The sequence below is a fragment of the Pseudanabaena sp. UWO311 genome, assembly GCF_006937785.1.
Taxonomy (GTDB): domain Bacteria; phylum Cyanobacteriota; class Cyanobacteriia; order Pseudanabaenales; family Pseudanabaenaceae; genus Pseudanabaena.
On sequence record NZ_SJEE01000008.1, the window covers coordinates 115,344 to 158,699 of the forward strand.

Genomic DNA, 43,356 nt, shown 5'->3' on the forward strand with positions numbered 1-43,356 from the left:
TGCCAGTGAGCATAATAATTGGAACCTTCGCGAACGCACTAGACTTACGGAGCATTCCACATAATTCATATCCATCGATCTCTGGCATAGTGATATCACACAAAATTAGATCAGGATTATGTTGAAAGATCAAGCTTAAAGCTTTAATAGGGCTAGATACTGCCATCACTTGGAAGCCGTGATTATGCAGAATATATTCAACAGCTCGACAAATTGTTACACTGTCATCAATGCATAGAATTCGGGGCGATTTCACCTTTACTTGTTGCGGTGTACTCATTGCTAATGGAGTAATTGCAACTTGCCCAAAGCAGATTGCATCATAGATCATCTGACCGATATGACTAATATCTTGCCCTGCGTATCGTGATAGCTGACGGATTGTCGTTTTACCATCAATCCAAGTATTTAAGAGTGGTAGAGCCTCTTGAGTTAGCAATACTGGGCATTGATCGATTGACTGTAAAACTGGATAAAATCTCTTCCATGTCTGAAGCTGTTGTGAATGTTCAGAACTAATCTGTGAAAACTTGAATTGTGTAAGCTTTGGTGTAAGTGCAGCGCTAATTTCAAAAACAAAGGTTCCTTGATAGAGACCAATAATTTCAAAAAGTACCTCTCGGATTGTGCTTTCGAGAATAGACTTAGCCTGATCAGGTGTGAGAATTTTGGCTTCAAGGAGCGCCCAAATCTGACCATACTCTAAAACATTAATCCCCAGTTTCGAGCTTGATAGATGATCCAGCGCATGGTCTAAGCCTAATCCATGTAAATAATCACGTAGACGGGTCAAGTTACTATCAGTATCAGTTGCGTAGATCAATTCTCCGTTATCAAAGAATAAAAACCAGAATTTTCCTGTGCTCGATTCAATCAATAACTCTCCAGTTCGTTGACCAAACTCGATGAGGTGGATAATTGTATGTACGTCAATTTCTCTGAGCGTGCCTTGCATGAGGTGTTACAAATTTGGGTCTTGTCTTTAAATATGTAGAAAGATTTGTCTACATTACCAGAATTAGTTTCGCTACTTGATTTTAAGGCTTTTTCGCAGCAATGCTCACGATAAAAATCACAAAAAAGAGCGCTTAGCGCTCTTTTTTTCTATAGAGGTGGTATACGAGCAATTACGCCGCTTTTTAGTGGTTCGGGACGTTCTTTCCATGACAGCATTCCGTCAGCGCGATCGCAATATATTTCTGCGCAGGACAAAATTGCGGCTGCAGTCATTGGCATGTTTTCGGCATCACTGGGCAAGTCCCCAAACAAATAGGAATACTTACCTTCAGAAACAAAGGTAACAACGCAGGCATGACTGCAAGCACTCATACAGGAAACAGCGCGAATCTCAAAATGCGATCGCGATTTCCAGCTTTGTTGTAATTGAGAAAGCTCTTTTAGTAATATTTCGCCACCACTAATACCTACCTTTTTGCCATTTTGCCAAGTGCTGGCACAAGTAGTACAAACCAATAAACTATGGGTCATCCATACCTCAATAAAAAAGTTAAATAGTTAAGAACTATACTGCCCGCGCAGCGGGCAGTATAGTTCTTAACTAATCAATCAACGCAAAGCATTGATTAACAGAGACTGCTATTTTTCACTACTAGGTGACGAGTTGTATAAAGCATCAAGTCTTGAGCGAGCGTCATCAACGTTAATTGATTTAATTACCATTAATGGTTCATCGATATATTTACCATCTTTATCCCATAATTCAGGATGGGCATATTGAGGAGATACTCGGCGGCTACGATTATCTTGATAGCCTCGTGAATCATTTTGGGAAAGAGCAATCATGCTACGAATCAGGTTGCTGATTGCAAAGATGGAGAGAATCGTAAAAGCGAGTATATAAAGGATCTGTATCATGTCTACTTTCCTGAAAAAATATATAAATTAAGTGAACTAAGGCTTAAGTGGAAAAATCAGGGGCTAGAATTAAAATCAAAATTAAAGTTTTAAATTACTTGATTACGATAGTAGCGCATCCCTACGGCTTGGCATTCCATAAGTAGTGCATGCCAAGGTCTCATCGTCATCATGTCTACGCCAACTTGGTGTCCTGTAACTCGAAACAAAGCGCTCGCCGCTGCAACTTCTTTGAGAGCATTTTCAACTCGTTCAAGCAAATTTTGCTGATCTGATTCTTGCAAGAAATTTAGTCGTTCATTGGAGAGTAATTTCTGAGAGCGGTTAAACCAATAGGTGAAATCTTCTAGTAATGGCTCAAGAAGTTGTCTGAGCATTTCGGGATCAGGACTAGCGGTATTACTCATGAGGCGGATCTCCAACGATAAGCTTGTTGCTGTATATAGTGTGTTAAAAGCAATATTTTTTTATACAAATTATTATAGCATTTCGTTACTTTTCTTAACATTAAACAAATATTATGACTTTTGCTCCAACTGGTAATTTTTCGGCTAATTTGATCGCACTCCAGCATTTGATCGATGTGGTGGCGAAGTTACGATCGCCTGATGGTGGATGTCCTTGGGATTTAAAGCAAACACCCGAAAGTTTGATCCCCTATGTGATTGAGGAAGCTTATGAGGTAGTGGATGCAATCCAAAGTGGTGATAGTAAGGCTATCGCTGAAGAATTAGGAGATCTGCTAATGCAAGTGGTTTTGCAGTCACAAATAGCTAGTGAAACTAATCAATTTTCGATCGCGGAAGTTGCGGAAGGGATCGCTCAAAAGCTAATCCGCCGACATCCCCATGTATTTGGCGAGCTTAAGACTGAAAATATGGATGAAATCCATCAAAACTGGGAGAGGATTAAGGCTGAGGAAAAGGGTGAAGACTTAGCGACAACTCAAAGACTTAGTTACAAACTCAAGCGCTATGCGCGATCGCTGCCGCCCTTAACAGCTGGCATGAAAATATCTCAAAAAGCGGCAGCGAATGGTTTTGAGTGGGAAAATGCCGATGGTGTCTGGGCGAAATTTCATGAAGAGTTGGATGAATTGCGTCATGCTCTAGAGCATGAATCCAAAGAAAATCAACAGGCGGAACTGGGAGATTTGCTATTCACCCTCATTAATGTGGCGCGTTGGTACGATCTCGATCCATCGGTCGCTTTGCAATCAACCAACCAAAAATTTATTCAGCGCCTTGAGGTGATTGAGACATTGAGCGATCGCCCCATCGATAGCTTCACTGCTGAGGAGCTAGACAATCTCTGGAAACAAGCAAAAGAGCAACTTAAATAAAAAAAGCCTCGCTTAGCGAGGCTTTTTTTATTGATCGGCGGGTGCATCTGGAGGCAGAAAACGGGAATCAGAAATTTCGATCAGTTTATCGATTGATGTCTCGGCTAAAAGTTTGCGAGCTTTAGCGAGATATTCTAAGTTGGGACATTGATCACCGAGGATACAGCCATTGGTGCATTCTTCTTGACAATTGACTTGGCGAGACATGAGTTTTGGAGCAGATTGTGAACTAGAGTTCAAGCCTACTATAGCAGTACAAGAGATCGCTAGTCTCAAGCAAAACCCAAAAGATAAATGGCGGCATTTCGCCCCGCCACTTATCTTTTGGGTTTTATCTATAAATAAAAAAGCAGCGCGTAGCGCTGCTTTTTTATTTATATGCGGTCAGAGAGACTCGAACTCTCACAGCTTTCGCCACCACCACCTCAAGATGGCGTGTCTACCATTCCACCATGACCGCAATTGCCTTTTTAGTGCTTAACTATATTACAGCAATAGTGCAAACATGCAATAGCTTTTGAATATATAAAAGCTAAAAACCTGTACCGCCCGCTGCGCGGGCGGTACAGGTTTTTGGCTTTTATACTTGATTTTAAATAAATCCAATATGCTATTTTGATCGTAAATTGCTGTAAATCACAAAACACAAAGCCTCAAACTTTAATGTCTGAATCATCCCTAGAATCATTGCAAAATGAACATATCCAAAAGCGATCGCCTAAACCTTGGGTTCGCCCTGTCGCGATCGCTGGGATTGTAATTGCCAGTTTTTACAGTTCTGTTTGCGCTTTATTTTGGTTTGGACAAACTAAGTTAATCTTTTCACCAGTTAAAGAAATTACGACTACGCCTGCTGAGTTTAATGCCAAGTATGAAGATGTCTTAATTCCTGTCCAGAATACTGATGGAAAGACTGAAAATATTCATGGCTGGTGGTTACCCAATGCCAAGCAAGAAGCAAAAAGTAATTTAGGCGATCGCCAAGTGCTCTTGTATTTGCATGGCAAGGGCAATAATATTAGTGCTAATGCAAAACATGCTAATCGCTTAATGCGGATGGGGTTCTCTGTTTTAGTAATTGATTATCGCGGCTATGGTAGAAGTGATGGCGCATTTCCTACGGAATCATCAGTTTATACAGATGCACAAAGTGCTTGGGATTATTTAATCCAAAAAGGTTATAAGCCAAATCAGATAATGATTTATGGTCATTCGTTAGGTGGTGCGATCGCGATCGATCTTGCTGCGAAGCATCCCGATGCATTGGGAATGATTGTCGATGCTTCATTCACTACGATGAGTGACATGGCTCAACTCGATCCTAAATATCGCATTTTTCCGATTGATTTATTAATTCACCAACGTTTTGATTCGATCGCTAAAGTGCGATCGCTAGCGGTTCCTGTGCTTTACATTCATGGCACTGCGGATGATCTCATTCCTTCAGTGATGTCTCAGCGATTATATGAAGCGACATCATCAAAAAAACAAATTGTTTTTATTCCCAATGCTGGACATAACAATACGGCAGCTACCAATGAGCCACTATATTTAAATTCTATTCGCAGTTTTTTTAACTTATAGAATTAGCCTGATTGGCTAATTCTATAAGGCAAGCATCACAAGTTATAGGAATATCAACCTATGGAGCAAATCTTTCTTTTTGTTGATGTTGATGGAGTAATTAATACAAGCATTAATGTAGATTCCCTGTTTCTTGGTACATACCAAGGAATAGATCTATTTGGTGGCCCATCACCTCTTGCCAAAGCTTTTCTTCAAGCCGTAGATAAGGCTCAACATATTAAGCCCTTTTGGATGTCTTCAGGTTGGAGAGAACACTCTACTGTCTGGAATCGTTGGGCTGAGGTTACTCCTTGGATTGTTGGTTATCCTATCTCTTTCAATAAAGCTAAATATGTTATGGATAGATATGCCAGACAATTATCGCTTGATGAAATAGATGATGGCAAAACTATAGCGGTTTTATATCATTCTGGAAATATTCCTAGAATTGTATGGATTGAAGATGGTTTTCCTCAATCTGCGATTTTGTGGGCTGAACAGGATTCTAGAGTAACTCTAATCAATACCATTCACCCTTCTGATCCCTCACTTTTAGGGATTCAAGCTTGGAATATTGATTCGATATCGCAAGCATTAAATATAAAGCTAGATATCTAATACCAAAACACAAAATGGCGTAGCCATTTTGTGTTTTTAAAACCCTTACGGGATTTGGTTTTTTATTCATAAAAGTGTCGCCACATTTTTGTGAATTGGTATAAAAACTGATGTTACGTGGAACGCAGATGAAGAATTTCCTACTGCTTGCCCCCAACCTTGAGGATAGCTGGAATTCCTTCTACGTAACATCAGTAATACGTAAGTGGGTACGATTAAATAGAAGATAGTTTATCCGTAATCAACTTATTTGTTGATTGTGGTTCAGCGCGTCCTTGAGTCTTCTTCATGGTTTGACCGACAAAGAATCCTAGAAGCTTGGTTTTACCAGCCTTGTATTGGTCTACTTCCTTAGGATTAGCTGCAATGATCTCATCAATGATTTGCTCAAGTTCCGCACCTGCAAGAACAGTTAAGCCTTTAGATGCAACTAAATCCTTGACTGAGCCACCTTTGATGATGAGTTCAGGCAAGATATCTTTAGCGATTTTGCTGCTGATAGTGCCATCGGTGATTAGTCTGATCATCTCTCCTAGAACTGTAGGCGTAAGAGCAATATCGGCAATCTTGAGTTTGTTCTCATTGAGATAGGCTGTCACATCACCCATTACCCAGTTAAAGACTTGCTTTGGTTCCGCACCTGTGAGAATCGTTGCATCAAAGAATTCGGCAATACTGCGATCGTCGGCAATTAGAGCTGCATCGTAGGGAGTCAAGCCAAATTCGTCGCGATAACGCTTGCGATGAGCGGATGGGAGCGTGGGAAGTTCTGAACGATATTGCGCTAAAGTAATCAATGGAACTTCGAGCGCCATCAGGTCTGGCTCTGGGAAATAGCGATAATCACTTGCACCTTCTTTGGATCGCATACTGATTGTGCGTTGAGTATTTTCTTCCCAAAGACGGGTTTCTTGTTTGATGATCTCACTACCAGTCTCAAGAGCTTCTACTTGACGATTAATTTCAAAATCGATCGCTCTTTGGATCGCGTTGAAGGAGTTCATATTTTTGATTTCTACCTTCGTGCCAAATTTCTCACGCCCAACAGGACGGACAGAGATATTCACATCACAACGTAGTGATCCTTCTTGCATGTTGCCATCGCAAACGCCAAGATAGCGCATAATCCGCCTTAGTTCTTGCGCATAGGCAGCAGCTTCTGCACCCGATCTCATATCTGGCTCAGAGACAATTTCGCATAAAGCGACACCTGTGCGATTGAAATCCACTAATGAGTGACTAGACCCTGAAAGGCGATCGCTACCAGCATGTACTAGTTTTCCTGCATCTTCTTCCATATGCAATCTGGTAATACCAATCCTCTTGGTACTGCCATCTTCTAGTTGAATTTCTAGCCAACCATGCTCTGCGATCGGCAGATCATATTGTGAGACTTGATAATTTTTGGGAAGGTCAGGATAAAAATATTGTTTGCGATCGAATTTGCTGTGAGGAGCAATTTGGCAATTGAGGGCTAGTCCAGCTTTGACCGCATATTCCAATACTTTTTCGTTAAGAACTGGCAATACCCCAGGCATACCAAGACAAACAGGACAAACATTCGTATTGGGTGGTGCACCAAACTGGGTTGAACAGTTGCAAAAGATTTTTGAGTTTGTGGTCAACTGACAGTGAGTTTCTAAACCAATTACGGCTTCGTATTGTGTCTTGGTCTTAGTAGGGGCGGTTGCAGTCATAACGTATGCGTTTAGGCGAAGTATTTGTAGAGATAAATGACGACTTAGCTGGCTAAGTCACTATTTATAAAATCTATTATAAATCCTAGCGTTACGAGTTGGCATTTACAGCGCTTTGCGCTCAAACCCGAACCAATAATTTTTTAAAAGTGTTGCTTTGCAACACTTTTAAAAAATTATTGTGGTTCGTTTGAGCGCAAATTGTTTTACGCTTCCACCAACATCACAAAACTATCTTCCTAATGAAAACAGATAAAAAACAAGTGTAACCAAAGCAACAAAAAAGTAAACAAGTGTTAGTACTACAGCAATCGTTACAAACAGAAGAAAAATGGGATTCGTTAGAGCCATAGCTTGAAACGTCAGCACTAAAAGATCCTGAGAGTCGCTTATCAGAGACTTAACTTCTTTTAACTTCTTTGCTAAAAAATACCAATCTTTTAACCGCTGTCCGATCGCAAATATAAGTTGTCTCTTCTTACCAGACAAAAATTTGCTTGAATCTTTTTCCAAATTGTCTTTTGAGTGGGCTAAAACTTTCTCATGAGCTTCACCGAACTCTGCAAAAGTCTGTTGAACTGTTTGGAAATAAGTAGTAATTCTTTCAGGTAAGACGATGATTTCTTTTAGAGTTACATACAGATTTCCGAGGGAATAAGAAGGCAGACAGACAATTAATGTGACGATAAAAATCCATAGGATATTGACATTGAATCTTTGCCAAAGGAAAAAGGATAGCCAAGCAGCAGATCCAATATTAATTATCAATAATACAATAATACTATTGATGGATTGAGCGGCAATTTTTACAGGAAGATGAAGGGCTTTGAGCAATTTATCTTTATAGTTGTTTAGTTGTAATTGCTTGTCAGGTTGGTTCATTTTTTTACTTACTTATAGGCTTGACTAGACAGCATTTCAGCATAGGGCGTTTCATGTAAATGGGCTTTACCGATGGAGCCAAAAAGACTGAGCTTCTCGATAATCACTTCTTGCATAGCCGCGATCGCTTCACCAGCAATCTCCAGCAAATCCTTAGGACTATCACCACAGATTTCTAACTTGAGCGCTTGCATGTATGCTTGGCGCACCTCTGTATTCACATTAAACTTGCAGACTCCTAATTGAATCGATCGCTGGATCATTTCTGCTGGTAAACCTGACGCACCATGCAAAACCAAGGGAATATCAACAAGGCTACGGATCTTTTCGAGGCGGGCAAAATCTAGTTTGGGTGGGTTTTTATATTCTCCATGTACATTACCGATGGTCACAGCGATCGCATCAACTTTAGTTTGCTGCACAAACTCAAAGGCTTGAATTGGGTCGGTCATTTTCGCTTCTTTCTCGGCGATCGTTAGACCATCTTCTGTTCCACTAATTCTACCAATTTCTGCTTCTACAACTGCATGGAATTTATGGGAGAGGGTTGTCATATCTCTTGTAAATTCAAGATTCTTGTCGTAGGGCATGGGAGAGCCATCTGACATGATCGATCGCACTCCTGCATCTAGAGCCAAGCGAATATCACTTGCCGAAGTACTGTGATCGAGATGAATAGAAATCGGTACATTTGCTGATTTAGCAGCTTCGATGCACATTTTTACTAAAGGGAGTTTGCCATAGATGAGAGCACTAGGATGTAATTGCAGCATCGCAGGACTGCGACTGATTTCAGCAGCATTTACTACAGCTTTTACGCCTTCTAAGTTATAGATATTAAATGCGCCGATCGCATAGGCATTGCGTCTTGCTGTTTCTAGAAGTTCCTTTGTCGAACTCAACATAATATAATGGCTTTAAGTTAAAAAATAAATGCAAAATAATCATATAGCGTTTTAATATCTATAAACCCAAAAGGTAAGAGGCGGCACTTTATGCCGCCTCTTACCTTTTGGGTTTTATGAACTAAGCCATCAAAAAGCCGCGATATAGTAAGTCAAAAAATGCTCACTCTATCCCGATACATTCGCAGTTTAAATCCCAGCATAGTTAATTCCATGTTGATGGACTAGATGTAATACATGGTTGTCGCGATTTGACGTTGGCGTTGCCGATCGCATAAATCTTTTAGTGTGCAGCCATCCAACACATTAGACGCTGACTTTTGCGCTGCTTCCCATACTTCAAGAATTACTGAAAGAGAAGCACTGTCATTTCCAGATTTACTATTTTTTTCCGAAATTGGATCATAACCTTCAATTCCACGAATGATTTCTAATAGACTGATTTCCCAAGGAGCACGGGCAAGAATATATCCACCCTTTGCGCCACGTTGACTTTTGACCAAGCCCTGCCGTTTTAAAGTCGCTAACAATTGTTCTAAATAGCGATCGGGAATATTTTGTTGGGTTGCAATTTGACGAATCTGGAGAGGCTGATCGATCGCAAAATGATTAGCTAGCTCAAGCATAGCCAAGATTGCATATTCACTCTTTAAAGAAAGTTCCACAACAGACCGTAATTCTTGTTTAAAAAATTTTTCTTAACTGAGTCCTATGATACTACGGTATGGCACTGTAAATTTAGAGCAAATATGCTTTAAAACCCAAATATTTAAAGAGACTGCATATCAGGCGCTTTGACTTTTTGGGGTTTAAGCTTTCTTTTTCTGTGCTAATTAGCAATCTCCAATCATGATCAAAAAAAAGAGTTGCGCAAAGCGCAACTCTTTTTTTACTTAACTACTGGTCGAATAAATCGACTATTAGCCCTTACATAACATGCTCCTTCTGATGAAAATCCATCACGAACTGGCATCCAAGGTCTACCATTTTGATCGCGTGGATTTATTAAAACTTCATCAGATCCACCCCGATAGATTTGTACTTCTAAAATATCATTGGCTAAATAAGTACGTTTTACAGGACTGTCTATACTTGGCTCTTGACGACAATTGAGGCTATCAACAACTACTTGCCAGAGCGAACCAGTCCCATATCTAGATGCTCTTTGCGCTTGTACGTTAGTTTCATTTCTAGAGTAGTTGCCTTGTCTATCTGGGACGGCAACTTGAGCTTGGACTGCGGCGGCTGGTAATAATGTCGCTGGCAGGACAGCAAGTAGCAGCATAGAATGTTTCAGGGATATAGAAAAAGTATTTAAACAAGTATTTAAAAAGTTATTCATATTATGAGGAGATTGCGGCATGGGCAGTAGGTTGTATGAACGTTTCTAAGGATGCGATGACTGTAGCTAATTTGACGCAGGCGATTATGCTTTTGTTGCGGGACGAAATTGGCATTGTGCGAGTTACAGGGGAAATATCAGGCTTCACCACAGCTGCCTCTGGTCATCGCTATTTTACCCTTAAGGATGAGTCAGCTCAGATCGATTGTGTGATGTGGGCAAGCCGCACTTTATCATTTCGACCTAAAAGTGGAATGCAAGTTGTCATCCAAGGTCGTTTGACAGTTTATGCCCCCCGTGGCAAATATCAGATTGATTGCGATCGCATGACTGCCGCAGGGCAGGGCGATCTCTATCTTGCCTTTGCTGCACTCAAAGAAGCACTCGCAGAGAGGGGATATTTTGACCCAGACCGAAAACGGGGTATTCCAGCTTTTCCGCTCAAAATTGGGGTTGTCACTTCACCGACAGGAGCCGTGATTCAGGATATTCTCAGTACATTAAATAGGCGATCGCCCCATTGCGAGATTTATCTATGTCCCGCGACCGTTCAGGGAGAAAATGCCCCAGAAGAGATTGCGTCAGCCATTAAAGCTTTACAGAATACCGATGCCGATGTGCTAATCGTCGGTCGTGGTGGTGGCTCGATTGAGGATCTTTGGGCGTTTAATACCTTACCTGTTGCTGAAGCAATCTATAATTCGCAAATTCCGATTATTTCTGCTGTTGGACATGAAACCGACTTTACGATCGCGGATTTTGTCGCTGATTTACGCGCAGCCACACCAACGGCAGCAGCAGAACTAGTATCTCAATATGATCGCGATACCCTATGGCAACAGATTATTGCTTGGGAAAATCTACTAAATCGCTCTGCCCAACTAGCAATCCAGAATTACGATCAACGACTTAATAAAATTACCAATAGCTATGCTTTGCAGAATTTTAGCGATCGCCTACATGATCGCGCCCAACAGTTAGATGAAGCCGAACGTGAAATGAAAAAGTCTCTCGTTCGTCATTTGCATCAATCCAAAACTAAACTTGACGGTATAACTGCCCATCTGCGATCGCTACATCCACTATCACCATTACAACGAGGTTTTGCTTTGTTGCGTTCAGGCGATCGCTTACTTAGCAATGATGATTCGCTCACTGAATTTGATAAAGTGGAAATCGTGCGGCGCTCAGAAATAGCCCAAGCCAAGATTGAGAAAGTAATCGATAAAGTATATGACCGAACCGAATAAATCGCCAAAGAAACCAAAAGAACCTAAAGATCTCCCCTTTGAAGCCCAAATGCAGCGACTCGAAGAAATTGTGGGAATTCTTGACGATGGGGAAACTGCTCTAGATGAGATGCTTGCTCTCTATGAAGAAGGCATGAAGCGATCGCAATATTGCCGTGAATATTTGGAAAAAGCTGAACAGAAAGTTACCCTAATTCAAAGTCAAAATCCCTAAAAGCTATTAAACTGGCGAAAGTCCGAATGAGTACGAATGCATGGTATACCCCCTGAAGAAGAACAATCAGCGGGAAAAGCTGAAGGTAAATAACAGGAATGATATTTATTTCTCGCTAAACCCACGACACCCCCTGATAAATGTTTTGCAGCAATAACTGCTTCACCTGCGGAAGTATATAAATCTTCATAACTGACCCCATCTTCTGGATAAAAAGCAACCCCACAAGATATTGTTAATGGATAATGAACCTCTCCAAGGCTCAGATCATACATATGAAAAAATCTTCGTAACGGTGGCATATGAGCGAAATTCTTGTTAACAGTTTTACAAATTTGCATAGCTAATGTGACAACTTCTGCCATGTTCAAATCGTTTAGAAGAACTGCAAATTCATCTCCTCCAGATCGAAAAACATCAACACCATTTGGTACATTTTGGCTGATTATTTCAGCAATCTGTTTTAGCTTTTCATCACCTTCAGCATGACCATAGTAATCATTGAAATAGATAAACCCATCGACATCGATTAAGATTAACCCAAACCTTGAATTGTCTCCAGCATAATCATTAAAGCAATTTTGTAAAAGTTTTCGATTTTTCAATCCAGTCAATCCATCACGATCTGAGTCAGTCATCCCAAGTAATATCCTGCTTATAAAATCTAGAAAATATCGTCAACTGCGATCGCAACATCAGGCAGCATTAACAAATTAATTATTTCCCCTTTTTCATAAATTTGTACTTGCTGATAGCCAGTCTCGCTAGGTTGTCGATGCACCTCAAATACCTGTGCTTCCAAATTTGCAATCCAAAGTTCAGGAATTCCTGCTTTGGCATAAATAATAGCCTTGACTTCGCGGTCGTACTTCAGTGTTGAATCTGCTACTTCGATCAGCAAAAAAACTTCCGAGGGAATGGGTAAACTTTCGACATAAAAATCCTCGCGCCAATACAGGATCGCAATATCGGGCTGTGGTTCAGAATGAGTATTGATCCGAATTGAGTTTTGAATGGAGATAATCGCTTGGTTACCAACAAGCCCTGCAAATATTCTGTTGAGGCGATTAATGCTACCAGAGTGCTTTGCTCCAATCGGGGACATTTCGATTATTTCTCCTTCAATTAACTCTGTCCGTTGCTCTATGCCTAAAATGCCAACCTCTCCCATTTTGTAATATTGGTCAACGGTGAAGCGGTGCTTAGTTGGAGCTTTTGGTATTGTAGAGTCTGCGATCGCAACCATAACTGGCTATCCTCGACTGTAAGATTATCTATTAGTATAGTAATTTACTAGCTGTTTAAACGAAGTCAAAACCATTTCCCAAACACAAACTTTTTCAAAAATATGGCTCATAAAGGCAATAAATCTTTTTTACCTAGCAAAGATTGTGTAGTATGTGGCAAGCCATTTACATGGCGCAAAAAATGGGAAAGGTGTTGGGATGAAGTTAAATATTGTAGCGATCGCTGTCGCAAACAAAATGGGAATAGTTAAAATATTGATCAGGGAAGGTGGCGCAAAGCGCCACCTTCCCTGATACTTTCAAAGCTATTGAGGACTGGAGATCAATGTCTTAGGGTTATGAAAAAATTTCTGCTCTCATGCTTATTTTTTGTGGGTTTATTTTGGGCGCTCTCCACCTATCAAGGGTTGGCAGTCCAAGGTAAATATGACTCAATGGTATTGAACTTTCGTGATAACTTATCCCCCGCTCAAGTCGAGCGTGAACTAAAGGCGATCGCCGCAAAATATGGAATTGAGCCAAAATTTAATAGCCCCTTTTCTAAATCCGAAAACCTATATGTGGTCAAAGGCGATGCTCAAGTCCTCGAAAAGCTCAAACAGTCAGAAGAACTTCGTAACTTGACCGAATATGTCGAAGCCAATTATGTCTATTCGATGGAATTTATCGGTGACTCCACTCCCAATGATCCGATGTATAAGGAGCAGTGGAATTTAAAAGCGATCGAAGTGGAAAAGGCTTGGCAAAAGACTAAAGGTAAGGGAATCACAGTTGCTGTCATCGATACGGGCGTAAGCAAAGTTGATGACCTCAAAAACACTAATTTTGTCAAAGGATACGACTTTGTTAATGATCGCGAAGACGCTAGTGATGACAATGGGCATGGAACTCACGTCGCTGGTACGATCGCCCAATCGACGAATAATAATTTTGGGGTAGCTGGTATTGCCTACGAAGCGAACATCATGCCGCTCAAAGTGCTGTCAGGTTCAGGTGGTGGCACAGTTTCCGATATTGCCGAAGCGATTATCTTTGCCGCAGACAATGGCGCAAATGTGATCAATATGAGCCTTGGTGGTGGTGGCGAAAGCAAACTCATGCAAGATGCGATCGACTATGCCTATAAGAAAGGTGTGGTAATTGTAGCGGCGGCGGGTAATTCTAATCGTAATGCAGCTTTTTATCCAGCTCGCTATCCTAAAGTAATTGCCGTATCCGCCACTGGTTCGACTGGCGAAAAAGCTCCCTATTCAAATTATGGCGCTGGTATCGATGTGGCGGCTCCAGGTGGTGCGATCGTAAGGGGTAAAAACGGCGAGAAAGGTAATGATTCGGGTGGTATTTTGCAAAATACAATTGATCCGAAAACGAAGCAATCCGTATTTAGTTCTTTCCAAGGAACAAGTATGGCATCTCCTCACGTTGCGGGTGTCGTCGCCTTGATCGAAGCTTCGGGCGTCAAAGATCCTGAGAAAGTGTTTCAAATCCTCAAACAGTCTTCGCGCAAAGTTACCGATGATACGCTTAATTACTACGGTGCTGGACATTTGAATGCGGCGGCAGCAGTAAATCTTGCGTCACAGGGGCAATTGGGAATTCCCGATTTCTTGCGCTGGGCGCGGGACAACGGTTACTTGAGTCCCAGATTTTGGGTTGATGGCGGTGCGATCGCACTAATCCCCAAACTAATTATGATGATTGGTTCCTATCTATTGGCATGGCTACTTAATCGCTGGTTCCCATTCCGTTGGAATTGGTCATTTAATAATGGCGTTTTCTTTGGCGGTGCAGGTTTATTCTTTTTGCGAGGTTTCTATCTATTCGATATTACCCAACTTCCCTTCCGTATAGCAGGAAGCTCTTTACCTGAATTAGGAAATGCTTTTTCTAATACAAATGCCCTGAATCCAATTACCGCAAGTGTACTTTTACCGCTTGGCTTATTGCTGGTTTTGTTAGGACATCCACAATGGAAATGGTTTGCGATTGGTTCAGCGATCGGTACTTCCGCTTGCTTAGCAACTAGTGCGGTACTTGCTCCACAAATGATGTGGATTGGCAGTGGAATGCCTGCGATCGCATTTCTCAGCGTTAACTCGCTACTTTGTTTTGGATTTGCCTATCTATCGATTAAATCAGAGACTTCTCCCTTATAAGCCAAAAGATGGGGCACATCGCGCCCCATCTTTTGATTCTTTTTGAAAATGGCTATAGCAAGTATATGAATATTCAAATTGTCGGAACTGTAGAATATATCGATATTGGTACAGGGACTTGGGCGATCGTGACCGATACTGATGAGCAATATGAGATTTGGCAACCTGCGCCAGAAGCGATTTTACAAGAGGGATTGAAAGTTAAGGTTCAGGCAAAAGTCCGAGATGATGTTTTCACAATGGCAGCGATCGGTGATGTCTTAGAAATTGAAGATTTCCAAAGATTAGGATAGACAGTGCATAGAATCATTTATTCTGTTTTTGCCATTAGTTTACGCGAGGCTAAAATGTTAAATAGCAACAAGTATCAGAATCAACCGCATAAGTTGAATTTCGCAATCTTGGGCGCGATCGCTTCCTTTGCCATGACGCTCTCTGCTGTTGGTATTTGGGAGACTTTACAACCAGTTCAAGCTTTTGAGAATACAAGTGCTATTACAAAGCAGAAGCAGGCTGAAGTAAAGGTTGTTAAAATTGCTGGAACCTATAAAACCGTCTTTACTCCTGATTTTTTAGCCAAAGCAAAAAAACAAGGCTTAGCGTCGATCTCAGGACAATGGACGATCAAACCCAATGGAGCTTTTGACGCTGTGGTCTATGCCACTTCCACTGACGGCAAAACCCAAACCATTAGGACAACAGGAAAAGTTTCGATCAAGAATGGCAAAGTCTTGTCTCAGGTAGAAACTTTAAATGGGAAAAAACCTGCTCAAATTCCTCCCACTCAATCCTATACACTTTTAGCAGATGGAAAAACCCTACAGGCTGACAATCAACCTGTAAAACTGGTAAAGCAATAACAGCAAAATAAGAGGCGGCAGATGCCGCCTCTTATTTTATGGAATCAGATCGAGGAACATTCCTGCGATCGCAGTTTCCGCAGCATCACAAATACCGCGCTCGGTAATTAAACCAGTAACTAGTCTGGCAGGAGTAATATCAAATCCATAATTTAAAGCTGTAGTTTCCAGAGGAGCAACTCGCACTTTCCCGATATTTCCATCATCTTGTAGCCCTTGCATATAGAGCACCTCATCCGCACTACGAGTCTCGATCGCAATTTCTTTGACTCCATCAACAATTTGCATATCAAAAGTGGAACTTGGCAATGCTACATAAAAAGGAACATTATTGTCAAAGGCGGCGAGAGCTTTGAGATATGTGCCAATCTTGTTGGCAACATCACCGCTACGGGTGGTGCGATCGGTTCCCACAATGCAAAGATCAACTTTGCCATATTGCATTAACAATCCGCCCGTATTGTCAGCAATCAGAGTATGTGGGATTTTCGATTGTCCGAGTTCCCATGCAGTCAAATTTGCGCCTTGATTGCGTGGACGGGTTTCATCAACCCACACATGAATATTTAGCCCGCGATCGCTAGCTTCATAAATTGGCGCTAAGGCACTGCCGCGATCGACGATCGCTAACCATCCTGCATTGCAATGGGTCAGAATATTTACAGGTTCGCCTTTGGGTTTAGTTTTGGCGATCGCCTCAATGAGTTCGCAGCCAAATTTGCCAATATTGCGTGTGCCAATTACATCTTCATCGGCAATAGCGATCGCTTCTTTAAGGGCAATTTCTACTAAATCTTGGTTTGCGGGTGCTTTTTCTAATACCGCAATCATGCGATCGACTGCCCACATCAGATTTACTGCGGTCGGACGAGCGCGGCGGATTACAGCTGAGAGATCTTTGATTTTTTGTAAATCGCCTTTACTTTCTCTAGCGGCTAAATACACACCAAAAGCGGCGACATTACCAATTACGCCTGCACCGCGTACGGTCATGTCCTGAATCGCAAGGGTTGCATCGGCACTAGTTTTCAGGGTCTTAGTTACTGAACGAAAGGGAAGTTGGGTCTGGTCAATCACCACCAGATCCCCAGCTTCTAACCAAAATGCTTTATAGGTAGAATTCATATTTTCTCCTCGGCTATCCTCGGACAATAGCGCTATCTTTTCTCAATCATGCTCTAAGTCTATCCTCAGAGCAAATTTATTCTGTGACAAAAAGTGATAATGCCATTTTGAAAATTGGTATTATAGCTATAGCCATTGTATTTAAGACATAAAACCCAAAATAGAAGAGTTGCGGCGCATCGCGCCGCAACTCTTCTATTTTGGGTTTTGTCCTAACGCCTTTGGCTACAGCTATAAATGATTTTAGAGAGTGTGCCCCAGCGGGGCACACTCTCTAAAATCATTTGGGATTGCTATATTAAATTACCTGAAACCTAGGATTATTTTTTAGAGAAGTCGCATCAAAACATATCGCCCAATTCAGAAATTGCTCACTAATAATTTCGCTTTGAGCGTCGAGCAACAAAGCGAAATAATTTCCTTGCTGCTTGACCACAACCGCTGTATATTCCTTGCCGCGAATTACTGCATAGGTAAAATTTTCTACAGGTAAAGAAGCTGCCAACAGTGACTTTAGTCCTAAAGCTTGGAAAATTGGTTGTACCCAAATAATGCTCTTACTACCATCTACAAGCGTGTAATATTCCTTTGGAAGCCCGCTTAAGTCAAAAGTTGCGGCTCCTAGCGTATTAGCTTCAAATTTAGTTTCTTCTAGGGCTGTCATAGTTCTTAAGGCGCGTGATTCGTATGAAATGATTTTGTGTGGTGTGGCAAGGCTTTGCCGCACCACACAAAATCATTTCTCTTTCTTATTAATTAAAAAGTATGTTTGCATTTCTCCCTTCCCTTTGATCATAATTTTGCCACGATCAGTAAAGTTATATTTGTTTTTTAAAATTGCGTAGGTCGAGTCAGAGACTTGTATATGGTCAGGCATTCCATGCGACTCCATCCTGCTCGCGACATTAACAGCATCGCCCCACAGATCATAAATAAACTTCTTGATGCCGATTACACCAGCCACGACTGGCCCCGTATTTATGCCAACGCGAATTTTGAAAGGCTCTCCAAGATCACTTGCAAATTTACCAATTACATTTTGCATATCCAAAGCCATATCCGCGATCGCTTCTGCATGATCGGGACGATACATGGGTAGTCCTCCCACCACCATATAGGCATCACCAATGGTTTTGATTTTTTCGAGACCATATTTTTCCGCTAAACCATCAAACTCAGAAAAAATTTCATTCAGCAAGCATACCAATTTAACTGGCGGAACCTTAGCCGATAGCTCCGTAAAACTCACAATATCTGCAAATAAAACTGTAGCTTCGCTAAAGCCATCGGCAATAATCTTTTCTCCCAGCTTTAGGCGATCGGCGATCGCATAGGGCAGAATATTTAACAGCAGATTTTCAGAAGTATCCTTTTCCTGTTGAATCAGGGCTTCAGCACGTTTGCGTTCTGATATTTCTTTGATAATCCGTACATACATTTGATTAAAAGCTGCCATGACATCGCCCACTTCATCAGTCCGCAATGTCGCCATTGAATGAAATTGCAAATTCATTTGATCTTGACTGATCGAGTCGGCAACTAGTTCTAGATCCTCCCGCAATTTCAAGATGGGTAGAATGACGATCACCCCTAAGATCGCCAAGGTACTTGCCGTTACAAATAGAGAAATAATGGCAACTAAACCAATAATCCGCCATACATAATTAACTAGTTCATGCTGAATAAACTCGACATTGTGACGAACTATAAATACGTAGTCACTGCCAAGTTGCTTCCCATTCCATGCAACATCGTATCGATTGCCACTGCGAAGCCTTGCGATCGGCTGATCGCGGACATCCGCAGCAGTAAGATTTGGGACTTCACCCATTTGATAAAGGCGTTGACCTTTAGTATTTTCTACAGCCCACCCTGAGACATTTGTTTCTCGCTTGATCGATTTTGCTAAATCTGCGAATTCAGCTTCTGTTTGCTCTGTTTTCATTGATTTAGTGGTGTGCAAAAAAAATCTCGCTTGTATAGCCGAGACATTTTCCACCTGATCGATCAATTCTTGTTCGCGCCGAAAATAAGACGGAACCAGAAGAATCGCCTCGATAACAACAATGCTGACAAAGATCCAAAAGGCAATTCGTCGCGATAGTTTTGCTTTTGCTAAGCTCAGCAGCGCTTGCGATCGCTCTTCCATGAGTGCTCCATGCTACTGACTTTATTCAATCCTAGCAATGTCATCATAACAACCGTCATAGTGCTTAAGAAAACAAAAGGGACGCAAAGCGTCCCTTTTGTTTATCTTAATGCTGAGTTTTTCGATTTTTCGACTTCGCGATCTTTTTTGCCGCGCCAGATAAATCGTAACGGTGTCCCATCAAAGCCGAGAGTTTTGCGGAACTGGTTTTCGATGTAACGCTTGTAGTTATCGTTGAAACGATGGGGATCGTTGACGAATAAAATTATCGTTGGTGGACTATCAGAAATTTGGGTACAGTAATATACTTTGCCCTGCTTACCGCCGCGACTGGTGGGTGGCGCGTGCCATGTAACTGCTTCATTGAGAGCTTCATTTAAAATTGCCGTAGGGACGCGGCGCTTATGTTGTTCATATGCTATGTCTACACGCTCCAGAATTTGCTCGACTCGCTGCCCAGTCACCGCACTGACAAAAATAATCGGTGCATATTCCACAAACATCAGGCGGCTCTTCACATCGGCGGTGTAGTCGTAAATGGTGTAGGAATCCTTTTCGATCGCATCCCATTTATTGACCACAATTACGCAAGCTTTGCCTTCGTCATTAATCCGACCTGCTAGCTTTTGATCTTGATCGGTAACGCCATCGAGGGCATCGATGATCAGCAGAACTACATCAGAACGCCCGATCGCTTTAAATGCTCGGTTGATGCTAAAAAATTCAATGCCGTAATCAATATTCTTTTTACGGCGCACACCCGCTGTATCAATTAAGCGGTATTTTTTACCATCACGCTCGACCGACATATCGATCGCATCACGAGTAGTGCCCGATATGGGGCTAACGATACTACGGTTTTCTCCGATGAATGCATTCAGTAAGCTGGATTTACCAACGTTGGGACGACCGATAATCGCTACTTTGATTTCGTCGCTTTCTTTAACTACTTCTTCGGGTGCGGGTAGATGTTTAACTAACTCATCTAATAATTCGCCCGTACCGTTACCATGAATTCCCGACATTGGGATTGGTTCACCTAAGCCTAGGTTCCAAAATTCAGCGGCTAGTGATAGCCCAAATTTAGAGCCTTCGCATTTATTTACAGCCAATAGCACAGGAATATTCTGCCGCCGTAACCAGCCACCTAGTTGCTCGTCAGCATCGGTAATCCCTGCCATTCCATCAACAACAAAAATCACAGCAGCAGATTCACGAATGGCAATCTCCGCCTGTTCGCGAATCATTGGTAAAAATTCAGTCTCGTCGTCAAATACTAATCCACCTGTATCAACGACTTGAAATTCATGTGCGCCCCAAAAACATTCGCGATAAACGCGATCGCGGGTTACACCAGGTTGATCGAAGACGATCGCATATTGCTCTCCCGACAGACGGTTTACGAGCGTAGATTTGCCCACATTGGGGCGACCGACAACGGCAACAATCGGTAGCGGCATGGCTTTACAGTTTTGGAATTCCGAACTCACTATAGTAACTTTAAATTAGTACAGTCGTCAATACAAAAACAAAAAGAGAGTTGCGGCGCGAAGCGCCGCAACTCTCTTTTTGTTTTTTTGTCAGTCACAAAAAAAGTCGGAGATCTCAATCTCTGCGGTGGTATTGTACGAGAATTAATCAAGAGATAATCACACCAATCTATAAGCGTGACACGTAAGCAGAAGATCGCTACTTTTCTAGGAATATTGCTAGGGATTTTTATCGCGATCGCCAGTTACTTTTTCTATTGTCCTAGCCCAACGGCGGGACTATTTCCTGCGGCGACAAATGTTAAAACTCGCACGATTTATTTTGTGCATCATGATTGGCATTCGGGATTAGCATGGGCACAACAAAAGCCAGAAAACTTTGGAGCTGAAGAATGGAAAGATGCTCCCTACGTGGAAGTAGGTTGGGGCGATCGTCAGTTTTATTTCGCGGGTGATCAGTCTATTCCCTCAATGCTAAGGGCGGTATTTATTCCATCGGATAGCGTCATGCATGTGGTAAGTTTTGCGGAATCTCCTACGCAGTATTTTAAATTTCCTGTATTGCCGATAGAGCTATCAGAAGCGGGCTTTCAAAATTTATTAGCCTATGTCAAACAGACTTTTGCGGTTAATGAGAAAGGCGATCGCAAAGCGACAATTGGAAAAGGTCAATATGGGGTTAGTAGTTTCTATGCCGCTGTGCCAAGATATTTTTCTTTGTTTAACTGCAATACATGGGCGGCTGAGGCTTTACGCAATGCGGGTTTATCCGTTTGTCCTAATCGCGCATTATTAGCTAAAAATCTTGCCGAACAGATTAAATATTTGCAGAATTCAGGTAAGGGCAATTCATGAATTGCCCTTACCTGAATTGCCATTACCTAAATTCTTGTAGAGCCGATCGCAATATTTCCGCAGTTTCATAATTTTGTTGTTGCTCATGGAGTTGAATTGCTCTAGTGAAAGAGGCGATCGCTTCGGGGAAATAGCCTACTTTCATGAGCACGACACCTAGATTTTGGTGTGCCTCGGCATAGTTAGGTTCGAGTGTAATTGCTTGTTGGTAAGCGGCGATCGCATCGGTAAAACGTCCTGAAGTTTTGAGCGCAATTCCATAGTTAAAATATCCTTGAGCGAAATTAGGAGCGATTTGAGTCACCTTTTCAAAATAGGCGATCGCTTCTTTTTGGTTGAGTTCTTGATAGATATTTCCTAAATTGAGATAAGCAGAAAGTTTGACAAGGTTCGGAACATCTAGGGCAATTACTTGCTCATAGGCGCTTTTGGCTAGTTCCCAATCTCCATTTTGGTGATAGGCAAGCCCTAAATGGTAATGTAACTCACCGCGAATTAAACTTTGTTGCTCGGCATCGTCAAGTAAATCTAATCCTTTTTGTAATAGCTCAATTCCCAAATGGCGATCGCGATCTTGAGGACTACTAACGTACAAAGCTCCTAATTTGTTGAGCATATAACTATCATTAGGAAATGCTTCCAAATGTTTGTGCATCAATTGTTTGGCAAACTCATACTTATGCTTAAGTTGGATCTCGCTATCCGTATAACCGTAATGTAGTAAAACTGGAACTTCTATATTTAGCACTTGCCAATCAGGTTCTTGCGCTTGTAAAGCTACCACCGATTGATCGATTGATTCATGATATAGCCCTGTAAATTTAATCGCAGGATGATTGCGGAATAGGCGTAGTACTAGGGAATAGGGAGCTTGCTTGGCATCTATTTCCGATCGCAAAAGATTAACGGCTAGACAGTCATCCCGTTGTATCACCTCTTGCAAAGTAGCGATCTCACTTTGTTCCAGAACCTCATCAGCATCAATGACCAAGATCCATTTACCTTTTGCTTGTGCGATCGCATAGTTCCGCGCCTGTGAGAAATCATCACACCACTCAAATTGAAATACTCGCGCCTGATATTTTTTGGCAATGGCAACCGTGCGATCGCTCGATCCTGTATCGACGACAATGATTTCATCGGCAAGCGATCGCAGACTCTCTAAGCATTGTGGTAAGCGTTGTTCTTCATTTTTGACAATTAAACAAGCGCTTAAAATGATCGGAGAATGCGATCGGGCAAATCCTTTTTTTAGAGGTTTAACTGTCTTAGTACGGGACATTGAGGATTTTGGTGGTTATTTACTAAGATTAGGAGATTCCCAAGAAAAAACATCTATGCGTAGGAGCAGGTTTTGGAATAAATCTATGGGTAAAGCATTGACTTGTTGATAAACCTGCCCCTACATGGATTTTGATTTATGGGAATATCTTAAGGAGATTTTCAGCAAAGAAATTCCCCTCTTTAATTCCCCTTATTCCGTTCTAGATCAAATCGATAGGCTTGGAATCCAGTGAAGTTAGCACGTTTCTCAGAATTAGAAAGAGCGCTTGCGACATGCTCAAAGGGTGATAGGTGAGCAGGTTTAGAAGTTAATAGGCGATCGTGCAGTTTTACGTCATCGGCGAGACTCCGCACACCATCATGATTGAGATAACTGACTCGCGCACAGCGTCCTACCGCCACTTTCACCAATTCGTTAATATCGCTAATTTCGTCAATATCTTCTTGTTTAATTAGCGGTAAATGCCATTCCCCTGCGGCTAATTGTTGCGGTTGACTCGCATCATAGGCGGCTTTCATTTTATTAGCGAGAACTTGGATTTCTGGCTGTGCGTCGGGATGACAGCGTTGTTCAAAAAAGTTTTGAAATTCGGTTCCCGAACAAATTACGGTAATCGTGGAGAATGGTTCCAAAAGACGATTGACTACTTGTTTATGGATGCCAATTTCTACTAATCGCCGCGCATGACGGATCGCATCAAGTCTAGCTTCTTGCCATACTGCTGATGCTGCTTGCATCTCGTCTTCAGTAACTTCTGTTTGGGCGGACATTCCCTTTTGATTTTTGCCCCAATGCAATGGATAGACTTCTTGACTCTCGACGAGCTTGATCATTTTCTCGACGGGAATGGCGCGACTGCTGCTGCTGTTTTTGCTGAGCATTCGATGGGTCATGAATTCTGAGTGAATCATGCGGTGGTAGGTCAGCACAAAGGTGGTCAGGCGATCGCCTGTTAAGTTAATGCTGTCAGCGATGATTGCGGCTTGGGGTTGAAACATGATGCTTAAATTCTTAATTCATATAAGATTGTAGTCTATGGGGTATGGCTGCTAGCGGTTAGCTTTTTGAGGGGCTTGTGAGCCGTGACAAGCTAGTGAAAAATTTACGGAATTCTGGACATTTTTGTTGGGCGATCGCAGAATCAAGTTGCCTGATAAAACGGGCAGTATGCAGTTGTTTAGAATATCTCATTCCTTCTTTTTGTTCTGAGGCTTGGATAATCGCGTTGGAAAGCTTTTGATGATAGCTCTGGGGAAATGCGGGATCTAGCCCAAAATTTTCGGGATTGCTAAAGGATAATTGGCGATCGCTTACGAGCCAGTGCTGCATCGCTTTACATTTATCGCGAAAGTCGGGATCTTTTGCTAAGGTTTGCTCCCAATCGGCTATCACCCAAGACTCTAATTCTGGTTTGGCGAATCCGATGAGGTGATTAACTGGCGGAATGTTGGGGTTGTTTTTCCATACTTGATTGAGGAGATCTGCAAATTCTTGAGATTTTTGTTGACAGAACTCGTTTGGATCATTAATGCCTTGGGGTGGATAGTCGAGATCGTCAAAAATCAAAATGAGATCGCACATGGGATCGTTTAATCTGAATTTATGATTTAATCTCTCTTCAATTTCTTTGAGCAGTGATTTACCCGTCAAGCCTTGAGATGCTCGATCTGTCTTAGGTTTTGCACTTAGTTTGTTAGGTTTGTTTCCTTCCTTATTACTAACTGGTGTCACCCTTTGGAAGTCACAATTTGGAAATTCTCTGCGTAAGTAGGGAAGTAGTCCAGATATTTCCGATTGTCCGCCTCCTGCAAATACCCATACAATCACAGCGCCCAGCCTCCGATTTCAGGTTCACCCACCCGATACAGATCGCCAAGTTCCCATCCTTCATCTAGGCGATCTTGGAGGCGTTCTTTGGATAGGGTTTTGACATGGAATAGGGTTTGCTCTGGGTTGGAGGCTTCAAAGACATGGACGTTTTCGAGGCGGTCTGTAAATTTATCCAGTAGGTCGGGGCTATGGGTGGTGATGATCACCTGTGTTCTAGCGGCGGCGTTTTTTATCCATTCTGCAAGGTAGCTCAACCATTGAACATGTAAGCCGACTTCTGGCTCGTCAATGACGATGAGGGAAGGTAAGTTAGGGGAGTTGAGAATGATTGCCCAACATAGCATTCTGACTGTGCCATCGGACATTTCATCAAGGTATAGGGGACGTTTGGTGTTTTGTAAATGCCATTCAATGCTAATTCTGGTTCTGCCAGTTCTGATGGGGCGAATACGTTTCGTTTGCGGTACGATATCGCGCATGATGACGTTGAGTTGGTCTTCAAAGTCGATGCTTTCTTGGATGAGGTTGTCTAGAACTAGGGCTAGGTTTTCACAGTCAGGATTGAGATGTTTCTCTGGAGATCCGATTTCTGGCTCGGCGTTACGAATCTCTCTTAGATTCATGTTATTAGCGCTGTAAAATCGCCAACTAGAGACAAGATCAAGAATTTGACGATATTTATCGTATAGGATTTTAATTTCTGGAAGATTATTTGGTGTTTCTAATAAGTTAGGAATATTAGACAAACCAATTTCATCAGAATGAATTCCAAATACTGCTGTTTTTTTTAAGGGATCTTTGGTGTCGAATACAGTACCATGACCACTTAATGCATAGTATCTGTAATAGTAAAACAGTTCGTTATTCTCTTCGTTTGATTCTGATAAATGTTCTTCTAGAACTTGAGGGAATATCTTGTCTGTACAGAAAAGCGATAACCAAAGACTTAATTGATTTTTAACAGAATTCTCAACAGCAAAAGTGAATTTTAAATCGATGTTTTCTGGCAAAGAGTATGTCGCATTTAATATTCTAGAACTACCTAGATTTGATATGGCTTTTACAAAGTTTGTTACCCCATCTCTTGTTATCACATTGTTGCCTGAAATACTTTCTTTTAAGAAGTTGAGCAATGCAATAAAATTGCTTTTACCAGAGCCATTAGAACCGATAAATATATTTAATCCTTCACTAAGTTTCAATCCTTTTTCTATGTCAAGATTCTTATATCTTTGGGTGCTGACCTTGCCAATATGTTTTATTTTCATGTTTTGCTTATTAATCTTAATTTACTTGAAAGTTGTTTGGCTAAATTTTTAGCCGAATTTTAATATTTTCCAGAAGCCAAAATCCCCTTCATTTCTCTCATCAAAGTATCTTGTTCTTGCCGTAATTCCTCAAGACGGATTAGAATATTTGGCAATCGTTCCTTTACATCTAAATTGTTAGATTGAAATTTGGCATTTTGAAAAACTTTAAATGCCGATATAAATGGAATTTTTAGAATAAGTAGAAAGATTTGTGGGATAAGTTTTATAATTGCGTTTAATAGATTCCACAACACTAAAAATATCAACAGGATCACGATCATTGCTAAAAAAGGATGCGTAACAATCCAAGCTATAGCTGGATGCTCAACCATCCACATTTGTACTGAAGTACTAATTACTTCCTGAACACTATTTGCTATAGCACTACTTAGTTGTTCTGCTTTGTGCAATGTCGCATCAAGAGCAAGTTTTGTCTTATCTGCTGCTTCGGAGATAGAAGTTGTCGCATCATTTATTTTGTGAACTGAAATATTAGTTGCTTCATTCAATGCCCCAGTTGCTTTGTTAGTTGTTTCTTTGACTACACTAGCTGCTTGATTACTTGCCTCTGTAAGCGTCTTAACTGCACCGTTTGTTGCATCTAAAACAGAGGTCTTAATTTTTGCAGTAGCATCATTTAAGCCACTAGCTGCTTTAGTGAAGTTATTAGTTAAGTTGTTGATGGTCTGTCCTGAACTGTCTGTCAAAGCTCCAAACTTGTCAAAAGCATTTTTTGCTTCAGTAGCTACAGTATCGGTTGCTTTATCTGTAAAACTCTCAATATTATTTTTTGCATTTTGTATGGTTTCAGAAAAGTTATCCATCATTACTTAATGTTTATTATAGATTGATGATTATTCATTATTTTAGTCTAATTTAGCAATAGATTTTAGGAATTGGAGGACTGGATACAGTTCATTGAGCGCTTATCCTTATTTTTACGGTGCTATACTCAAATCACAGTTAATCTTCAAACTGCTGCCAAATCTATGACCTAAGTAAAGTAATTGCAGAAATATCTTTATTTCCCATTATTAACTTGTAAGTTTATTCTTTTATGACTTATCTTTTCTCTGAGTACTATTTAGTGATTTTTTAACCACCTTATCAAAGTCAGATATATATTCTCGATCTTGAATCACTCGATATTTTTCATACTCGGATGCAGCTAGATTTTTAGCAACTTCAGCAGATATTGAACCAGCATTAGTTAAAACGTCGTAATCGTTAAAGCGCAAAAAAGCATCCAATTTATCAATCCAATCCTGCATTTTCATAGAGATTTGCCGAGCCGCTTGATTTTCTGCATAGTCTAAATACATGGTGACAATGCGTTCTAACTCTTTAATCTCTTTTTCAATAAGATAGTTTTTTGCTACTGTGACATCCGATTTGATGATTTTCCCTTCAGGAGCATTTTTCCATGTTTGCAATCCCATTTTGGGCTGATCAGCGCTAGCTCGACTTGCGATAATCTCTGCCGCAGTTTTCCCTGTAATAGCCCACTCCAACTTGTTTTGGACTGTCTTAAAAAAGGTCTGAGTAGTTGGAGATTTTGAGTCATAGTCAATACTGCATTGCTCGTAAATATCAGTAATTTTTTGATAAAAACGCCTTTCGCTAGCGCGAATCTCCCGAACACGCTCTATTAACTCGTTGAAATAGTCTTTGCCAAAATGCTTACCTTGCTTGAGTCGCTCATCATCCATCACAAAGCCCTTGATGATGAACTCTTTTAAAGTATTAGTTGCCCAGATCCGAAATTGGGTTGCTTGATAGCTATTGACTCGATAACCTACAGCAATAACCACATCAAGGTTATAAAAATCGATCTCCCTTGTCACATCACGGTTACCTTCACGTTGAACTACTCGAAATTTTCGAGCAGTTGGATCTGGCTCTAGTTCACCGCTTTGGTAAATTTCTTTCAAATGGTAAGTTATTGTATTGCTCTCAACTCCGAAAAGTTGAGCGATTTTCTTTTGACTCAGCCAAAAAGTTTCACTCTCATAAATCACCTCAATTTTTACTGCTCCATCAGGAGAGGTATACAGCAAAATATCGTTAAACTGTGGATCTATACTCATTTGCACACTTAGGCGATAATTTCTAAAAAATTATAACCTTTCTCCAAATGACAACCTAAGATGACCTTTGCTAAACGTAGTGCTTCCACAACAACGCTTGATCGCTTTCTGTCTCAGCCAGAAACGAAGCCTGCTAGTGAGTATATTGACGGTTTGATTTATCAGAAGCCCATGCCACAAGGTCAACATTCCCGACTTCAGCTTAAATTTTGTTGTAATACCGTTAATTCTGTAACCGAAGACAAACAAATAGCCTTAGCTTTACCAGAATTGCGTTGTACCTTTGGTGGAAAGTCAATTGTGCCAAATGTGGCAGTGTTTCGATGGGAGAGATTGCCTATTAATGCGGAAGGAGAAATTGAGAATGTATTTTCTATTTCTCCAGATTGGGTGATTGAGATTCTATCGCCAGAACAAGCACCGATGCGAGTCATCAGTAATATTTTGCATTGCCTCAAACATGGCACAGAGATGGGATGGTTGCTATTTCCGAAGGAGCGATCACTATTGATATTTCAGCGCGATCGCCAACCCATCGCAATCAATAGTGAAATAAATTCTGCTCAGAAATTACTTGTACCTAGTTTTTTGGAAACAGAATTAAATTTGACTGTAGATCAGGTATTTGGCTGGTTAAAAGTGGGAAAGTAGAATGAACTTATCCATTAGTTTAACTTTCCAAGAGATTTTAGGATTTGGAGAACGGGATAGAGTTCATTGTGCGATCGCTTTAATATTCCTGCTAACCACATGTAAGATTTACTGAAAATTTAACTGCTAGATTTGAGACTATCTATAAACTCTTGATACCTATCAATTTTTCCTTCTTTCTTCGACCATGCCTTTACCTTATCCAAATCAATTAGATGCCGCTTAGCAACCATCACAGCCTGATCAAGATTTTGGCTATCTCTCCAATGGTAAAAACCAGCTAATCTATCCATCACACACAGAGTTGGCGTAAGAATGTGAAGCTCCAATTCTCCTACCTTCTGCACAGTACATTCTCGATAGTCAACATACTGCTCACCAATCATCAAGGGTGATGGCGGAAACTCTACCAAATAATAGGTATTAGGATGTTCAAAATGTCTACCCTGTTTACTAAATCCTAGTTTAACCATAATTTCTGTCAAACTCTTAGAATCAGCAGGAGAAATAAAATCAAGATCGTCCGATTGATACTCATTCTCTGAATAGATTGTCACCACACCACCACCCGACAGCACAGCCGTTATACCTGCTGTGGTGAGTGCGTCAGATACAATTGCTGCAATCTCAACTAGGGTTAAGTCTTCGTGGATTAACAAGAGGTTTATCTGCTCGGCGAGGACGACGACGTTGACGGTAATAAGCTTTTATTTCTTCTTCAGGTGTTAACTTGAGACGCTGAGCTAACAGCATTTTGACCTGTTCTACAAAAGGCGATCGCGGATTCCATGTATAGAGGCGAGTTTTTCCTACCGAACGGCTCACCAGCAATCCTGAATCTTCAAACTTTTGGAGTTGTTTTTGTACAGTACTCAAAGCAACACCATAGGTATCAGCGATCGCCTTTCCATACCCTTCGTCATAATTGGCAAGATATAGCAAAACCTGCTCAGGTGCTTTACCACCAAAAAGTTCTTTCAGCATGTCTTTCAGCTTAAATATATATACCTACTATAAAGCTTATCTAACCTATATAATAGGTATATCATAGATTTTGTTATATAGAAATGCGATCGCTGAAAGATATAGCCAAATGAGTCTTTTTCAATACCAATATTTCATCAGTATAATAAAAGTCAGCGTCAATGATTGTTGATTAACCATGACCCTAGCCACACAGAGTATTCCCTCAATAACACTCGATCGCTTTCTGACTCAGCCAGAAACGAAGCCCGCTAGTGAGTATATTGACGGTTCCATTTATCAAAAGCCTATGGCACAAGGTCAACATTCTCGCCTTCAGCTTAAATTTTGTAATACCGTTAATGCTGTAACTGAAGACAAACAAATAGCTTTAGCTTTACCAGAATTGCGTTGTACCTTTGGTGGAAAGTCAATTGTGCCAGATGTGGCAGTGTTTCGATGGGAGAGGTTGCCTATTAATGCGGAAGGAGAAATTGAGAATGTATTTTCTATTTATCCAGATTGGGTGATTGAGATTTTATCGCCAGAACAAGCACCGATGCGAGTGATTGGTAATATATTTTGCACTGTCTCAAACATGGTACAGAGATGGGATGGTTACTATTTCCCAAAGAGCGATCGCTGTTAATATTTCAGCGCGATCGCCAACCAATCGAAATCAACAGCGAAATAAATGCTACTCAGAAGTTGCTTGTGCCTAATTTTCTGGAAACAGAATTAAATTTGACTGTAGAGCAGGTGTTTGGCTGGCTAAAGGTGAGCAAATAGAATAAATTATCTATTAGTTTAAATTCCCATCCAGTAAACTAGCTTAGATGCTTGGAAGCACATGGGTTTGCGTGAGACTAGATGCGGTCTTCAATGCGATGACAATCTTGTGCTTACATCGATTCAAAATCCTAAATCTGCTTTAGCCGCCTCTGCAACTCGTAAAACTTCTGGAGTCGAAATTTCTTCCCAAGGCACTTCACCGATCTCGCGATAGAAAGTTTCATCATAGGGACGAGTTTGCACCACGACAGGCATTGGCACTGCATGACCGAGAACTAGAGCTTGCTGCTTAGAATCTAGTTTTGACAAAATTGTTCGTAAATTACCACTGCCCGCTACACCAGTAAAAATTGCATCGATATCTTTCTCATCATTGAGCAACGCCGTAATTCTGGTTCCAATTTGGGACATTACCTCATTATCAATTCCTGAAGGACGCTGATCGACAATTAGCAAAGTCACAAAATATTTCCGCATCTCGCGAGCAATCGTCCCAAAAATAGTCTGTCTAGCCGTATTCGGAGCCAGAAAACGATGGGCCTCTTCGATGGTAATCGTTAACTGCTGGGGGCGATCGCAAATATTTTTAGTCTGCAAAAATCGCTCAGCCTGTTGCACATAAGAATGGTGAATCCGTCTTGTAATGATATTTGTCGCCAACATATAGGAAAGTAGATTTGATTGCGAACCAAACTCAATTACGATATGTTTCCCTGCTGCGATCGAATCGAGAATGCGCTTAATGTAGTTTTCGGGACAGGTTGGGCGTAAATACTTGAGATCATCAAGCCTTGTGAGTTTACGCTGGAGCGCCATAATCGAGGATTTACTCCCCATTTTCTGTTCGCAAAATTCTTGAATTTCGGAATTTGTCATAGCAAGTAATCGCGAAATCCAACTTTTCCCAAATTCATTCCGTAGAATAATCGCATTTTCCAAACTAGCTTCGGAGAGATTTAATTCTTCACGAATTAGCATCAAATCTTCGACATCGATTTGGTCGTAGCTGATGTAAAGCTCCTGAGCATCGCGCACTCCCCGCCGTTTAGTTGAGTCTGGATCGAGAGTATAAATCTGCACCTGTGCAGGAAATAGCTGCCGTAAACCTTTAACGGTGCTAAATCTTTTGCCTTCAGTTGCAGCTTCCCACCCATACTCTGAATGCATGTCGAAGATCAAATTCACCGCCGCTTGCTTTCGGATTATGCCTGATAGTAATAGGCGCGTCAAAAAAGATTTACCAGTTCCTGATTTGCCAAAGATGCCGTTACTACGCTCTACAAAGCGATCGAGATCAAGGCAAATTGGTACAGGCATATCAATTGGCTGCCCGATCGCAAAGTTCCGTTTATGGGGATCATCTTCCCAACCAAATACAATCCGAAAATCTCGCTCAGTCGCATCAAACACCTGCGAAAAGTGACTGGGGATCGTCTTTACAGGCAAGAGTTGGAAATCACTGATTTCTTCGACAGTTTCATAGGCTGGTGATTTCTTCCGCTTGGTTTTCTTAATGCGATCGCTATTCTGACTAGTAGCTCGCTGAGTAATGAGGTCAAAAGGATTTGCAGGAACAAACATTAACATTGGCGTTAAATTGATCGTGCCAAAAGTCCCCGTACCTGCCAAAATTTCGGTTAAAAAAGTATTCTCAGGATCAGGCGGATTCATCAGAATACGGGGGCTAGCCGTACCAAGAGTGACATCGGTGAGGATGCAAAAAAAGCGCGTATGCCGACCATGCACCACCAGAAACTTACCGACGCGCATATCTTCGACGGAAATCTCGCCATTTAGTCGAACTTCTAAACCGTCGCTTAAAGAACCCTGAACAACAATTCCTAATGGTTGCAATAAATCCATGCCAAACCTGCATTAAGCCTGCATACTTTTGCATAGCATAGCAAAATAGAGGAGAAAACTTAGTTTTCTCCTCTATTTTTGCTTGCAGTTGAATACTAATATTCTTTTAGGACGCTGTACGTTCTAAAACAAGATTTAGTAACGACCACCGCCGCCGCCAGACTTGTTATAGCCGCCGCGACCGCCGCCGCCACCGCCTCTGTTGCCACCGCCAAACGAGTCATTATTCTCGCGAGGCTTAGCCTTGTTGACTTTGAGTACGCGACCCATCCACTCAGCACCGTCTAGCGCTGTGATGGCTGCATCTTCCTCAGCATCAGCACTCATTTCTACAAATGCAAAGCCGCGAGCGCGACCAGTTTCGCGATCAGTAGGGAAATGAACACGTGTGACCTTGCCGTAGTCTTCAAAAACAGGCTTTAAATGGTCTTGAGTAACTTCATAGGACAAGTTACCAACGTAAATAGACATTATGCTTTCTCCAAGAATTCAATGAGTATGTAGAGATAGAGATGTCGGAGAGAAGCTTGTCACGATGAAACAGAAAAAAACTGCCAGTACAGAAAACAATTACTACAACCGATAAATACTTTTACCTTACGGTCAATAGTTTAGCGCATATGATTTAAATTTGGGCATAATGTTACATTTAATTTATTTTGCAACAATTAACCCAAAACCCCAAAGTAGAGTTGCGCCGCAACTCTACTTTGGGGTTTTGAGTTTGAGCTAATACCATTTCGCCAAAAGTAAAGGGGACACACAGCGCCCCCTTTATCCCACTACACGAGAGTGTGACAACACTTTTGTGAATTAAAAACTAAACCTAGTAAGAGTTTTAAAATCAAGAAATGGCGTAGCCATTTCTTGATTTGGCATTACTTTTTGAGGTTTAGTCCATCCAACCAATATTTTTATTGTTTATGCGCTGTAACTGTTCGTTAGAGCCAGTTGGACGCGCATAGGGATTGCGATCGCGATGGGGGTAGGGCTGTTCAACAGGCTGTTTGCGAGGAGTTGCTCTATTGTTCTGAGGGCTTTGCGACACCAATTGCGAAGAAATAGGAGGCTCGACTATAGGGGGCTGAGCTAATTCTTTGGTTGATTCTAAAGTCTTGATCTGCTCCGAAAGTTGAATATTCGCTTCGGCTAAGCGCAAATTATCGCGTTTGACTTCCACGAGTTGTTGATCTAATTCATTTTTGAGACTCTCGATCGCTGCTAGTGATTTTTGCAAAAGCTCGATATTAGTATGGCTAAATTTCAAATCTTTTTGCAAATCAGCTATAGTTTGCGACAGTTCAGTTTCTCTTTGTCGAGATTGAGTGAGTGATAGCTCTAGATCAAAAACTTTTGCTTTTGTGCGATCGTCCAAACTTGGAGGTTTAGCTACAGCATTAAGTTCAGGACGAATAGAAGCTTTGCTGACTGACTCAGCAACAGTTTCTGCTTTTACTTCGATAGTTTGTTCAGTTGCATCGTTCTTAGCTGGAGCTTCAGTCTCTTTCTGAACTTCATCACGCAATAAATCTGAAATTCCGACTTTCTTTTTAGTTGACATTATTTTTTTATTTAGTTCTATAAAACAGCTGTTTGCATCATGAGAGTCCGCCTACGGCGGACTCTCATGTGCATTACCTTAAAATATCTCGCCTCAGTTCATCAACTACACGTCTATAGTCTGCTTCTGCTTCTCTAGCATTTTTACCTTTCCATTCTGTAACTAATTTCCCATCTAGAGCAGCGCGCTCATGAGCTTTGTAAGCTCTCACAAAAGCATGAAAAACAGGTACTCCGACTTCTTGTAAAGTATTTTGAGCCTCAAGTGCTTCATTGAGGCATCGAGGATCAACACGGGTTAATAGAACCCGATGGGGAACTTGAGCAGGTCTTACGGTACTTTTGACAGTATCGATGAGAGCAGTTAAATCCATCGGAGCAGGTGGACTGGGCAAAACCAAATAATCAGCGATCGCTACAACTGTAGCTAGGGCATGGGAATGAAGTGCAGGCGGTGTATCTACCAATACTAGATCGTAACTGCTAAGTTTCGGCAATTTTCTTAAATGGGTTGGATCGATTTCTTTAGCAATATCAAAGCCCATGCCTTTCTCGCTACGTCCGACCCACCAAGACAAGCTTCCTTGAATATCAGCATCTACAACTAATACTTTAGCTTCCTGTGCCAAGATACCTGCTAAGGCGATCGCTGTCGTTGTTTTACCTACCCCCCCCTTACCATTGGTGACGACTACAATTTTTGGGGAATTTGCCATGCTGCTAAGTCTCTTAATAACTTCTAATTAGAAATATAGCGCTTCACGCTCTAAAGCCCAAAATTAGTTGTGATAAGAGTCAGCCTACGGTTGGCTTTGATCGCAACTAATTTTTATAATAAAAATTTCTAGATTGAGCGCGAAGTGATCACTCTAGCTTTTTTTGCTTTGATGGTTTAGTGACAAATAAAACAGCGATCGCTAAACAAGCTAGACCAACATTTATCGAGACATCAGCAATATTGAAAATTGCAAATTTAATAATCCGTATATCAATAAAGTCAACTACATAACCAGCCACAAAGCGATCGATGCCATTACCCGCAGCTCCCGCTAAAATACAGCCATAGCCGACCTGTTCCCATCGATTTAAGTTTTTACCAAAAACCCCAAAGGCAACTAACCCTAAACTCACAATCATTGACACCCATTTGAGCCAATCAATCTGACCACTAAACAAGCTAAATGCAGCGCCTGTATTGGTTGCATAGGTGAAATGAAAAATACCATTAATCAAAGGAACTGATTTCAATCCCTTGAGATATTGCACGACTAAATATTTAGAGGCTTGATCGAGAACTAATCCCAAAATTGCCGCAGTCCAGTATAGAGAGTTCTCGATTTTGCCAGATATCATATTAGAGATTTTACTAAAACTTGTAGAAATCAGAGAAATACATAATTTTTTAAAAGGCTCGCAAAGCAAGCCTTTTAAAAAATTATGTGCTGTTTAATTTAGCGCAAAGCGCTGCACAGACTTTTATGGATTAATGATACCTAGCCATGCCAATAAACCCTGGCCAGTGACAAACTCGATCCCTACCGCAAGGATGAAGCCAATCATCGCAGCTCGACCATTTAATCTTTCTGCATAAGTGTTAAATCCCATTTTCGGATCAGTAGCCTGTGGTACTTGAGTTGGTTCAGTCATGATCGAAAAAATCCTCATTTTGCATAAAACTTAATATGATTTTATCGCAATCACCCACATAAAATCGGGAAAGCCGAGACATCACAATACACCCTCTATGTTTTGGGATTAAACGATCACTAAATTAAATGGATCGTTTTATAGCCTAAAAAAATCTTCGCAGTCATACAAAATTCAGGTTTAGCCTGTTCTGAAACTTTAAGTTTTGTTTTCGGATTGTAACGACCGATTTCTTGTAAACTTAGCTAAATAAATATGTAAAACTATAAGATTTTACTGAATTGCAGCTAGCAACATAGTGGAGTGTAAACTGGCTTGGAAAACCATAAGGAAAAAATTTTAGTTGTAGACGACGAAGCAAGTATTCGCCGAATTCTGGAGACACGCCTGTCGATGATCGGTTACGAGGTTGTCACCGCCGCAGATGGCGAAGAAGCGATCGAAGTTTTTCATAAAGAGAATCCTGATTTAGTGGTTCTTGATGTCATGATGCCAAAGCTCGACGGTTACGGGGTATGTCAAGAGCTGCGCAAAGAATCTGATATTCCAATTATCATGCTGACAGCGTTAGGCGATGTCGCCGATCGCATTACAGGGCTTGAATTAGGTGCAGATGATTACGTTGTTAAGCCTTTTTCGCCAAAGGAACTAGAAGCGCGAATTCGTTCAGTGTTGCGACGCTTTGATCGTAATGGCACATCAGGCATCCCTAGTTCTGGGGTGATTCATATCAATACGATCAAGATTGATACCAACAAGCGCCAAGTCTATAAGTCCGATGAGCGTATTCGCTTAACGGGTATGGAGTTTAGTTTGTTAGAGCTATTAGTCGGGCGATCAGGTGAAGCTTTCTCAAGAGCCGAAATCTTACAAGAGGTTTGGGGTTACACACCTGAGCGCCATGTGGATACTCGCGTAGTCGATGTCCATATTTCACGTCTACGGGCAAAGCTGGAAGAAGATCCCAGTAACCCTGAGTTAATCTTGACTGCGCGTGGCACAGGCTACCTATTCCAGCGCATCATTGATGGCTCAGAATCTAAACAAGCATAATAATAAAAGTCTGCCGAAGGCAGACTTTTATTATTACCTATGAAACTTGGCGATCGCCAACTCATAAATTTCTGCCAGTCTTTGAGTATGTATAGCAAGAGTGAATTCTGAGTGAAATAAAGAATTGCCTGCTATACCAATCTCACGAGCTTTATCAAAATTATTTGACAAGTCCCTAATCGCTGTTGCCAACTGTTCAATATTGTTTAGAGTAACTAAAATTCCAGTTTTCCCATCCTGTATATGTTCAGGAATTCCCCCAACAGCGCTAGCAATCACAGGCCGAAATCTCACGTATGATTCTAACGTCACTAAACCCGCAGGTTCGGGCCATACACTAGGGAAAATCACGGCAAAACTTTGATGGTAAAGATCCTCTAACTTTTCTTTTTTACACCAGCCGTGCCAAGTAATGCGATCGCAAATTTGTAAATCCTCCGCTAGCTGACGAACTTGAGGCATAGCCCACCCTTCACCTGCGATGTCAAGATGAATGTCAGAATCTAGGAGAGGTATCGTTTTTAGTAACCAATCTAATCCCTTATCTGGCACTATTCTGCCTGCAAAAAGAATCCGTTTTTGAGCATGGACAGTTCTGGTTAATGGTTCATGGTTATAGGAAGTTGCTGCAATACCGCAACGTAAAGTTACCACCTGCGATTCTGGTAATCCATTGGCAATTAACTGCGATCGCACATAATCACTATTAGCGATTGTCAAAATACCGAGTTTTCTTAGAGCATTTAATTCGGTACTTGCACGTTCTAAGTTTGCAAGGATCTTTGCAGGGCGACGACTGCCACATCCATCGACAAAATGCCCCCAAGCACAACCCCAACTATTTAATAGGCGATCGCAGGTAGATTTACTAGCTGGGAGATATTTAGTTCCACTGGCGCAGTAAACATCATGATTATGTGCGGTAAAAACGACAGGACAGGAATTATTTATCTGAGCGATCGCATTAGTTTCATGGATATGCAGCAATTTGAAATTACTTTGGTCATAATCACTAGGATTAGCAATGATCTCTGCACCAAATGCATCTGGCATTGCCACATACAAGCCATCAACATAGGTTTTAACTCCACCACCAGCGATCGCCGTACTAGCTGAGCAATGATAAATTCTATTCGGCAAAATCATGGGAATTACAATTTCATAAAATCAAGCTGATACTAAGGCATGAACCAACGACAAAATGCAGGGCAACAGCGATAAATCTATAGTTGAGTAAAAGTTCGGCGCGTTCATGGTTTGCACTGATAAATGAGCATAATTTCCATGCAATTGGTAAGCTAATCAGCACAATCGCAGTCCAGATTGGGAAAAAGTTTAGCATGATCGCAATAACCGTAATGGCATAAATGACACTACAAACCCAAGGTAAAAGCTGTGCTGCGCGCTTAGTCCCCAAACGCACAACAGGAGATCGCTTACCAGCGGCAAGATCATCGTCAACTTGATTGAAATGTGAACAAAACAAAATCAGACTAGTAATAATCCCGACAATGATCGCCGCCGCAATTGATCCGATTGACCAAGATTTAGTTTGACTGTAATAGGCTGCCGATACTCCTAACGGGCCAAAGGCAAGAAAGCATAAAACTTCTCCCCATCCCTGATATCCCAACCGAAAAGGGGGACCTTGGTAAATATATCCAAGAAAACAACAAAGCGCGATCGCACTGACGACAACGACATCTTGCTGTAGCCAAGAAATCGCTAATACGCCACTGATACCGAGGAGTAAACAAATATTTGCGATCGCAAAAATCAGGTTCTTCTTGCCTGTCAAGTTAACAACTGAATGAGCTTTATTGATATCGATACCTGTTTCGGCATCAAACACGTCATTGCAGAGATTTTCCCAGACTAAAATCAAAACTGCGGAAATCAGAAATTCCCAAAACACAATCCAGTTAATTGCTCCTGTATCGCGATAAGCAACAGCAGTACCCGTAGCGATCGGGACGATCGCCACGCTATACATTGGAAACTTAATTGCTGCCATCCATAATTTTCGAGATGGAGTGGGGGATATCTCAGGAGAATCAATGAGACTTTTTACCATACTAGCCAAGATGATTTTGTGAGCGCCACCCTAACTTAAAACAAAAGCGAGATCCTCTCAAACTTTTACTAGCAAAAACTAGTGAATTATTAAGCTTTGCAAAGTAAGATGGAGATAATTAAGCATAAAAATTTTAACGTACAGGTATAGAAAGAATATGCGGGTTGCGATCGCTGGAGGAGGGTTAGCAGGGTTATCCTGTGCCAAATATTTAATCGATTTGGGACATCAGCCGATTTTGCTAGAGCGCAATGATGTTCTTGGCGGCTTAGTTGCAGCTTGGAAGGATAAGGATGGTGACTGGATCGAAACAGGGCTACATAATTTTTTTGGGGCTTATCCAAATATGTTGCAGCTTATGGGGGAGCTAGACATTTTAGACCGTCTGCAATGGAAACGCCACGCTTTAATTTTTAACCAGCCTGAAAAGCCAGGCGTACTCTCTTGGTTTGATGTCCCTGACCTTCCAGCGCCTTTCAACATTATCATCTCGATTCTGCGCAACAACGACATGCTCAGTTGGAATCAAAAAATCCGATTTGCGATCGGCTTGATTCCTGCGATCGTCCGTGGTGACAAATATGTAGCGTCCATGGATAAATATACGTTTAGCGAATGGCTGGAAATGCATGGTATTGGTAAAGACATCACTACTGACATCTTCATTGCTGTTTGTAAATCTCTTAAATTTATCGACCCAGATGTCATCTCAGCCACAATTCCCCTACGCGCTCTAAATAAGTTTCTGCAACAAAAAGAAGGTTCACGAATTGCTTACTTAGATGGCGCACCACCTGAGCGCCTCTGTAAACCGATCGCTGATTATGTAATTGATCGTGGGGGCGAAGTGCATACTAGCGCAGGACTAAAGCAGATTGTGGTGGGAGCCGACGGAAATGTCGAGAAAATCATAATTCGAGGAATTAACGGCGCACCAAATCAAGAAATCATTGCCGATGCTTATGTGTCAGCCATGTCTGTAGATGTAATGAAAGACTTCATGCCGATCGCTTGGCAATCGATGCCGTTTTTTCAACAACTAAATCATTTAGAAGGTGTGCCCGTAATCAGCGTCCAACTCTGGTTTGATCGCAAGCTTACAGATATTGATCACACCTTGTTTTCGCGATCGCCACTTCTCAGCGTTTATTCTGATATGAGCAACTCTTGCAAAGAGTATGCAGATCCAGACAAGTCAATGCTGGAATTGGTTTTCGCTCCTGCTGCTGATTGGATTGATCGCCCCAATAGTGAAATTATTGATGCAACCTTAAATGAACTGGCTAAACTGTTTCCTAAGCATTTACCAAGTCCAGCTAAAGTCCTAAAATCCCATGTAGTTAAGACTCCAAGATCGATCTATACTGCAATTCCTGACCGCGAAAAATTTCGACCTACCCAAGCAACTCCCATTGCTAATTTCTTTCTGTCAGGTAGCTATACAGCACAACCATTTTTTGGCAGTATGGAAGGGGCTGTACTTTCTGGTAAGCTAACAGCACAGGAAATCCACAAAGCAAGTCAATCTTCTGGAAATAAAGTCCTTGGTCGAACCTCTAACGAAAACCAGTCAAATCCATCTGTCGTCAGTGCCTAAACCGATGGCAATTTGTCAGTCAGTCAATCTTGAGGAAGCCTACGAGATTTGTCGTTGTATCACGGCTAAGTATGCCAAGACTTTTTATCTTGGCACGATGCTGATGTCACAAGCAAAACGACGAGCAGTTTGGGCTATTTATGCTTGGTGTCGTCGCACCGACGAGCTTGTTGATGGGATGCAAGCGGACACCACAGATGCAGAAACGCTCTTTAGCTGGGAAAAACAGTTGGAGGCGACATTTCGCGGCGATCCAATCCATGCGTCGGATATTGCTCTAGCCGATACGGTCAAGCATTACCCAATGCCAATTCAGCCTTTCAAAGACATGATCTCTGGAATGCGGATGGATCTCAAATACGATCGCTACCAAACCTTCGACGATCTGCATTTATATTGCTATCGTGTCGCAGGCACGGTCGGTTTAATGTCAGCAGCAATTATGGGCTTTGAGACTAAAGATCCATCGGTAATTGCTACGGCAACTGAAGCCGCGATCGCTTTGGGTATAGCAATGCAGCTAACTAATATTTTGCGAGATATTGGCGAAGATGCTCAGCGTGGACGCATTTATCTGCCTCTTGAGGATCTGCATTATTTTGACTATACCGAAAAAGACTTATTAAGCGGTACGGTTGATGAGCGCTGGACTGAGCTAATGCGTTTCCAAATTCAAAGAGCGCGTGAGTTTTACCAACATGCTGAAGATGGTATCTCAGCTTTATGTAAGGATGCTCGATGGCCAGTTTGGTCTTCGCTAATTTTGTATCGAAATATTTTAAAGGCGATCGAACATAATAATTACGAAGTATTTATGCGGCGAGCCTTCGTGCCTCGTTCCAATAAGTTGCTTGCCTTGCCTTGGGCATGGCTCAAAGCTCAAACATCATAATCAAACAAAAAAGCATCGCAGCGCGATGCTTTTTTGTTTACATCGCTTTGCGCTCAAACCCGAACCGAAAAAAATTTGTGATTCGTTTGATCGGAAATTTCTATAAAATAGAGAGGTCGCTAAGTGACTTCTCTATTTGGAATGAATTTTATGAAGCTTATACCAAGGAGTTTTTGGATATTCATGATGCTCCCAATGATAATGACCAAAATGGTAACAGCTAAAAAATGACCATAGATTAGAGTAGTAACTACTTTGCAATCGCGGAGAGAAATAAGGATTTTCGTACAGTTGGTGATGTGGTAGATAAGTACCAAAAAAGAATAACTGTAAAGAACTCAAGACAAGTGGAACAAGGACAAAAAATATTAAATTTGTGAATGCAACATGGAAAATGGTTGTTAAGCCCCAAGCAATTATTATCATATTCACTAAGAAAATGATTAGCGATCGCATTGGAAAATATTCACGAATGAACTTGAAATACCAAAATATTGGATTAGGAACACTACCGTAAAAATCAGGATCGCCACTTTGAGATGGATAGCGATGATGATTAAAATGATTGGTACAGCAATGGTCGTAGGGTAGGAATCCATAAACTGTAACTGCAACTCGTCCTATTAGGTGATTGAGAATTCTGTTGTTTGGAATTAAGTTACCATGCATTGAATCATGGGCAAGGATAAATAAGCCCGTATGGAGATAAGTACGTCCCAAAATAGAGAAAATTAACCAGAACCAAGAAATATCAGATATTTGAATAGCGAGAAGCTCAAATAGGCTGAAAAACCATAGACTAATAATAATTACGGCTATTAATAATCCAATCCAATTTTCCCCTTGATATACCTTTTGTAGAGAGGTAAACATTTGCATATTTTCAAAAGGCAATAGTTAAAACGATAAAAATAAAATCGGCGGTGCGATCGCGCCGCCGATTTCAAAAGCGTAAATCGCTATAACTAAACTAACGAGCGAAGTTCACCAACTCTTTAGGAGATGCGAGCAAGTCGATCGCCACAAAGAAAATCTTGTTATTAGGATCAAGCAAAAAGCGCCAAGCGATATTCATACCAACAGCAGAACCAAACCAAGGGGTTTGTACTTTACCCGTAATCTTGATTTGGGTATATCCACCTTCTGCTGGTTCAGAAACACCTTTTTCTGGAACAAGCACCAGATTTTGACATTCTTCTTTGAAAAATCTCAGCACTGCATCTCTCCCAACAATTGGTCTTTGGAAAGGAGGTTGTAGCGCGCCGTCTGCGAGAAATAGAGCAATTAGAGCATCAAAATCGTTGGCATTCAAGTTGTTCATGTAAGACAAGACTGTAGAATTGTCTACACCTTCGATGCTTACTTGAGTACGTTTAGACACCTCTTGAGGAGCTAAAACAGGCTCAGCGACACGAGTATAATCGCCCAATTTGTTGGGGTCATAGCCCATATCTACAACTGAATTACGGAGAATCGTAATTTGTTGTCCTGGCTCTAAACCTTTCAGAGTTTCTAACACAGCCGAAGCGTTCGCTGACAGTTTATAACCTTCAGGAATCGGAGCAACAATTCCTTTTTCCATCCACTCACCAAGTTGATACCAAAAACCTAGTTTGATGTTTTGTGACCAAATAGCATAGGTACGGCAAATTGGAGTATCAGCACGATTAGCTAAATCACACATGACCTGAGTTTGCTGTTGAAAGCTCATTTTCTTGATTTCATTCAAGGTCAACTCAGCCAACTGCATACTTGCGGCTCCAGGCGCTGCGATCGTTACAGTTTTACCCATCTCAAGATAAGTAAACCAAATCCAAGCCAGTTGGTCTTCAGGGCTAAGTTGATTAAATCTTGCAGTAGTTGCAGGCACTACGTCAGCAGCTAAGGTGTTAGGAAAAATGCTTCTGGCGGAGTTAATTGTATATGTCATAGGAGTATTTTTTAAAGTACAACTGAAAACTTAGGCTTATACTTCTGCATGAAGGAAAAACAACCCCTAAATTCAGAAGTATAAAATCTCATAAATAGAAATTAGAATCTAATTAAAAGTAATAAGGAATGAAAAACAAATAACTTGTGCAAATTAGGATAATCTCAGATAAAGAAAGAAAAGGAATAATTTTGGGTTATTACAGCGAAGAACTTGAGACGGAGATGTTGAAATTTTACGGTTCACTGC

At 41.3% G+C, this 43,356-nt stretch carries 48 protein-coding genes, 1 tRNA gene and 1 pseudogene (1 of these 50 cut by a window edge); 15 read left to right on the forward strand and 35 right to left on the reverse strand.

Features of this window, described 5'->3' with window-relative positions; translation table 11 throughout:
* The 4 genes from PseudUWO311_RS08780 to PseudUWO311_RS08795 all read right to left on the reverse strand — a co-directional run.
* Nucleotides 1-955: the 5' portion of a response regulator gene (locus PseudUWO311_RS08780; protein ID WP_142654857.1), read on the reverse strand. It extends 116 nt beyond the left edge of the window; 955 of the gene's 1,071 nt are visible here — the first part of the coding sequence; the start codon lies at nt 953-955; its stop codon lies beyond the left edge, outside the window.
* A gap of 149 nt (nt 956-1,104) precedes the next feature.
* The gene (locus PseudUWO311_RS08785) at nt 1,105-1,488 is read right to left on the reverse strand and encodes a DUF1636 domain-containing protein (protein WP_142654859.1); all 384 of its coding nucleotides are present in this window, start codon (nt 1,486-1,488) and stop codon (nt 1,105-1,107) included.
* A 108-nt stretch (nt 1,489-1,596) separates the two neighbouring features.
* Nucleotides 1,597-1,875 (reverse strand): DUF2973 domain-containing protein, encoded by a 279-nt coding sequence (locus PseudUWO311_RS08790; RefSeq protein WP_142654861.1) that lies wholly within the window; start codon nt 1,873-1,875, stop codon nt 1,597-1,599.
* Between the two features lie 89 nt (nt 1,876-1,964).
* Nucleotides 1,965-2,282: a DUF2605 domain-containing protein gene (locus PseudUWO311_RS08795; RefSeq protein WP_142654863.1), complete on the reverse strand. Its 318-nt coding sequence runs from the start codon at nt 2,280-2,282 to the stop codon at nt 1,965-1,967.
* A 113-nt stretch (nt 2,283-2,395) separates the two neighbouring features.
* Between PseudUWO311_RS08795 and mazG the strand changes: the two genes are divergently transcribed.
* Nucleotides 2,396-3,217: a nucleoside triphosphate pyrophosphohydrolase gene (gene mazG, locus PseudUWO311_RS08800; RefSeq protein ID WP_142654865.1), complete on the forward strand. Its 822-nt coding sequence runs from the start codon at nt 2,396-2,398 to the stop codon at nt 3,215-3,217.
* Between the two features lie 27 nt (nt 3,218-3,244).
* Here mazG and PseudUWO311_RS08805 read toward each other — a convergent pair whose 3' ends face one another.
* Together PseudUWO311_RS08805 and PseudUWO311_RS08810 are read right to left on the reverse strand one after the other, a co-directional pair.
* Complete coding sequence (locus PseudUWO311_RS08805; RefSeq protein WP_142654867.1) at nt 3,245-3,424, reverse strand: hypothetical protein; 180 nt, start codon at nt 3,422-3,424, stop codon at nt 3,245-3,247.
* 172 nt (nt 3,425-3,596) lie between these two features.
* Nucleotides 3,597-3,677: transfer RNA gene (locus PseudUWO311_RS08810), tRNA-Leu, on the reverse strand.
* Between the two features lie 203 nt (nt 3,678-3,880).
* On the opposite strand from PseudUWO311_RS08810, the gene PseudUWO311_RS08815 reads away from it, so the two are divergent.
* Together PseudUWO311_RS08815 and PseudUWO311_RS08820 are read left to right on the forward strand one after the other, a co-directional pair.
* On the forward strand, nt 3,881-4,801 hold the full coding sequence (locus PseudUWO311_RS08815) for an alpha/beta hydrolase (RefSeq protein WP_142654869.1): 921 nt from the start codon (nt 3,881-3,883) through the stop codon (nt 4,799-4,801).
* Between the two features lie 60 nt (nt 4,802-4,861).
* Complete coding sequence (locus PseudUWO311_RS08820; protein ID WP_142654871.1) at nt 4,862-5,401, forward strand: hypothetical protein; 540 nt, start codon at nt 4,862-4,864, stop codon at nt 5,399-5,401.
* A 215-nt stretch (nt 5,402-5,616) separates the two neighbouring features.
* Here PseudUWO311_RS08820 and gatB read toward each other — a convergent pair whose 3' ends face one another.
* From gatB to PseudUWO311_RS08845, 5 genes are all read right to left on the reverse strand, one after another.
* Nucleotides 5,617-7,098, reverse strand: coding sequence for an Asp-tRNA(Asn)/Glu-tRNA(Gln) amidotransferase subunit GatB (gene gatB, locus PseudUWO311_RS08825; protein WP_142654873.1), 1,482 nt, complete (start codon nt 7,096-7,098; stop codon nt 5,617-5,619).
* Between the two features lie 231 nt (nt 7,099-7,329).
* Nucleotides 7,330-7,980, reverse strand: a complete 651-nt coding sequence (locus PseudUWO311_RS08830) for a hypothetical protein (protein ID WP_142654875.1) — start codon at nt 7,978-7,980, stop codon at nt 7,330-7,332.
* Between the two features lie 8 nt (nt 7,981-7,988).
* Entirely contained in the window at nt 7,989-8,885 is an 897-nt protein-coding gene (locus PseudUWO311_RS08835) for a class II fructose-bisphosphate aldolase (RefSeq protein WP_142654877.1), read from the reverse strand.
* Nucleotides 8,886-9,109: 224 nt separating this feature from the next.
* Nucleotides 9,110-9,550 (reverse strand): RrF2 family transcriptional regulator, encoded by a 441-nt coding sequence (locus PseudUWO311_RS08840; RefSeq protein WP_142654879.1) that lies wholly within the window; start codon nt 9,548-9,550, stop codon nt 9,110-9,112.
* Between the two features lie 224 nt (nt 9,551-9,774).
* Entirely contained in the window at nt 9,775-10,170 is a 396-nt protein-coding gene (locus PseudUWO311_RS08845; protein WP_142654880.1) for a hypothetical protein, read from the reverse strand.
* 92 nt (nt 10,171-10,262) lie between these two features.
* On the opposite strand from PseudUWO311_RS08845, the gene xseA reads away from it, so the two are divergent.
* On the forward strand, nt 10,263-11,477 hold the full coding sequence (xseA, locus tag PseudUWO311_RS08850; RefSeq protein WP_142654882.1) for an exodeoxyribonuclease VII large subunit: 1,215 nt from the start codon (nt 10,263-10,265) through the stop codon (nt 11,475-11,477).
* On the forward strand, nt 11,461-11,691 hold the full coding sequence (xseB, locus tag PseudUWO311_RS08855) for an exodeoxyribonuclease VII small subunit (RefSeq protein WP_142654884.1): 231 nt from the start codon (nt 11,461-11,463) through the stop codon (nt 11,689-11,691). Before xseA ends, xseB begins: the two co-directional genes overlap by 17 nt.
* On the opposite strand, the gene PseudUWO311_RS08860 is transcribed toward xseB, so the two are convergent.
* Entirely contained in the window at nt 11,688-12,329 is a 642-nt protein-coding gene (locus tag PseudUWO311_RS08860; protein ID WP_142654885.1) for a GGDEF domain-containing protein, read from the reverse strand. The two genes, xseB and PseudUWO311_RS08860, sit on opposite strands and share 4 nt — an antisense overlap.
* Nucleotides 12,330-12,355: 26 nt before the next feature.
* Nucleotides 12,356-12,937 carry a Uma2 family endonuclease gene (locus tag PseudUWO311_RS08865; RefSeq protein ID WP_142654887.1) on the reverse strand — a complete coding sequence of 194 codons (582 nt, stop codon included), beginning with the start codon at nt 12,935-12,937 and terminating at the stop codon, nt 12,356-12,358.
* Between the two features lie 102 nt (nt 12,938-13,039).
* On the opposite strand from PseudUWO311_RS08865, the gene PseudUWO311_RS08870 reads away from it, so the two are divergent.
* The 4 genes from PseudUWO311_RS08870 to PseudUWO311_RS08885 all read left to right on the forward strand — a co-directional run bounded on the left by PseudUWO311_RS08870 (nt 13,040) and on the right by PseudUWO311_RS08885 (nt 15,954).
* A complete protein-coding gene (locus tag PseudUWO311_RS08870) occupies nt 13,040-13,189 on the forward strand; it encodes a DUF2256 domain-containing protein (RefSeq protein ID WP_103667624.1) in 150 nt (49 codons plus the stop codon).
* Between the two features lie 87 nt (nt 13,190-13,276).
* Nucleotides 13,277-15,094, forward strand: a complete 1,818-nt coding sequence (locus PseudUWO311_RS08875) for a S8 family peptidase (RefSeq protein WP_142654889.1) — start codon at nt 13,277-13,279, stop codon at nt 15,092-15,094.
* A gap of 65 nt (nt 15,095-15,159) precedes the next feature.
* The gene (locus PseudUWO311_RS08880) at nt 15,160-15,387 is read left to right on the forward strand and encodes a hypothetical protein (RefSeq protein ID WP_142654891.1); all 228 of its coding nucleotides are present in this window, start codon (nt 15,160-15,162) and stop codon (nt 15,385-15,387) included.
* A 54-nt stretch (nt 15,388-15,441) separates the two neighbouring features.
* On the forward strand, nt 15,442-15,954 hold the full coding sequence (locus tag PseudUWO311_RS08885; protein WP_142654893.1) for a hypothetical protein: 513 nt from the start codon (nt 15,442-15,444) through the stop codon (nt 15,952-15,954).
* A 36-nt stretch (nt 15,955-15,990) separates the two neighbouring features.
* Here the strand turns inward: PseudUWO311_RS08885 and mtnA are convergent, their stop codons facing one another.
* The 4 genes from mtnA to der form a co-directional block, all read right to left on the reverse strand.
* Nucleotides 15,991-17,079 (reverse strand): S-methyl-5-thioribose-1-phosphate isomerase, encoded by a 1,089-nt coding sequence (gene mtnA / locus PseudUWO311_RS08890; protein WP_142654895.1) that lies wholly within the window; start codon nt 17,077-17,079, stop codon nt 15,991-15,993.
* Between the two features lie 298 nt (nt 17,080-17,377).
* Nucleotides 17,378-17,743: a hypothetical protein gene (locus tag PseudUWO311_RS08895; RefSeq protein ID WP_142654897.1), complete on the reverse strand. Its 366-nt coding sequence runs from the start codon at nt 17,741-17,743 to the stop codon at nt 17,378-17,380.
* Between the two features lie 72 nt (nt 17,744-17,815).
* Nucleotides 17,816-19,228 (reverse strand): adenylate/guanylate cyclase domain-containing protein, encoded by a 1,413-nt coding sequence (locus PseudUWO311_RS08900; RefSeq protein WP_142654898.1) that lies wholly within the window; start codon nt 19,226-19,228, stop codon nt 17,816-17,818.
* Between the two features lie 101 nt (nt 19,229-19,329).
* On the reverse strand, nt 19,330-20,688 hold the full coding sequence (gene der / locus PseudUWO311_RS08905; RefSeq protein WP_142654900.1) for a ribosome biogenesis GTPase Der: 1,359 nt from the start codon (nt 20,686-20,688) through the stop codon (nt 19,330-19,332).
* A 207-nt stretch (nt 20,689-20,895) separates the two neighbouring features.
* On the opposite strand from der, the gene PseudUWO311_RS08910 reads away from it, so the two are divergent.
* Entirely contained in the window at nt 20,896-21,573 is a 678-nt protein-coding gene (locus PseudUWO311_RS08910; RefSeq protein ID WP_142654901.1) for a DUF2459 domain-containing protein, read from the forward strand.
* 22 nt (nt 21,574-21,595) lie between these two features.
* Here PseudUWO311_RS08910 and PseudUWO311_RS08915 read toward each other — a convergent pair whose 3' ends face one another.
* From PseudUWO311_RS08915 to PseudUWO311_RS08940, 6 genes are all read right to left on the reverse strand, one after another.
* Nucleotides 21,596-22,855 carry a glycosyltransferase gene (locus PseudUWO311_RS08915; RefSeq protein WP_142654903.1) on the reverse strand — a complete coding sequence of 420 codons (1,260 nt, stop codon included), beginning with the start codon at nt 22,853-22,855 and terminating at the stop codon, nt 21,596-21,598.
* Nucleotides 22,856-23,037: 182 nt separating this feature from the next.
* Entirely contained in the window at nt 23,038-23,856 is an 819-nt protein-coding gene (locus tag PseudUWO311_RS08920; RefSeq protein ID WP_142654905.1) for an FAD-dependent thymidylate synthase, read from the reverse strand.
* 58 nt (nt 23,857-23,914) lie between these two features.
* Complete coding sequence (locus tag PseudUWO311_RS08925) at nt 23,915-24,685, reverse strand: DUF4276 family protein (RefSeq protein WP_142654907.1); 771 nt, start codon at nt 24,683-24,685, stop codon at nt 23,915-23,917.
* On the reverse strand, nt 24,682-25,956 hold the full coding sequence (locus tag PseudUWO311_RS08930) for an AAA family ATPase (protein WP_142654908.1): 1,275 nt from the start codon (nt 25,954-25,956) through the stop codon (nt 24,682-24,684). Before PseudUWO311_RS08930 ends, PseudUWO311_RS08925 begins: the two co-directional genes overlap by 4 nt.
* 59 nt (nt 25,957-26,015) lie before the next feature.
* Nucleotides 26,016-26,825 carry a hypothetical protein gene (locus tag PseudUWO311_RS08935; protein WP_142654909.1) on the reverse strand — a complete coding sequence of 270 codons (810 nt, stop codon included), beginning with the start codon at nt 26,823-26,825 and terminating at the stop codon, nt 26,016-26,018.
* Between the two features lie 228 nt (nt 26,826-27,053).
* A complete protein-coding gene (locus tag PseudUWO311_RS08940; RefSeq protein ID WP_142654910.1) occupies nt 27,054-28,085 on the reverse strand; it encodes a virulence RhuM family protein in 1,032 nt (343 codons plus the stop codon).
* Between the two features lie 60 nt (nt 28,086-28,145).
* On the opposite strand from PseudUWO311_RS08940, the gene PseudUWO311_RS08945 reads away from it, so the two are divergent.
* Nucleotides 28,146-28,736 (forward strand): Uma2 family endonuclease, encoded by a 591-nt coding sequence (locus PseudUWO311_RS08945; RefSeq protein WP_142654911.1) that lies wholly within the window; start codon nt 28,146-28,148, stop codon nt 28,734-28,736.
* A gap of 119 nt (nt 28,737-28,855) precedes the next feature.
* Here PseudUWO311_RS08945 and PseudUWO311_RS08950 read toward each other — a convergent pair whose 3' ends face one another.
* On the reverse strand, nt 28,856-29,395 hold the full coding sequence (locus tag PseudUWO311_RS08950; RefSeq protein WP_142654912.1) for a hypothetical protein: 540 nt from the start codon (nt 29,393-29,395) through the stop codon (nt 28,856-28,858).
* The gene (locus tag PseudUWO311_RS08955) at nt 29,364-29,720 is read right to left on the reverse strand and encodes an ArsR family transcriptional regulator (RefSeq protein WP_142654913.1); all 357 of its coding nucleotides are present in this window, start codon (nt 29,718-29,720) and stop codon (nt 29,364-29,366) included. Before PseudUWO311_RS08955 ends, PseudUWO311_RS08950 begins: the two co-directional genes overlap by 32 nt.
* 178 nt (nt 29,721-29,898) lie before the next feature.
* On the opposite strand from PseudUWO311_RS08955, the pseudogene PseudUWO311_RS08960 reads away from it, so the two are divergent.
* A pseudogene (locus tag PseudUWO311_RS08960) lies at nt 29,899-30,488 on the forward strand (Uma2 family endonuclease).
* 123 nt (nt 30,489-30,611) lie between these two features.
* On the opposite strand, the gene PseudUWO311_RS08965 reads toward PseudUWO311_RS08960, so the two are convergent.
* The 6 genes from PseudUWO311_RS08965 to PseudUWO311_RS23970 all read right to left on the reverse strand — a co-directional run bounded on the left by PseudUWO311_RS08965 (nt 30,612) and on the right by PseudUWO311_RS23970 (nt 35,561).
* Complete coding sequence (locus tag PseudUWO311_RS08965) at nt 30,612-32,354, reverse strand: helicase HerA domain-containing protein (protein WP_142654914.1); 1,743 nt, start codon at nt 32,352-32,354, stop codon at nt 30,612-30,614.
* Between the two features lie 135 nt (nt 32,355-32,489).
* Nucleotides 32,490-32,825, reverse strand: a complete 336-nt coding sequence (locus PseudUWO311_RS08970) for an RNA recognition motif domain-containing protein (protein WP_103668295.1) — start codon at nt 32,823-32,825, stop codon at nt 32,490-32,492.
* 421 nt (nt 32,826-33,246) lie between these two features.
* Nucleotides 33,247-33,915: a hypothetical protein gene (locus PseudUWO311_RS08975; RefSeq protein ID WP_142654915.1), complete on the reverse strand. Its 669-nt coding sequence runs from the start codon at nt 33,913-33,915 to the stop codon at nt 33,247-33,249.
* 73 nt (nt 33,916-33,988) lie between these two features.
* Nucleotides 33,989-34,630, reverse strand: a complete 642-nt coding sequence (locus tag PseudUWO311_RS08980) for a ParA family protein (protein ID WP_142654916.1) — start codon at nt 34,628-34,630, stop codon at nt 33,989-33,991.
* A gap of 148 nt (nt 34,631-34,778) precedes the next feature.
* Nucleotides 34,779-35,267 carry a signal peptidase II gene (lspA, locus tag PseudUWO311_RS08985; protein WP_142654917.1) on the reverse strand — a complete coding sequence of 163 codons (489 nt, stop codon included), beginning with the start codon at nt 35,265-35,267 and terminating at the stop codon, nt 34,779-34,781.
* Between the two features lie 123 nt (nt 35,268-35,390).
* Entirely contained in the window at nt 35,391-35,561 is a 171-nt protein-coding gene (locus PseudUWO311_RS23970) for a hypothetical protein (protein ID WP_190303440.1), read from the reverse strand.
* A 315-nt stretch (nt 35,562-35,876) separates the two neighbouring features.
* Between PseudUWO311_RS23970 and rpaB the strand changes: the two genes are divergently transcribed.
* Nucleotides 35,877-36,614, forward strand: a complete 738-nt coding sequence (rpaB, locus tag PseudUWO311_RS08990) for a response regulator transcription factor RpaB (protein WP_103668290.1) — start codon at nt 35,877-35,879, stop codon at nt 36,612-36,614.
* Nucleotides 36,615-36,647: 33 nt separating this feature from the next.
* On the opposite strand, the gene PseudUWO311_RS08995 is transcribed toward rpaB, so the two are convergent.
* Complete coding sequence (locus PseudUWO311_RS08995; RefSeq protein WP_142654918.1) at nt 36,648-37,760, reverse strand: glycosyltransferase family 4 protein; 1,113 nt, start codon at nt 37,758-37,760, stop codon at nt 36,648-36,650.
* Nucleotides 37,761-37,773: 13 nt separating this feature from the next.
* Nucleotides 37,774-38,688 carry a 2-carboxy-1,4-naphthoquinone phytyltransferase gene (gene menA, locus PseudUWO311_RS09000; protein ID WP_142654919.1) on the reverse strand — a complete coding sequence of 305 codons (915 nt, stop codon included), beginning with the start codon at nt 38,686-38,688 and terminating at the stop codon, nt 37,774-37,776.
* Nucleotides 38,689-38,845: 157 nt separating this feature from the next.
* On the opposite strand from menA, the gene pds reads away from it, so the two are divergent.
* A complete protein-coding gene (gene pds, locus PseudUWO311_RS09005) occupies nt 38,846-40,285 on the forward strand; it encodes a 15-cis-phytoene desaturase (RefSeq protein WP_142654920.1) in 1,440 nt (479 codons plus the stop codon).
* A gap of 4 nt (nt 40,286-40,289) precedes the next feature.
* Nucleotides 40,290-41,177, forward strand: a complete 888-nt coding sequence (locus tag PseudUWO311_RS09010; protein ID WP_142654927.1) for a phytoene synthase — start codon at nt 40,290-40,292, stop codon at nt 41,175-41,177.
* 132 nt (nt 41,178-41,309) lie between these two features.
* Here the strand turns inward: PseudUWO311_RS09010 and PseudUWO311_RS09015 are convergent, their stop codons facing one another.
* On the reverse strand, nt 41,310-42,050 hold the full coding sequence (locus PseudUWO311_RS09015; RefSeq protein ID WP_190303441.1) for a fatty acid desaturase: 741 nt from the start codon (nt 42,048-42,050) through the stop codon (nt 41,310-41,312).
* A 97-nt stretch (nt 42,051-42,147) separates the two neighbouring features.
* Nucleotides 42,148-43,107 carry an orange carotenoid-binding protein gene (locus PseudUWO311_RS09020; protein WP_142654922.1) on the reverse strand — a complete coding sequence of 320 codons (960 nt, stop codon included), beginning with the start codon at nt 43,105-43,107 and terminating at the stop codon, nt 42,148-42,150.
* Between the last annotated feature and the right edge of the window lie 249 nt (nt 43,108-43,356).

Bases quoted from the DNA above. Each gene is read 5' to 3' on its own strand.
- PseudUWO311_RS08875 (WP_142654889.1), top strand. From the start codon at position 13,277: ATGAAAAAATTTCTGCTCTCATGCTTATTTTTTGTGGGTTTATTTTGG.
- PseudUWO311_RS08870 (WP_103667624.1), top strand. From the start codon at position 13,040: ATGGCTCATAAAGGCAATAAATCTTTTTTACCTAGCAAAGATTGTGTA.
- lspA (WP_142654917.1), bottom strand. From the start codon at position 35,267: ATGATATCTGGCAAAATCGAGAACTCTCTATACTGGACTGCGGCAATT.
- PseudUWO311_RS08785 (WP_142654859.1), bottom strand. From the start codon at position 1,488: ATGACCCATAGTTTATTGGTTTGTACTACTTGTGCCAGCACTTGGCAA.
- mtnA (WP_142654895.1), bottom strand. From the start codon at position 17,079: ATGAATTCTACCTATAAAGCATTTTGGTTAGAAGCTGGGGATCTGGTG.
- PseudUWO311_RS09020 (WP_142654922.1), bottom strand. From the start codon at position 43,107: ATGACATATACAATTAACTCCGCCAGAAGCATTTTTCCTAACACCTTA.
- PseudUWO311_RS08845 (WP_142654880.1), bottom strand. From the start codon at position 10,170: ATGCTGCTACTTGCTGTCCTGCCAGCGACATTATTACCAGCCGCCGCA.
- PseudUWO311_RS08820 (WP_142654871.1), top strand. From the start codon at position 4,862: ATGGAGCAAATCTTTCTTTTTGTTGATGTTGATGGAGTAATTAATACA.
- pds (WP_142654920.1), top strand. From the start codon at position 38,846: ATGCGGGTTGCGATCGCTGGAGGAGGGTTAGCAGGGTTATCCTGTGCC.
- PseudUWO311_RS08970 (WP_103668295.1), bottom strand. From the start codon at position 32,825: ATGTCTATTTACGTTGGTAACTTGTCCTATGAAGTTACTCAAGACCAT.
- PseudUWO311_RS08935 (WP_142654909.1), bottom strand. From the start codon at position 26,825: ATGATGGATAACTTTTCTGAAACCATACAAAATGCAAAAAATAATATT.
- mazG (WP_142654865.1), top strand. From the start codon at position 2,396: ATGACTTTTGCTCCAACTGGTAATTTTTCGGCTAATTTGATCGCACTC.
- PseudUWO311_RS08915 (WP_142654903.1), bottom strand. From the start codon at position 22,855: ATGTCCCGTACTAAGACAGTTAAACCTCTAAAAAAAGGATTTGCCCGA.
- PseudUWO311_RS08805 (WP_142654867.1), bottom strand. From the start codon at position 3,424: ATGTCTCGCCAAGTCAATTGTCAAGAAGAATGCACCAATGGCTGTATC.
- PseudUWO311_RS08795 (WP_142654863.1), bottom strand. From the start codon at position 2,282: ATGAGTAATACCGCTAGTCCTGATCCCGAAATGCTCAGACAACTTCTT.
- PseudUWO311_RS08965 (WP_142654914.1), bottom strand. From the start codon at position 32,354: ATGGATTTATTGCAACCATTAGGAATTGTTGTTCAGGGTTCTTTAAGC.
- PseudUWO311_RS08815 (WP_142654869.1), top strand. From the start codon at position 3,881: ATGTCTGAATCATCCCTAGAATCATTGCAAAATGAACATATCCAAAAG.
- PseudUWO311_RS08995 (WP_142654918.1), bottom strand. From the start codon at position 37,760: ATGATTTTGCCGAATAGAATTTATCATTGCTCAGCTAGTACGGCGATC.
- menA (WP_142654919.1), bottom strand. From the start codon at position 38,688: ATGGTAAAAAGTCTCATTGATTCTCCTGAGATATCCCCCACTCCATCT.
- xseA (WP_142654882.1), top strand. From the start codon at position 10,263: ATGAACGTTTCTAAGGATGCGATGACTGTAGCTAATTTGACGCAGGCG.
- PseudUWO311_RS08920 (WP_142654905.1), bottom strand. From the start codon at position 23,856: ATGTTTCAACCCCAAGCCGCAATCATCGCTGACAGCATTAACTTAACA.
- PseudUWO311_RS08945 (WP_142654911.1), top strand. From the start codon at position 28,146: ATGACCTTTGCTAAACGTAGTGCTTCCACAACAACGCTTGATCGCTTT.
- PseudUWO311_RS08885 (WP_142654893.1), top strand. From the start codon at position 15,442: ATGTTAAATAGCAACAAGTATCAGAATCAACCGCATAAGTTGAATTTC.
- PseudUWO311_RS08955 (WP_142654913.1), bottom strand. From the start codon at position 29,720: ATGCTGAAAGAACTTTTTGGTGGTAAAGCACCTGAGCAGGTTTTGCTA.
- der (WP_142654900.1), bottom strand. From the start codon at position 20,688: ATGCCGCTACCGATTGTTGCCGTTGTCGGTCGCCCCAATGTGGGCAAA.
- PseudUWO311_RS23970 (WP_190303440.1), bottom strand. From the start codon at position 35,561: ATGACTGAACCAACTCAAGTACCACAGGCTACTGATCCGAAAATGGGA.
- PseudUWO311_RS08865 (WP_142654887.1), bottom strand. From the start codon at position 12,937: ATGGTTGCGATCGCAGACTCTACAATACCAAAAGCTCCAACTAAGCAC.
- xseB (WP_142654884.1), top strand. From the start codon at position 11,461: ATGACCGAACCGAATAAATCGCCAAAGAAACCAAAAGAACCTAAAGAT.
- gatB (WP_142654873.1), bottom strand. From the start codon at position 7,098: ATGACTGCAACCGCCCCTACTAAGACCAAGACACAATACGAAGCCGTA.
- PseudUWO311_RS09015 (WP_190303441.1), bottom strand. From the start codon at position 42,050: ATGTTTACCTCTCTACAAAAGGTATATCAAGGGGAAAATTGGATTGGA.
- PseudUWO311_RS08860 (WP_142654885.1), bottom strand. From the start codon at position 12,329: ATGACTGACTCAGATCGTGATGGATTGACTGGATTGAAAAATCGAAAA.
- PseudUWO311_RS08940 (WP_142654910.1), bottom strand. From the start codon at position 28,085: ATGAGTATAGATCCACAGTTTAACGATATTTTGCTGTATACCTCTCCT.
- PseudUWO311_RS08830 (WP_142654875.1), bottom strand. From the start codon at position 7,980: ATGAACCAACCTGACAAGCAATTACAACTAAACAACTATAAAGATAAA.
- PseudUWO311_RS08975 (WP_142654915.1), bottom strand. From the start codon at position 33,915: ATGTCAACTAAAAAGAAAGTCGGAATTTCAGATTTATTGCGTGATGAA.
- PseudUWO311_RS08980 (WP_142654916.1), bottom strand. From the start codon at position 34,630: ATGGCAAATTCCCCAAAAATTGTAGTCGTCACCAATGGTAAGGGGGGG.
- PseudUWO311_RS08900 (WP_142654898.1), bottom strand. From the start codon at position 19,228: ATGGAAGAGCGATCGCAAGCGCTGCTGAGCTTAGCAAAAGCAAAACTA.
- PseudUWO311_RS08880 (WP_142654891.1), top strand. From the start codon at position 15,160: ATGAATATTCAAATTGTCGGAACTGTAGAATATATCGATATTGGTACA.
- PseudUWO311_RS08790 (WP_142654861.1), bottom strand. From the start codon at position 1,875: ATGATACAGATCCTTTATATACTCGCTTTTACGATTCTCTCCATCTTT.
- PseudUWO311_RS08895 (WP_142654897.1), bottom strand. From the start codon at position 17,743: ATGACAGCCCTAGAAGAAACTAAATTTGAAGCTAATACGCTAGGAGCC.
- PseudUWO311_RS08835 (WP_142654877.1), bottom strand. From the start codon at position 8,885: ATGTTGAGTTCGACAAAGGAACTTCTAGAAACAGCAAGACGCAATGCC.
- PseudUWO311_RS08930 (WP_142654908.1), bottom strand. From the start codon at position 25,956: ATGAAAATAAAACATATTGGCAAGGTCAGCACCCAAAGATATAAGAAT.
- PseudUWO311_RS09010 (WP_142654927.1), top strand. From the start codon at position 40,290: ATGGCAATTTGTCAGTCAGTCAATCTTGAGGAAGCCTACGAGATTTGT.